The following is a 56,848-nucleotide window of genomic DNA, read 5'->3' as shown; positions in this document are numbered from 1 at the left end:
CCGTGGAATTCGAAGAACAGCGTCGGCGCCTCGGCGAGCGTCAGGTTCGAGTGGCGGTTGATCGAGCGGATCGCGAGCGAATCGACGAACTCGACGCGCGCGATCGGCACGCCGATCTGGATCGTCTCGATCACGGTGCGCACCGCGTCGCCCATCGACGGGAACGTGCAGATCGCGGCCGACACGGCTTCCGGCTGCGGATGCAGGCGCAGCGTGATCTCGGTGATCACGCCGAGCGTGCCTTCGGAGCCGACGAACAGCCGCGTGAGGTCGTAGCCGGCCGACGACTTGCGCGCGCGCGAGCCGGTCTTCACCGTGCGGCCGTCGGCGAGCACCGCAGTCAGGCCCAGCACGTTCTCGCGCATCGTCCCGTAGCGCACGGCGTTGGTGCCGGACGCGCGGGTCGCGGTCATGCCGCCGATGCTCGCGTCGGCGCCGGGATCGATCGGGAAGAACAGGCCGGTGTCGCGCAGCGCTTCGTTGAGCGCCTTGCGCGTGATGCCCGGTTCGACCGTCACGGTGAGGTCTTCCGCGTCGATCGACAGCACGCGGTTCATTTCGGACAGGTCGAGCGACACGCCGCCGCGCACCGCGAGCAGGTGACCTTCGAGCGACGAGCCTGCGCCGTACGGGATCAGCGGGACGCCATAGAGCGCGCAGAGCGACACGACCTGCCGGACGTCGTCGGCGCTGTGCGCAAACACGACCGCGTCGGGCAGCTGCGGGTCGAACGGCGATTCGTCGCGGCCGTGATGCGCGCGCACCGCCTCGGCCGTCGACACGCGCTCGCCGAAGGCGGCGCGCAGCGCATCGAGCAGGGCGGGGGGAAGCGGGCGGCGCGAGCTGGCCGGCGGGGCGGGGTGATTCACGCAAGTCTCCTTTGTCGACCCGGGGGGCGCGCGGCGCTGGCCCGGATCCCATGCAGGGCGGTGTCGGCCGGGGCCGATGCCGCGGCGGCTGCCGCCCCGGCTTCATCCAGCCCGAACGGGCTGGCCGGCCTGTCGGGCGGGTGCCGCGGCGATGCGGTTTTGGGGTCATTCTACGCTGTAACACCAGCTGCGAGCCGTGCCGCGGGCTGCGATAATCGGCTTCCAGTGCAACCCCGGGCCGCGTCGCGGCCGATCGACAGAGGACTCCGCATGGGCAACCGCTTGAGCAAGATCGCCACGCGCACCGGCGACGATGGCACCACGGGCCTCGGCGACGGACGGCGCGTCGGCAAGGACGACGTGCGGATCGCCGCGATCGGCGACGTCGACGAACTGAATTCGACCCTCGGCGTGCTGCTCGCCGAGCCGCTGCCCGACGACGTGCGCGCGGCGCTCGTCACGATCCAGCACGACCTGTTCGACCTGGGCGGCGAGCTGTGCATCCCCGGCCACACGGTGATCGACGACACGCACCTCGCGCGCCTCGACCAGTGGCTCGCCGACTACAACGCAACACTGCCGCCGCTGAAGGAATTCATCCTGCCGGCCGGCTCGCGCGCGGCGTCGCTCGCGCACGTGAGCCGGACCGTGTGCCGCCGCGCGGAGCGCGCGATCGTCGCGCTGGGCCGCGTCGAGACGCTGCACGAGACACCGCGCCGGTACGTGAACCGGCTGTCCGACCTGCTGTTCGTGCTGGCCCGCGTGCTGAACCGCGCGGACGGCGGCGCGGACGTGTTGTGGCAACGCGGCCGCGCGACGTGAGCGCCGCCTGGCGCCAGTTTTTGTAAGCCGCCCCCTATCAAGGGACTGCGACAATTTGCCTGAGTCTGCCCGCGACTTTAAAAATGTATCTTATGAGCATGTTTAACGGAGAACGAGCATGACCCACATTACCGCCGACCAGATGGCCCGTGTGAAGGCCACCGCCCCCGTCCTCGCCGTGCATGGCGCGACGATCACGAAGCACTTCTATCAGCGCATGTTCGCGCGTCATCCGGAACTGAAGAACCTGTTCAACCAGACGCACCAGAAAACCGGCAGCCAGCCGGAAACGCTCGCGAAGGCGGTCTATGCGTACGCGGCGAACATCGACAATCTGGGCGCGCTCGGCGGTGCCGTGTCGCACATCGCGCACAAGCATGCGAGCCTGAACATCCGCCCCGAGCATTACCCGATCGTCGGCGAGAACCTGCTCGCGTCGATCGTCGAGGTGCTCGGCGACGCGGTCGACGCGGACACGCTCGAAGCGTGGCGCGTCGCATACGGCCAGCTCGCGCAGATCCTGATCGGCGCCGAGGCGGACCTGTATGCCGGCGCGGCATGGAGCGGTTTCCGGCCGTTCAGGGTGGCGCGCAAGGTGCGCGAGAGCGACGAGATCACGTCGTTCTACCTGACGCCGGCGGATGGCGGTGAAGCAGCGAAATTCGAGCCGGGCCAGTACGTGACGGTGAAGCGCTTCGTCGGCGACCTCGGGGTCGACCAGCCGCGCCAGTACAGCCTGTCCGATGCGCCGCACGGCAAGTGGCTGCGCATCTCGGTGAAGCGCGAGGCGGGCCGGCCGGAAGCGATCCCGGCGGGCAAGGTGTCGACGCTGATGCATGACGGCGTGGAGGAGGGCGCGATCGTCGAGGTGACCGCGCCGATGGGCGAGTTCTCGCTGAAGCGCGGCGTCGAGACGCCGGTCGTGCTGATTTCCGGCGGCGTCGGCCTCACGCCGATGGTGTCGATGGCGTCGACGCTGATAGCAGAGGGCAGCAAGCGCGATGTGCGCTTCATCCACGCCTGCCGATCGGGGGCGGTGCACGCGTTTCGCGACTGGCTGAACGACGCCGTGCGCGAACACGCGAACGTCAAGCGGACGGTGCTGTACGAACTGGTCGGGCCGAACGACCGCGTGGGTGTCGACCACGACCTCGAAGGCCGGCTCGCGCCGGAGCGCGTGAAGCAATACGCGCTGGTGCCGGACGCCGACTATTACATCTGCGGCCCGGTCGGGTTCATGAAGGCGCAGCGCGATGCGCTGGTCGCACTGGGCGTCGCGCCCGAGCGCATCAATACCGAGATTTTCGGCTCGGGCGCGCTCGAGTGACGCGTTGACGCTTCATCCCCAGGAACGGAAAAACCCGGCACGCGCCGGGTTTTTTCATCGATCGAGCCGAGGGGCGGGCGGCGCGCGCCGCCGCCGCCCGTGCCGATTCAGTTCCCGCTGCCGCGCGCCACGCGCCGCGCCTTGACCGATTCCGCGAGGCCTTCGAGCACTTTCACGCTGTCTTCCCACGCGATGCACGCATCGGTGATGCTCTGGCCGTAAGTCAGCGGGCAGCCTTCCTTCAGGTCCTGACGGCCTTCGACGAGGTGCGACTCGATCATCACGCCGACGATCCGCTCGTCGCCCGCCGCGATCTGGCGGCCGATGTCAGCGCACACCGGGATCTGGTTCTCGTGCTTCTTCGAGCTGTTCGCGTGGCTCGCGTCGATCATCAGGCGCGCGGCGAGGCCGGCCTTGCCGATGTCCGCGCATGCGGCGTTCACGCTGTCCGCGTCGTAGTTCGGCGTCTTGCCGCCGCGCAGGATCACGTGGCAATCCTCGTTGCCGGCCGTCGACACGATCGCCGAGTGGCCGCCCTTCGTCACCGACAGGAAATGGTGCGGCTGCGACGCGGCCTTGATCGCGTCGACCGCGATCTTCACGTTGCCGTCGGTGCCGTTCTTGAAGCCGACCGGGCACGACAGCCCCGACGCCAGCTCGCGGTGCACTTGCGATTCGGTCGTGCGCGCGCCGATCGCGCCCCACGAGATCAGGTCGGCGATGTACTGCGGGCTGATCATGTCGAGGTATTCGGTCGCGGCCGGCAGCCCCATCTCGTTGATGTGCAGCAGCAGCTCACGCGCGGTGCGCAGCCCTTCGTTGATCTTGAAGCTGTTGTCGAGGTGCGGATCGTTGATCAGCCCCTTCCAGCCGACCGTCGTGCGCGGCTTCTCGAAGTACACGCGCATCACGATCTCGAGTTCGTTGCCGAAGCGCTCGCGCTCCTTGACGAGCCGCCCCGCATACTCGAGCGCCGCCTTCGTGTCGTGGATCGAGCACGGCCCGATCACGACGATCAGGCGGTCGTCCATCCCGTGCAGGATCCGGTGCATCGACTGCCGCGCGTTGTAGATCAGCTCGGACGCGGCTTCGGAGCACGCGAATTCACGGATCAGGTGGGCGGGCGGCGTCAGCTCCTTGAGCTCGCGGATTCGGACGTCGTCGGTATTGTGCGGGGGCATGCTGTTTCTCCTCGTTCGGGGGGCCGTGCGGTCAATGAGCGTGCGGCAGATTCATCAATTCAGGCGATTCGGTTGGTTCGGCCGGGGCTGCCGTGCGGCTGCAGCGCTGGCCGGGTGGCGAAGGGCGAAAAAAAACCGCCGGGTTCGCCGGCGGTTTTTTCGGGAATTTTGGTTGCGCTTCACGCGCCATCAACCCTCTCGATCCGCCAGCGGTCTGAGATGCCAGAAAAAGTAAAAGTAAAACTTGGCGGACATGACGGAGATTGGATTCGTCAAAAAAGTTGATTCGGAATTTATACCCCGTCCCCGGTCGGCTGGCAACCGGGGGGTGTCGAAAATGCGGACAATCCGCGCATTTTTCGAGAAATGCGCGGATTGTCTGCGCCGCGACGCGGTTATGCCGTGCCGCCGACCGTCATCTTGTCGATCCGCAGGGTCGGCTGGCCGACGCCGACCGGCACGCTCTGGCCTTCCTTGCCGCACACGCCGACACCGGTGTCGAGCGACATGTCGTTGCCGATCATGCTCACGTACTTCAGCGATTCCGGGCCGCTGCCGATCAGCGTCGCGCCCTTCACCGGGTAGGTGATCTTGCCGTTCTCGATCATGTATGCCTCGGATGCCGAGAACACGAACTTGCCGTTCGTGATGTCGACCTGGCCGCCGCCGAAGTTCACCGCGTACAGGCCGTTCTTCACCGATGCGATGATTTCCTGCGGATCCTTGTCGCCGTTCAGCATGTAGGTGTTGGTCATGCGCGGCATCGGCAGCGCCGCGTACGATTCGCGCCGCGCGTTGCCGGTGACGGGCATCTTCATCAGGCGCGCGTTCAGCGTGTCCTGGATGTAGCCCTTCAGGATGCCGTCCTCGATCAGCGTCGTGCACTGCGTCGGGTTGCCCTCGTCGTCGATGTTCAGCGAGCCGCGGCGGTTCGGCAGCGTGCCGTCGTCAACGACGGTGACGCCCTTCGCGGCGACCTGCTCGCCGATCCGGCCCGCGAACGCCGACGAACCCTTGCGGTTGAAGTCGCCCTCGAGGCCGTGGCCGATCGCCTCGTGCAGCAGCACGCCCGGCCAGCCCGGCCCGAGCACGACCGTCATCGCGCCGGCCGGCGCGGGGCGCGCGTCGAGGTTCACGAGCGCCGCGTGCACCGCGTCGTCGACGTAGCGCGACAGGACTTCATCGGTGAAGTAGCCGTAGTCGAAGCGGCCGCCGCCGCCGCCGCTGCCGATCTCGCGGCGGCCGTTCTGCTCGGCGATCACCGTCACCGACACGCGCACGAGCGGGCGGATGTCCGCCGCGAGCGCGCCGTCGCTGCGCGCGACCAGCACGACGTCGTATTCGCCGGCGAGGCCCGCCATCACCTGCGTGATGCGCGGGTCGCGGCCGCGCGCCATCTGCTCGATGCGCTCGAGCAGCTTGACCTTGGCCGTCGCGTCGAGCGACGCGAGCGGATCGGACGGCAGGTACAGGTCGCGGCCCGAGATGCCCTTCAGCGACGTTGCCGCCTTGACCTTCTGGCGGCCGCCGCCCGCGGCCGCGATCGCCTTGGTGGCCGCGGCCGCCTGCGCGATCGCTTCCGGCGACAGGTCGTCCGAGTATGCGAACGCGGTGCGGTCGCCCGCGACCGCACGCACGCCGACGCCCTGATCGATGCTGAAACTGCCCGATTTGACGATGCCTTCCTCGAGACTCCACGCTTCGCTGCGGGTCGCCTGGAAGTACAGGTCCGCGTAGTCGACGCGATGCGTGAAGATGTCGGCGATCGTGCGCGTCAGGAGGCTCTCGTCGAGGCCGTAGGGCGTGAGCAGGATGTCCTTCGCCAGCGCCAGGTTGCGGATGCCGGGTTCGATGATGTTCATGCGGATATCGGGGTTTCTCAAAAAGTTGTCGGGTGCCGAATCGGGTGCGTATCGGGCAGATGGTTCGCGCGGGCCGGGTTTCAAGGGGGCAGGGCGGGCGGCCGGTCAGCCGAGCACGCGGTGCCGCCACGCGGGCAGGCTCTGGCGCACGTCGGCGATGCGCTGCGGGTCGAGCGTGCCGGTCACGACGCTCGCGCCCTCGGCGCGCTCCGCGACGATCTCGCCCCACGGGTCGACCAGCATGCTGTGGCCCCAGGTGCGCCGGCCGTTCTCGTGCTTGCCGCCCTGCGCGGCCGCGAGCACGTAGCATTGATTTTCGACCGCCCGCGCGCGCAGCAGCGTTTCCCAGTGCGCGCGGCCGGTGGTGTAGGTGAATGCCGACGGCACCACGACGAGCGCGCAGTCGCCCATCTTGCGGTACAGCTCCGGAAAGCGAAGATCGTAACAGACCGACAGTCCGACGCGGCCGAACGGCGCGTCGAACGTGACGACCGTATCGCCGGGGCGGATCGTGCGCGCCTCGTCGAACGATTCGTCACCCTTCTCGAAGTTGAACAGGTGGATCTTGTCGTAGCGCGCCGCTTCGCGGCCGTCCGGATCGAACACGAGCGTCGTGTTCAGCACGCGGTTCGCCTCGGGCGCCTTCAGCGGCAGCGTGCCGCCGATCACCCAGATGCGGTGGCGGCGTGCCGCGTCGGCGAGGAACTGCTGGATCGGGCCGTCCTGGTACGACTCGGCGAGCGCGAGCTTGTCGGTCTCCTGGTGCCCCATGAAGCAGAAGTACTCGGGCAGCAGCACGAGCTGCGCGCCTTCGCCGGCCGCCTCCGCGATCAGGCGGCGGGCTTCGGCGAGATTGCGCGCGACGTCCGGCGTGCTCACCATCTGCAGCGCGGCAACCCGGACGGGCGTGGCGGAAAGGGCGTGGTCGGTCATCGCGGAATCGGTTGCGTCATAAATGGGGTGCGGCCCGTGCGGCTCACGGGTTCGCCGTGCCGCCCGCATCGCGGTTCATCTTACCCTGATCGCCCCGCACCCGCTCGATGTGCGGATGCGCCCACGAACCGTTGATCGTGTAGTCCATCGCGAACGCCCGCTGCAGCGTTTCGGACAGCGCGAGGTTCGCGGCCAGCACCCCGACGCCGAGCAGCGGGTTGATGATCGCGGCCGCGATCGCCGCCGTGCCGGCGCCGATCTTCGGCGCGACGTGCGCATGCAGGTCTTGGGTTTCCGCGCCGAGGTCGACCGAGCCTTTCAGCGTGACCTTCGCGGGCGGCGTCGTCATCTCGAAATCGCCGATGCGCGCGATGCCGTTGGTGATCTGGCCGGTGCCCGTGATCTTCTCGAACGGCAGCCCCTTGCCGACCACGTCGCGGAAGTTGAGCGTCAGGAAGCGCGCGAGGCTCTGCAGGCTCAGCACGCCGAGCAGCTTCGCGGCGCCCGGATCGACCTTCAGGATCTGGCCGTGTTCGAGGTCGAGCGCGAGATGGCCGTTCAGCGACGGGTAGTCGAGCGCCGTCGGGCCGCCGCGCCAGCCGACCTTGCCGGTCAGCGTGCCGTGGCCGTCCGCGATCGTGCGCGGCAGGCCGACTCGGTCGAGCAGCGCGCCGGCATTGTCGATGTCGAGCTTGAAGTCGAACACGGTGCGGCGCGGCGCGTCCGCTTCGTCGCTGCCGCGCGCGAGCGCCCGGCGCGACGTGCGCCAGTTCGCGGTCGCGGTGAGCTTCGCCGCCGGGTTCGACAGTTCCAGCCGGTCGAGCTGCCAGACCGGCACGCCGTCTTCCTCGAGGTTGCGCGCGTTGACGACCAGGCGGCCGATGTCGTGCCCGCGCGCGACGACCTCGTCGACGATCAGGTCGATCGACGGCATCGTATGGTCGGCCGGCGTCGGCAGGTTCATCGCGCGGCCGACGAGATCGTGTTCGGCGCTCTGCGGAATCACGAGCTTCGCGAGCCGCGCGTTCAGCACGCCCGGATCGTTGGGGTGGTCGCCCGGCGCCCACGACAGGTAGCCGGACACCTGGTTCGACGCGACGTTCGCCTGCCACAGCTCGTCGATGTGCGACGCGCCGACGATCACGTTCTCCCAGTTGCGCTTGAGCAGCTTCAGCGTGCCGAAGTGGAACGCGAAGCGCTTCGGCACGAAGCTGGCCAGGTCGACGCGCGCGGCGCCCGACGGCGATTCCGGCGTGCGCGGCGGGTTGCGCAGCGAGCGTGCGAGGTCGAGCCACGCGTCGGCATCCAGCTCGTCGACGTCGACCGCCGCGCTCACGCCGTCCTGCGGCACGTCGGGCATCCGGTGGATCCCCATCGCGCCGCGCACCGCGCGCAGCGGCTCGCCGGGCGTCGCGTCGAGCAGGTAGCTCGCGGCGATCGGCCCGAGCGTCAGGTCCGCGTGCTCGAGGCGCCGGCCGCCGGCAGCCGGCGTCGGCTGCAGCGTGAAGCTGAACGGCATCGGCTTGCCCGCGGGTTTCGCGAACGGCGCGGGGAAGTTCAGCGCGACGCCCGTCAGGTCGGAGCGGGCCGTGATGGCGGGCGCGCGGCCGGGGGCGCCGCGTACGGCGATCCGGTACGGCGCGTCGCCGGCCACGTGCTCGAGCAGCGCGTCGGCCGGGCCGTGCAGGTTCAGCCCGCGCGCGGCGTCGAGCGCGAACCGGCCGTCGACGTCGACCGCATACGGCCCGTGCGCCGTCAGGTTGCCGTTCGCGCGCACCGGGCCGCCGAGGAAGCGGCCGGAGAGGTTGTCGAGCGCCGCGCCCGATTGCGTGAAGCGCACGCTGCCGCGCAGCGCGGACAGCGGCGGCACGCCTTCGGCCGACAGCGTATTGCCGCCGAACGCGAGCGCGCCTTCGACGGTGGTGTGCTGGTGCACGGCATGCTGCGGAATCGTCAGCTTGAGCGAAAGCGCCGCCGGCCCCTGCGCGTCGATCTTCTCGCCGACGTGGCCGCTCATGCTGCCGAGCGAGCTGTTGTTCGCGTAGTCGACCAGGTCGGCGAGCGGGCCGTTCGCATGCCCCTCGATCACGAGCGGCGTCGTGGCCGGACGGCCGAGATCCGCGATCCGCCCGGTGACCTTGGTCAGCGCGACGCGCTTGTAGTGCGCGCGCGCGATGTCGAAGCGCAGCTTGTTCTGCTCGATCTCGAACACGCCGTCGATGCCGTCGAGCGCGGGCCACACGCTCTGCGTGCCGTTCGCGAGCGTGTGCGGTGGAAACGGCGTCGGCTCGAAGCGGCCGCCGGTGAACGGCGCGACGATGCGGAATGTGCCGGCGGTCGGCTCGTGCTCGTACGGGAAGGTTTCGAGCGGGCCGCGCGCGACGATCGACGCGCCCTTGGTGACCTGCCCGGCCTGCAGCGCGTGGCCGAGATACTGGCGCAGGTGCTCGGACATGCCGGTCGGCAGGTAGCGCGGAATGCGGGCGACGGCGGCGCGCGCGAAGTCGGCGCGCAGGTCGAGCGAGCCGCGCCCGTGGCCGGGGTTCGAGTAGCTGCCCGACACCGCGATCTCGGCGTCCGGGTTCGACACGAGCAGATCGGGCACCGTCACGTCGACGCGCGCGTGCCTGTCGCCCGGTGCGGGGGTGACGACCCATTTCGCATTGCCGCGCAGCCGGTCGAACGTGAGGCGCGGGTCGTCGAACTCGCCCGGCACCGTGACCGCGGCGTTGACCGTGTCGAAATGCGCGGTGCCGCCCGTCTCGTTCGCGTCGACGCGGCCCCACAGGTTCTCGATGCCCGGCCAGCCGGCGCGCGGATGGCCGCGCGCGGACAGCCCGGGCGGCGGCTCCTGCGCGGCGAAGCTGATGCCCTGCAGGTCGCCGAGGAAACGGTAGCGGATCACCGGCGCGGCGCCGGTGCGCTTCTCTTCCTCGGCGAGCTCGGCATGCGCGGGCTTCGCGCGCTCGACCTCGATGTGATAGTTCGACACCATCCCGCGCGGGTCGGCCCGGATCAGCTCGTTGCGCAGGTGGGCCGGCAGCGGCAGTCCGCGGATGAACTCGCTGAGGATGCCGAGATCGACGCGGTCGCCGGTCACGCTGATCAGCTGCCCCTGTGCGGCGGACGGCACCCGGTAGCGCGCGGTGAGCGTCGCCATCCCGAGCGAGCGGGCGAGCGGCGTGCCGTCCGGCAGCGGCGGCTGGCCCAGCTCGGCGTGAAAGCGCGACAGGTGCAGCGTGTAGTCGTGGCCGGGGTCCATCGTCAGGTCCCAGCCGAAGCGGGCGATCGGCACGTCGAGCCGTGGTTGGGTCGGCCGCACGCGCAGCGCGACGTCGGCGCCCTGCAGCTTGCCGCCCGCCGAGCGCAGCCGGCCGTCGCGGAAGGTCGCCCAGATCGCGTTGTCGATCTGGCCCGCGTGCATCGTGAGCGGCATGTTCACGTAGCGGGCGAGCGTCGGCAGGTCGACCGGGCCGGTCGACAGGTACGCGTCGCCGGTCCAGTTCGCGGGCTTGCCGATCGGCGCGAGCGCCTTGTGCGTGAAGCGCGCGCGGAAATCCAGCGGGCCGCGCAGCAGCGTGCCGTTCGCGGGTGCCTGCAGCGCCGCCCGGTGGACACGGCCGTTATTCAGCACCGCGAGCCGGATGCCGGACAGCGCGAGTTCCGGCGCGTCGTGCCGCGCGTCGCGCCAGCGCAGCGTGCCGCCGCGCAGCACGATCGCCTCCTGGTTGAGCAGCCAGGTGCTGAACGTATCGTTGCCGCCATGGGTGGTCGGCACGCCGATGCCGGCGATGAACAGCGCGCCGTCCGCGGTGCGCTCGACGACGAGGTCCGGCTGGTCGACGATCAGGCTCGACAGCGCGGGCTTCAGGCGCAGCAGCGACATCCACGACAGCGCGGCGCTCGCGTGCGGCACCGACAGCGCCACCCGGCCGTCGTGGCCGCGGATCGTCAGCCCGGCGACCTCGACGCCCGGCTGCATGCCGGACCAGTGAGGGGAAAGCTTGCCGATCGAAAGCTGCGCATGCAGCCGGGTGGAAACGAAGCGCTCGATGTCGGGGCGGTAGTCGTCGATGCGGGGCAGCAGCACGTAGCGCAGCCCGAGGAAGGCGCCCGACGCGACGAAGTAGGTGCCGAGCCCGACCGCCAGCGTCACCTTGAACACGCGGCGCAGCACCGGATGCTCATGCTTCGGATGTCCCGCATCGGGCACTGCAACGGCGGATTCCTGACGGTCGGACATGCGGCGGAAGGGCGACGGTATGGTAGCTTTGCGAACTGACGTTGAAATGTATCACACGGGTTCGTGCCGGCGGCCGTTGCGGCGGTGCGGCACGGGCTTCCCGGCGCGCGGCGGCGTGGCGGTCGCGCAGTCGATGCGATCCGCCCGGCCGCGCCGAGTTCCTTGCGCAAGGCCCGCTTCTCGATGACCGATGCTTCAGCCCTGATCAGCACGTCCTATTCCCGCTACCTCGCACGCGCGGCCGCCGCGCGCCCCGCGCTCGCCGCGCACGTCGCCGCGTGGGCGGCCGCGCCGCTCGCCCGCGCGCAGCTCGACGCGCGGCTCACCGAGCTGCTCGCGCTGCCCGCCGGCGCAGCGACCGAGGACCAGTTCAAGCAGGCGCTGCGCCAGCTGCGCGCCGAGGTGTTCGGCGCGGTCGCCGAGCGCGACCTGCGCGGGCTCGCCGACGTCGCCGAGGTCACGGGCGCGATGACCGATCTCGCCGAGGTCGCGGTGCAGCGCGCGATCGCGCTGCTGTCGGCCGAACTCGAGGCGATGTACGGTGAGCCGCGCGGCGCCGACGGCCAGCGCGTCGTGCTCGGCGTGGTCGGGATGGGCAAGCTCGGCGGGCGCGAGCTGAACGTGTCGTCCGACATCGACCTGATCTTCGTCTACGAGGACGACGGCGAAACGGCGGGCGGCACCCGCGCGGCGCTGTCGACGCAGGAATACTTCACGCGGCTCGGCCGGCGCCTGATCGGCGTGCTGTCCGAGGTGACGGCCGACGGCTACGTGTTCCGGGTCGACATGCGGCTGCGCCCGAACGGCGATTCCGGCCCGCTCGTCTGCAGCCTCGGGATGCTCGAGGAATACTTCTACGTGCAGGGCCGCGAGTGGGAGCGCTACGCGTGGATCAAGGGCCGGCTCGTGTCGGAGGGCGAGAGCGACGCGGCGCGGCGGCTCGCGGCGCAGCTCGACGCGATCGTCAAGCCGTTCGTCTACCGGCGGTATCTGGATTTCGGCGTGATCGGCGCGATCCGCTCGCTGCACCAGCAGATTCGCCAGGAGGCGGCGCGCCGCGCGTCGATGCGCCCCGACAAGGCCGACGACATCAAGCTCGGGCGCGGCGGGATTCGCGAGATCGAGTTCAGCGCGCAGGTGTTCCAGCTGATCCGCGGCGGCCAGGACGCCGGCTTCCGCGTGCGTCCGACGCTCGCGGTGCTCCAGCACGCGCAGGCGCGCGGGCTGATCGGCGACGACGTGCAGGCGCGGCTGACCGAGGCGTACAACTTCCTGCGCACGCTCGAACACCGGCTGCAATACCGCAACGACGCGCAAACCCATGCGATGCCGGTCGACGCCGACGAGCGCGCGGCGCTCGCCGCGTCGCTCGGCTTCGCCGACTATGCGGCGCTGATGGCGGCGCTCGACGGCCACCGGGCCTTCGTCGAGGCGCAGTTCGACCAGCTCTTCGCGGACAAGGCCGGCGGCGGGCCCGGCTGCGGCGGCGCCGAGGACAGCGCGGCCGCGTGGATCTGGAGCGGCGCGCTTGCCGAGGACGGCGCGGACGACGATGCGCTGGCGGCCCGCCTGGCCAGCCTCGGCTTCGCCGATCCGGCCGCGGTGCTGACGCGCCTGCGCGCGGTCTGGCGCTCGTCGCGCTACACGGGCCTCGCGGAAAAGAGCCGGCACCGCTTCGACAGCGTCGCGCAGCGCGCGCTCGAGGCGGCGCCGCGGATCGACGCCGCGCACCGCGACGACACCATCGTGCGGCTGTTCGACCTGCTCGAGACGGTGAGCCGGCGCGGCGTCTATCTTGCGCTGCTGACCGAGTACCCGGCGGCGCTCGACCGCGTGCTGTCGGTGCTCGGCGCGACGCGCTGGGGCGGCGGCTACCTGATCCGGCACCCGCAATTGCTCGACGAGCTGCTCGACGACGAGGCGATCGCAAGCCCGTTCGACTGGCCCGCATTCAAGGCTGCGCTGCGCGCGCGGCTCGCGGCCGCCGACGGCCCCGAGCAGCAGATGGACCTGCTGCGCCACGCGCAGCACGCGGAGGTGTTCCGCATCCTGCTGATCGATCTCGCGGGGCAGCTGTCGGTCGAGCATGTCAGCGACCGCCTGTCCGAGCTGGCCGACGCGGTGCTCGACGTGACGATCGAGGTCGTCTGGTCGCAGCTCGCGAAGCGCCATCGCGACGTGCCCAAGTTCGCGGTGATCGCGTACGGCAAGCTCGGCGGCAAGGAACTCGGCTACGCGTCCGATCTCGACCTGATCTTCCTGTACGACGACCCGGACGAGCGCTCCGCGGATGTCTACACGACCTTCACGCGGCGGCTGATCACGTGGCTGACGACGGCCACCGGCGCGGGCGCGCTGTTCGACATCGATCTGCGGCTGCGGCCGAACGGCGAGGCCGGGCTGCTCGTCACCGATCTCGACGCGTTCCGCCGCTACCAGCTGCGCGAGGGCGATGCGGCGAATACCGCGTGGGTGTGGGAGCACCAGGCGCTGACGCGGGCGCGCTACAGCGCCGGCGACGCGCAGATCGGCGCCGCGTTCGAGGCGATCCGCCAGCAGGTGCTGACGATGCCGCGCGACGCGGCCGTGCTCGCGAAGGAGATCGTCGACATGCGCGACAAGGTGTTCGCCGGCCACCCGAACCACGGCGAGCTGTTCGACCTGAAGCATGACCGGGGCGGGATGGTGGACATCGAGTTCATCGTCCAGTACTGGGTGCTGCTGCACGCATCGGGCGATCCGGAGCTGATTCGCAACACCGGCAACATCGCGCTGCTGCGCGAGGTCGCGCGCTTCGGGCTGATGAGCGAGGCGGAAGCCGAGCGCGTCGGCGCGGCATACCGCACGTACCGGAAGCTGCAGCACAAGCTGCGGCTCGACGGGATGGAGAAGGCGCGGGTCGATCCGTCGGTCGTCGCCGACGAGCGGGCGGCCGTCGCCGCACTGTGGGCGCGCGTGTTCGGCGGGGCATGACGGTCGCACGCGGAGTCGCGCAGGCCGCCTGAACCGCGGCCGCGGCTTTGAGATTCGTTTGAGATTGTTTGAGCGGGATGGCGCGGATCGGAAGAATCCGGCTTCCCGTTCAACAGGTGCCGCGTGCGCCGCAAGCGATCTCGACCCATCTTGAAAACTATCCGCCACTCCCTCGCCTTGACGGCGCTGTCCGCGGCTGCCGCCGGACTGTTCTCCGCTTCCGCCGGCGCCGCCGAGCCGGCGTCCACTTCGCTCAAGAACCTGTCGCGCGGCGACGGCCAGTGTCTGGCCTGGCAGCCGGCCGACAACGCGGCCGAGTTCGCGTCATGCGACGGCAGCGCCGCACAGGACTGGACCTTCGAGCCGCGCGACGGCTTCCAGCGTATCGTCAACGCCGGCGCGAGCACCGCGCGCGGCACGAAGATGTGCCTGCACGCGTCCGCCGGGAACACCGGGATGGGGCGCGTAGCGGTGGGCGTTTGCAGCGAAGGCGACCAGACGATGCGCGACTGGCGGCCGGACATTGGCGTCGACGGCCGCGTAACGTTCGGCAACCGGTACCGGGCCAACACCGGCCGGGGCAACGAGGTGCTGGCGCCGCGCGACGGCGGTGCCGGCGTCGCGACGCAGAACGTACGCGGCCAGCCGGCGTCGGTGTGGAAGACGTCCGCGTCGATCGCGCCGCCGCAGCGTCCGCTGCTCGGCAACAAGTCCGCGCTGCTGATGGTGACGCACTTCAACGATTCGAAACCGGCCGACAGCGAGGTCGTGCACAAGGCCGTGTTCGGCGACGGCCACGACTACGCGTCGCTGCGGCGCTATCTCGAGGTGGCGTCGCGCGGCAAGCTGACGCTGCACGGACAGACGCTCGACAGCGTCAACCTCGGCGAGCGGCCCGCGGCCTGCGACTCGGGCGCGCTCCGTGCGGCCGCGCGCAATGCGGCGTTCGCCCGCGGCGTGAATCCGGACAAGTTCGATTACCTGTTCGTCGACCTGCCGAAAATGAGCAGCTGCAATTGGGGCGGGCTCGCCGCCAATCCCGGCAACTGGATCCTGTCGAACGCGAGCGGCCACGGCTACTGGATGTGGTCGCACGAATTCGGCCACAACCTGGGCGCGAGGCATCCCGGCTCGCTCGTCGACTGCCCGACGCCGGGCGGCACGGTCGAGGTCGGCGGCGCATGCCGCGCCGGCAAGGTCGACGATCCGTCCGACACGATGGGCGGCGGCGGCCGACGCCTGTATCCGGCGAGCTATCAGTTGTTCGCCGGCTGGCTCGGCGAAGCCGACGTGCCGGAGATCAAGGGGGACGGCACCTACCGGCTCGCGCCGCTGTGGGGCGATGCGCCCGGCGCGAAGGCGTATCGCATCGCGCGCACCGACGGTTCGACGCTGTGGCTCGAGTTCCGCCAGCCGCAGCGCGGCTTCGACGACTGGAAGTCGAACGATCCGTTCGTCAACGGCGTGATCGTGCGGACTGTCGCGCACGGCGGCAATGTGCTGACCAACACGCTGATCGATGCGTCGCCGGGTAGCGCGACGGGGATGAAGGACGCGCCGCTGATGCCCGGCCATGCGCTGCACGACACGTTGTCAGGCAAGATCGTCACCGTGAAGTCGGTCGGGCCGGACGGCGCCGTGGTCGAGGTGAGGAACGATGGCCTGCTGCTGCCGCAGGCGGCTATCACCGGCCCGCAGCAGGCGAATGCCGGCGCGGCGGTCGTGCTGTCGGGCGCGTCGTCGGTCGGCGAGCGGCTCGGTTACGCGTGGACGGCGCCGGCCGGCATCGAGGCGAAGCCGGACGGTGCGGAACTGCGCTTTACCGCGCCCGCGCTCGAACAGGATCGCGATTACGCGTTCGATCTGACCGTCACCAACGACAAGGGCTACACGGCGCAGGCGACGCATGTCGTCCAGGTGAAGGCGCAGGAAATCGTCCCGCCGCCGCGTGCGGCGATCAGCGGGCCGTCGACGGTCGACGGCGGCGCGACCGTCACGTTGTCCGGCGCCTCGTCGAGCGGCAAGGGGCTGAAGCATGCGTGGACCGGGCCGGCCGGCGTGCCGCTCGTCCAGAACGGCGCGATTGCGACGTTCACCGCGCCGAAGGCGGCCGACGCGCGCCGTTATGCGTTCCGGCTGATGGTGACCGATGCGCAGGGCCGCAAGGCCGAGGCGACCCACGATGTGACCGTGCGCGCGTCGGCCGGCGAGGGCGTGGCCGCGTGGGATCCGAAGAAGACCTATGCGACGCCGTGCCATGAGGTCAGCCACGGCGGCAAGATCTGGGTCAACGGCTGGTGGGTGCTTGGCGATGTGCCGGGCACGGGCGGCGAGTGGGCGGCGTGGCGCGAGAAAGGCGTCGCGAACATGCACGCACAATGCAAGGGCTGATTGCCGCGCGGCGGCGGCGAGATTCGGGCGCAGGCGGGCGGGCATGCGCGCGCCATTCCCGGCGCCGCTTGGCTCGACCGGTCACGCCGCCAGCATTTCCTTCGCGTGCTTGCGCGTCGTCGCGGTGATCTCGAGCCCGCCGAGCATCCGCGCGACTTCCTCGACGCGGCTCGCCCGGTCGAGCGGGACGACCGTCGACACGGTGCCGCCTCGGGCGTCCGCGCCCTTCGCGACCTGGAAGTGCTGGTCGCCGCGCGCCGCGACCTGCGGCAGGTGTGTCACGCACAGGACCTGCCGGTCGCGTCCGAGCTGGTGCAGCAGCCGGCCGACCACTTCGGCGACGCCGCCGCCGATTCCGGTGTCGACTTCGTCGAAGATCAGTGTCGGCGTCGGGCTCGCGGCGCTCGCGATCACCGCGAGCGCGAGGCTGATCCGCGCGAGTTCGCCGCCCGACGCGACTTTCGCGAGCGGCCGCAGCGGCACGCCCGGATGGCCGGCCACGCGGAATTCGACCTGTTCGAGCCCATGCGGGCCGCCGTCGGCGAGCGGCACGAGCGCCACCTCGAAGCTGCCGCCCGCCATCGACAGTTCCTGCATGCCGGCGGTCACGGCCGCGCCGAGCGCCTTGGCCGCCTGTGTGCGCGCCTTCGACAGGCGCTTCGCATCGGCGAGATAGGCGTCCCACGCCTTGGCCTGCGCCGCGTGCAGCGCGCCCAGATCGGCCGCCGCGTCGAGCGCGGCCAGCTGCGCGCGCCGCGCCGCGTGCTCCTCGTGCAGCGTGTCGGGCGGCAGGCGGAACTTGCGGGCGGTCGAGTGCAGCGCGTCGACGCGCGTTTCGACCTGCGCGAGCCGGTCCGGATCGAGGTCGAGACGCTGCGCGTAGTGCGACAGCGAATAGACGGCTTCCTGCAGCTGGATTTCGGCCGGCTCGAGCGACGCGAGCGCATCGCCGAGCGCCGGATCGTAGTCGGCGAGGCTGCGCAGCTTCGAGACGATCGCGCCGAGCTGCGCGAGCATCGCGTCGTCGGCCTCGGATAGCGCGTTGAGCGCGCCCTGCACGCCGTCGATCAGGTTCGCCGAATGCGTCAGGCGCTTGTGCTCGGCATTGACTTCTTCCCATTCGCCGGGCTGCGGCGCGAGCTTGTCGAGCTCGGCGAGCTGCCACGCGAGCTTCTCGCGTTCGAGCTGCAGCTCGCGCTCGTGCGCCTGCGCCGTCTCGATCGCCTGGGTCGCGTCGCGCCACACGCGCCATGCGCGCGCGACGTTGGCGGCGTCGGCGACGAGCCCCGCGTGGGTGTCGAACAGCTCGCGCTGCGCGTCCGGCCGCATCAGCAGCTGGTGCGCATGCTGGCCGTGGATGTCGACGAGCATCTCGCCGAGCTCGCGCAGCTGCGCGAGCGTGGCGCTGGTGCCGTTGACGAACGCGCGCGAGCGGCCGTTCGTATCGATCACGCGGCGCAGCATCACGGTGTCCTCCGTGTCGAACGCGTGCTCGTCGAGCCAGCGCGCGACGCGGTCGTGCGGCGTGAATTCGGCGGTGATGTCGGCGCGGCTGCAGCCGGTGCGCACGACGCTCGCGTCGGCGCGCTCGCCGAGCGCCAGCGCGAGCGCGTCGATCAGGATCGATTTGCCGGCGCCGGTTTCGCCGGAGAAAACGGTAAAGCCGCTGTCGAATTCAAGGTCGAGCGCGGCCACGATGACGAAGTCGCGGATCGAGAGGTGACGGAGCATGGTGTCGGGCGGTGGGGCGTCAGGACGCCGTGTCGTCGTCTTCGTTCGAAGGATGTTCGTTCCAGTGCAGCTTCTTGCGCAGCGTCGCGTAGTAGCTGTAGCCGATCGGGTGCAGGAACGGCACCGTGTGCTTCGAGCGGCGCACCTCGATCGTGTCGTTCAGTTCGAGCGACGTGAACGACTGCATGTCGAAGTTCACGTTGACGTCGCGCCCGGCGACGATCTGGATCGCGATCTTGGTGTCGTCCGGCAGCACGATCGGCCGGTTCGACAGCGCATGCGGCGCGATCGGCACGAGCACGATGCCCTGGAGCTGCGGATGCAGGATCGGCCCGGCCGACGACAGCGCGTACGCGGTCGAGCCGGTCGGCGTCGCGACGATCAGGCCGTCCGAACGCTGGTTGTACATGAACCGGCCGTCCACCGACGCGCGCAGTTCGACCATCCCGGAAAAGCCGCTGCGGTTCACGACGACGTCGTTGAACGCGAGCGCGTGGTAGATCGGTTCGCCGTTGCGCATGATCCGGGCCTCGAGCAGCGAGCGCTCCTCGCGCTCGAACTTGCCCGCCAGCATCACGGGGACGAGCGCCTGCATGTCGGCCGCCGCGATGTCGGTGATGAAGCCGAGCCGCCCGTGGTTGATCCCGATCAGCGGCGTCTTGTAAGGCGCAAGCTGCCGGCCGATGCCGAGCATCGTGCCGTCGCCGCCCAGCACGATCGCCACGTCGGCGCGCGCCCCGATTTCGGCGGGGGTGAGCGCCGGGTAGCCGGCGATGCCGATCTCGCGCGCGGTGTCGGCTTCGAAGACCACCTCGAAACCCCGCTTCGCGATGCAGGCGGCCAGCGTGGCGAGCGGCTCGGCGATGCCGGGCGTGTTGCTCCGGCCGACGAGCGCGACAGTATTGAACTGATTACCGGTTTTCATGCCGGCATTACACCATAGCTCGTTGACGAAAAGAACCGTCCGCGCCCCCGGGCGCCGCGGCGGGGCTGCCCGGGTGCCGGTTGCGGCCACTCGCCGCAGCCGCGCGGTTGCGCTAAAATTTTCCACCATGCTAGATCCTCGCGCACGAACCCTCCTGAAAACCCTGATCGAACGGTATATCGCCGACGGTCAGCCGGTCGGATCGCGCACGTTGTCTCGTTACTCCGGGCTGGAGCTGAGCCCGGCGACGATCCGCAACGTGATGTCCGACCTGGAGGAGCTCGGCCTCGTGTCGAGCCCGCACACGTCGGCCGGCCGCGTGCCGACCCCGCGCGGCTATCGCCTGTTCGTCGACACGATGCTGACGGTCGAGGCGCCGATCGACGCCGACGCGGTCGCCCGCCAGGTGCAGACCACGCTGCAGGCCGGCGAGCCGCAGCAGAAGGTGGTCGCGGCCGCGGCGAGCGTACTGTCGAACCTGTCGCAGTTCGCGGGCGTCGTGCTGACGCCGCGCCGCAGCCACGTGTTCAAGCAGATCGAGTTCATGCGCCTGTCCGACAAGCGCATCCTGCTCATCATCGTCACGCCCGAGGGCGACGTGCAGAACCGCATGCTCGCGACCCCGCGCGACTATTCGCCGTCGCAGCTGACCGAGGCGTCCAACTACATCAACGCGCACTTCGCCGGGCTGTCGTTCGACGACGTGCGGCGCCGCCTGCGCGACGAGATCGACCAGCTGCGCGGCGACATGACCGCGCTGATGCACGCGGCCGTGACCGCGAGCACCGAGGTGCCGGACACCGAGGACACCGTACTCATTTCCGGCGAGCGCAACCTGCTCGAAGTGGCGGACCTGTCGTCCGACATGGCGCGGTTGCGCAAGCTGTTCGACGTTTTCGACCACAAGACGGGCCTCCTGCAATTGCTCGACGTGTCGAGCCACGCCCAGGGCGTGCAGATCTTCATCGGCGGCGAATCGACGCTCGTGCCGATCGAGGAAATGAGCGTGGTCACCGCACCCTACGAGGTGAACGGCAAGATCGTCGGCACGCTCGGCGTGATCGGCCCGACCCGCATGGCGTACAACCGCGTGATCCCGATCGTCGACATCACCGCGCGCCTGCTGTCGCTCGCGCTCAGCCAGCAATAGCCGCCGATCCGGTCCCGTTATCGTGCCGCGGCGCGCGCCGCGCCGCAATCGGCCGAACGGCCAGTCACCCCGCGAGGGACGGCCCGCTATAATTGAAGGCCGTCCGGTTTCGTGCCTCGAGCACGTCGTTATTCATGCGCTTCGATCTTGAGCCGCCATCGAGCGTCGCGGCCGCCCATCGCATCGCGGTGCTGCTGATCAATCTCGGCACGCCCGATGCGCCGACGCCGCGCGCCGTTCGCCGCTATCTCGCCGAATTCCTGTCCGATCCCCGCGTGGTCGAAATCCCGCAGGCGCTCTGGCAGATCCTGCTGCGCACGGTCATCCTGCCGCTGCGCGGCCGCGCGTCCGCGAAGAAATACGCGGCCGTCTGGATGCCGGAGGGCTCGCCGCTGCGCGTCCATACCGAGCGCCAGGTCGACGGCGTGCGCCACCTGCTCGCGTCGAACGGCTACCACGTGATGGTCGACTACGCGATGCGCTACGGCAGCCCGGGCATCGCGCAGGTGCTCGCGCAGCTCAAGCGGGCCGGTGCCGAGCGCGTGCTGCTGATGCCGATGTATCCGCAATATTCCGCGTCGACCACGGCGACGGCGTTCGACGCCGCGTTCGGCGCGCTCGCGCGCATGCGCAACCAGCCGGAAGTGCGCACCGTGCGCCATTACGCCGATCATCCGGCGTACATCCACGCGCTCGCCGAGCAGGTGCGGCAGTACTGGGCGCAGCACGGCCGGCCCGATTTCGCGGCCGGCGACAAGCTGGTGCTGAGCTTCCACGGCGTGCCGAAACGCACGCTCGATCTCGGCGATCCCTATCACGACCAGTGCCAGCAGACGGCCGCGCTGCTGATGGCGGCGCTCGGCCTGTCGACGCTCGAGTGCCGCGTCACGTTCCAGTCGCGCTTCGGCAAGGCCGAATGGCTGCAGCCGTACACGGCGCCGACGCTGCGCGAGCTCGGCGAGGCCGGCGTGCGGCGCGCGGACGTGTTCTGCCCCGGTTTCACCGCCGACTGCCTCGAGACGATCGAGGAAATCGGCATGGAAGTGCGCGACGAATTCATCGCCGGCGGCGGCAAGGCGTTCCATCGCATTCCGTGCCTGAACGGCGCGCATGCGTGGATCGGCGCGCTCGGCGAGATCGTCGCGGAGAATCTGCAGGGCTGGCCGGTCAAGGCAGGGCAGCTGGAAACGGTGAACTGAAATGACACGATCCCCACGCTCACTTCGTTCGCTGCCCCCCGAGGGGGTGGTCAGCCTCCTTGGGGCGGCCCGGCGGAGGCTGACATGAACTACCGGATTTCCACGGAACCGGGCGCGAAACTTCGCATCGACAAATGGTTGTGGGCCGCGCGATTCTTCAAGACCCGTTCACTCGCGGCCGATGCGGTCGACAAGGGCCGGGTGCGGATCGGCGGGGCGCCGGTCAAGCCGGCCAAGGAAGTGCGCGTGGGCGACCAGGTCGAGATTGCGATCGACGGCATCGTCTGGCACATTGCCGTGCTGGGCGTATGCGACGTGCGCGGGCCGGCGAGCGTCGCGCAGACGCTTTATGCGGAGTCCGAAGCCGGGCGGGCCGAACGGCTCGCCGAACAGGAGCGGCGCCGCATGTTCCGCGAGCCGGCGGCCCAGCTGCACGGCCGGCCGACCAAGCGCGATCGCCGCATCATCGACAGATTTTCTGGTGGGGACTGAATATCTGGTCGAACGTCGCGCGCGCGCTTCCGTATTCGGTCGTGCGGTCGTTGACCGCCCCGGACAGGCAGATGGTGGTGGTGCCAGCGACGAGTACCAGCGCGACCACCGAGATGGCAAAGGTCAGTTTCACGGTACTCCCCCTCGAGAAGACGGGTGAAAATGGCGCCAGGTGGATGTCAGGCAATGGTCAGCTAGGGTTAACGAGCGTCCCCGATGCCTGAGTTGCAGTGTAGGTCAGCGTCAGGGGGCGGGCTAGTACTTGTCCGGTAAGCGTTGTTACAGGCCGTTTCGCGCGATCGGGCGGTTGTTTCGCGGTGCTTTCGAATGCGTTCGAATAACCCTCTTGAAATCGCAGTTTTCACCTCTATCTGCACCAGCAATGTGCGGTGCCGTCGGAATTTCGTCTGACGGTTGCCGATTTGGCTTCAACCTCTAATCGACTTTCAGCGACATGGAAAACACGCAAGAGAACCCGGCACCCCAATCGGCCGAAGACACCGGCAGCGAGACGCAGGGCGCGCAAGGCGCCGCGCCGGCAGCCGTTGCCGCCGACGCGGCGCTTGCCGAGGCTCAGGCCAAGGTCGCCGAGCTGCAGGAGAGCTTCCTGCGCGCGAAGGCCGAGACCGAGAACGTGCGCCGCCGCGCCCAGGACGACGTCGCAAAGGCGCACAAGTTCGCGATCGAAAGCTTTGCCGAGCACCTGCTGCCGGTGCTGGACAGCCTCGAGGCCGCGGTCGGCGACACGTCCGGCGATCTCGCGAAGGTACGCGAAGGCGTCGAGCTGACGCTGCGCCAGCTGACGAGCGCGCTCGAAAAGGGCCGCGTCGTCGCGATCAACCCGGTCGGCGAGAAGTTCGATCCGCACCAGCACCAGGCGATTTCGATGGTGCCGGCCGAGCAGGATCCGAACACCGTCGTCACGGTGCTGCAAAAGGGCTACATGATCGCCGACCGCGTGCTGCGTCCGGCGCTCGTCACGGTCGCGCAGCCGAAGTAAGGCTGTCGTCATGGCTGCCGTCGGCGTCGATCCGGCCGCGTTCGACGCGTTCGGGATGCAGGCGCTGTCCGCCGATACGTTCGACGCCGGCCTTGCCGGCGCGGGCGACGCGCTGGCCGTGGTGTTCTTCTGGGGCGTCGACTGCTTCAATTGCGAGATCGCGAAGAAGGCGATGCTCGCGCAGCCCGATGCAATCCGCGCGCTGGGCCTGAAATGGTTCCATAGCAACGTGTACGAACACCGCGAGCTGGGGCGCCGCTTCGCGCTGCATGGCGTGCCGACGTGGTTCTTCTTTCACCGCGGCCGGCGGCTCGGCCGCGCGACCGGCTGGCATGGCCTTGCGCAGTTCCAGGCGGCTGTATCGGCCGCGCGCGCGAAGATCGCCGCGGCGGGCGATCCCGTGGCGGGCGATCCCGCGGCGCGTGGCGATTGAAAAAATTTAATAGCCGCATCGACGGTCGGGTCTTGAAAACGGTGCCGACGGACGCATTTCGGGAACAGAGTTGAATTCGGCGCGCGATACCGCCCAAAAAAGCGGGGTTTCGCGCAGCAATCAAGGATTTCTGGAGATTAGGAAAACATGGGAAAGATCATCGGTATTGACCTCGGCACCACGAACTCGTGCGTCGCGATCATGGAAGGCAACCAGGTCAAGGTCATCGAGAACTCGGAAGGCGCCCGCACGACGCCGTCGATCATCGCGTACATGGACGACAACGAAGTGCTCGTCGGCGCGCCGGCCAAGCGTCAGTCGGTGACGAACCCGAAGAACACGCTGTTCGCGGTGAAGCGCCTGATCGGCCGCCGCTTCGAAGAGAAGGAAGTGCAGAAGGACATCGGCCTGATGCCGTACGCGATCATCAAGGCGGACAACGGCGACGCGTGGGTCGAAGCCCACGGCGAGAAGCTGGCGCCGCCGCAAGTGTCGGCCGAAGTGCTGCGCAAGATGAAGAAGACGGCCGAAGACTACCTCGGCGAGCCGGTCACGGAAGCCGTGATCACGGTGCCGGCGTACTTCAACGACAGCCAGCGCCAGGCGACCAAGGACGCCGGCCGCATCGCGGGCCTCGAAGTCAAGCGGATCATCAACGAGCCGACCGCGGCCGCGCTCGCGTTCGGCCTCGACAAGGCCGAGAAGGGCGACCGCAAGATCGCCGTGTATGACCTCGGCGGCGGCACGTTCGACGTGTCGATCATCGAGATCGCGGACGTCGACGGCGAAATGCAGTTCGAAGTGCTGTCGACCAACGGCGACACGTTCCTCGGCGGCGAGGACTTCGACCAGCGCATCATCGACTACATCATCGGCGAGTTCAAGAAGGAGCAGGGCGTCGACCTGTCGAAGGACGTGCTCGCGCTGCAGCGCCTGAAGGAAGCCGCTGAAAAGGCGAAGATCGAGCTGTCGTCGAGCCAGCAGACCGAAATCAACCTGCCGTACATCACGGCGGACGCATCGGGCCCGAAGCACTTGAACCTGAAGATCACCCGCGCGAAGCTGGAAGCGCTGGTCGAGGATCTGGTCGAGCGCACGATCGAGCCGTGCCGCATCGCGATCAAGGACGCGGGCGTCAAGGTGTCGGACATCGACGACGTGATCCTGGTCGGCGGCCAGACCCGCATGCCGAAGGTGCTGGAGAAGGTGAAGGAGTTCTTCGGCAAGGATCCGCGCCGTGACGTGAACCCGGACGAAGCCGTCGCAGTCGGCGCGGCGATCCAGGGCCAGGTGCTGTCGGGCGACCGCAAGGACGTGCTGCTGCTCGACGTGACCCCGCTGTCGCTCGGCATCGAGACGCTCGGCGGCGTGATGACGAAGATGATCAACAAGAACACGACGATCCCGACGAAGCACGCGCAGGTGTATTCGACGGCGGACGACAACCAGGGCGCCGTGACGATCAAGGTGTTCCAGGGCGAGCGCGAAATGGCAGCGGGCAACAAGCTGCTCGGCGAGTTCAACCTGGAAGGGATCCCGCCCGCACCGCGCGGCGTGCCGCAGATCGAAGTGACCTTCGACATCGACGCGAACGGCATCCTGCACGTCGGCGCGAAGGACAAGGCGACCGGCAAGGAAAACAAGATCACGATCAAGGCGAACTCGGGCCTGTCCGAGGCCGAGATCGACCAGATGATCAAGGACGCGGAAGCGAACGCGGCGGAAGACCACAAGCTGCGCGAGCTGGCCGATTCGCGCAACCAGGGCGACGCGCTGGTCCACAGCACCAAGAAGGCGCTGACCGAGTACGGCGACAAGCTGGACGCGGGCGAGAAGGAGAAGATCGAAGCCGCGCTGAAGGAGCTCGAGGAAGTGTTGAAGAACACGTCGAGCGACAAGGCCGCGATCGATGCGAAGGTCGAAGCGGTGGCGACGGCGTCGCAGAAGCTGGGCGAGAAGATGTACGCCGACATGCAGGCCCAGGCAGGTGCGGCCGGCGCGGCGGGCGCAGCGGAAGGCGCGGCCCACGCGGGCGGTGCGCAGCAGGCTGCGGACGACGTCGTCGACGCCGAGTTCAAGGAAGTGAAGAAGGACTGAGCCGGGTTGCGACAGCACCACCGCCGCGCGCGAGATCGCGCGCGGCGCGGCTGACAAGCGGTCTGTCTTTCCTTGCGGATGGCCGGATCGACTCTACGCCTGGCGGGCTTCGCGGCCCTCCGGGCACATTTGTTTTTTGGCGGGCGCTGCGTGTGCCGTCACCGGACGGGTGCCGCAACGCCAGACGAGTCGCGAGACTTTACTGCGAGCGAAAGGAGCCGCCGCGTGCATGAGGCGCGGACGGCAGTGAAACGATATGGCGAAACGGGATTACTACGAGGTTCTGGGCGTCGCGAAGAATGCGAGCGACGACGAAATCAAGAAGGCATATCGCAAGCTTGCGATGAAGTATCACCCTGACCGCAATCCGGACAACAAGGATGCGGAAGAGCATTTCAAGGAGGCGAAGGAAGCCTACGAAATGCTGTCGGACAGCCAGAAGCGGGCCGCGTACGACCAGTACGGCCATGCGGGCGTCGATCCGAACATGGGCGGTGCGGGTGCACAGGGCTTCGGCGGCTTCGCGGATGCGTTCGGCGACATCTTCGGCGACATCTTTGGCCAGGCCGCGGGCGGCCGTGGCGGCCGGGCCGGCCCGCAGGTGTATCGCGGCGCGGACCTGCGCTACAGCATGGAAATCACGCTCGAGCAGGCCGCGCACGGCTACGACACGCAGATCCGCGTGCCGAGCTGGGTGTCGTGCGAGATCTGTCACGGCTCGGGCGCGAAGCCGGGCACCAAGCCCGAAACCTGCCCGACCTGCCATGGCCAGGGCACGGTGCGCATGTCGCAGGGCTTCTTCAGCATCCAGCAAACCTGCCCGAAGTGTCACGGCAGCGGCACCTACATTCCGGAGCCGTGCGCGCACTGCCACGGTTCGGGCAAGGTGAAGGAAACCAAGACGCTCGAAGTGAAGATCCCGGCGGGCATCGACGACGGCATGCGGATCCGCTCGGCCGGCAACGGCGAGCCGGGGATCAACGGCGGGCCGCCGGGCGACCTGTACGTCGAGATCCACATCAAGCCGCACGCGGTGTTCGAGCGTGACGGCGACGACCTGCATTGCCAGATGCCGATTCCGTTCACGACCGCCGCGCTCGGCGGCGAGATCGAGGTGCCGACGCTGGCCGGCCGCGCGACGTTCCCGGTGCCGGAAGGCACGCAGTCGGGCAAGACGTTCCGCCTGCGCGGCAAGGGCATCAAGGGGCTGCGTGCGAGCATCGCGGGCGATCTGTACGTGCACGTGCAGGTCGAGACGCCGGTGAAGCTGACCGACCAGCAGCGCGATCTGCTGAAGCAGTTCGAGAAGTCGCTGGCCGAAGGCGGTGCGCGTCACAGCCCGCAGAGCAAGAGCTGGTTCGACCGGGTGAAGAGCTTCTTCGAGTAACGGCATGACTGATGGCAGCGAGAGCGCGGCGTTCGCGCTCTTGGATGATTGCGACTCGACCGCATCCGCGCGGTCGAGTCGCTTGTATACGGGATTCGTGCGCGAGCGGGTGTGCGCCGATCCCGCGCGGCTCGACGACGTCGATGCGGCGCTCGCGCAGGATTTGCGCGACGGGCTGCATGCGGTCGTCGTCGGCGATTACGAATTCGGTCGCAACCTGCAATGGGCGCAGCCGGGCGAAGCCCCGCTGCGCTTTTTGCTGTTTGCGCGCTGCGAGCGCCTGTCGCGCGACGAAGTCGACGCGTGGCTCGCGCAACGCGACGGCGGCACGGCGTCGCCGTCGATCGCGGGCGTCGCGCACGTGACGAAGAGCGTGACGCGCGATGCGTTCGACGCGGCGATCGCCGCCGTGCACGACGCGCTGCGCGCGGGCGACTCGTATCAGGTCAACTACACCTTCCGGCTGCATTTCGACGCGTTCGGCACGCCGCTCGCGCTGTACCGGCGCCTGCGCGCGCGCCAGCCGGTGCGCTACGGCGCGCTGATCGCGCTGCCGGGCGGCGCGTGGGTCGTATCGTGCTCGCCCGAGCTGTTCGTCGAGAAGCATGGCGACGTGCTGCGCGCGCGGCCGATGAAGGGCACCGCGCCGCGCTCGGACGACCCGCGGCGCGATGCCGAAGCGGCCGCGTTCCTCGCGAGCGATCCGAAGAACCGCGCCGAAAACGTGATGATCGTCGACCTGCTGCGCAACGACCTGTCGCGAATCGCCCGCACGGGAACCGTCAGGGTGCCGGCGCTGTTCTCGGTCGAGCCGTATGCGTCGGTGTGGCAGATGACGTCGACGGTGGACGCGGGATGGCGCGACGGCACGACGTTTGCCGACCTGCTGCGCGCGCTGTTTCCGTGCGGGTCGATCACCGGTGCGCCGAAACACAAGACGATGCAGCTGATCGACGCGATCGAATCGACGCCGCGCGGCCTCTATACGGGCACGATCGGCTGGCTCGATGCGCCGCAGGCAAGCTCCGACGGGAACCCGGACGGCGCGCCGCGCTGCGGCGATTTCTGCCTGTCGGTCGCGATCCGCACGCTGACGCTCGATGCGGCCGCGGCATCGGGCCGGCGGATGGGCACGATGGGCGTCGGCGCCGGCATCGTGCTCGACAGCGTCGCGGCCGACGAATATGCGGAGTGCGAATTGAAGGCGCGATTCCTGACCGATGCCGATCCCGGCTTCCAGCTGTTCGAAACCACCTGCGCGACGCGCGCGGAGGGCATCCGCCATCTCGACCGCCACGTCGCGCGGCTGCAGCGCAGCGCGGACGCGTTCGGCTTCCGCTTCGACGCGGATGCGCTGCGCGGCGCGATCGACGCGCGCTGCGCGGCGCTCGACGGCGACGGCCCGTACCGGATGAAGCTGGCGCTGGCGAAGGACGGCGCGCTCGAGATCGTGGCGGCGCCGCTCAAGCCGCTGCCGGACGGGCCGGCGGGCGTGCTGCTCGCGGCCGATCATGGCTTTGCGCCGACGCACGCCGACGATGCGCTGCTGCAGCACAAGACGACCCGTCGTGCCGACTACGATCGCGCATGGCAGGCCGCCGAGGCGCTCGGCTGTTTCGACATGCTGTTCGTCAACGAGCGCGGCGAAGTGACGGAGGGCGGGCGCTCGAACCTGTTCGTGAAGCTCGACGGCCAATGGGTGACGCCGCCGCTGTCGTGCGGCGTGCTGCCGGGCGTGATGCGCGGCGTGCTGCTCGACGATCCGTCGTTCGGCGCGACGGAGCGTGTCGTCACGCGCGACGACCTGGCGCGCGCGCAGGCGCTGCTGCTGACCAACGCACTGCGCGGCGCAGTCGACGCGGTACTGAAGTGACCTGAGCCGATCGGCACGCGCTGCCGATCGGCCGGTGCCGGACTCATGCGCATCACGGCGAAACGAGGCCGCAAAAAAACGCGGCGCCCCGCAAAGGGCGCCGCGTTTTTTCATGTCTGCGCGCCGGCGGCGCCGCGTCAGAACGTATGTTCCGGGCCGGGGAACGAGCCGTCCTTCACCGCGCGCACGTACGCATCGATGGCCGCATGGATGCTCGGCTGGCCTTGCATGAAATCCTTCACGAAGCGCGGCCGCTTGCCGGGGAAGATGCCGAGCATGTCGTGCAGCACCAGCACCTGGCCCGTGCAGTCCGCGCCCGCGCCGATGCCGATCGTCGGCACGCGCAGCATCTGCGTGACTTCGGAGGCGACGAGCATCGGGACGGCCTCGAGCAACACGATCTGCGCGCCGGCGGCCTCGAGCGCGCGCGCGTCGCGCAGCAGCTGCGCGGCGCCGGCCTCGGTCTTGCCCTGCACCTTGAAGCCGCCGAACGCGTGCACCGACTGCGGCGTGAGGCCGATGTGCGCGCACACGGGCACCGCGCGCTCGACCAGGAACCGCACGGTGTCGGCGAGCCATTCGCCGCCTTCGAGCTTGACCATCTGCGCGCCCGCGCGCATCAGCTTGACGGAGCTGGCGAACGCGTCGGCCGGCGTGCCGTACGTGCCGAACGGCAAATCCGCCATGATCAGCGCGCGCGGCTGCGCGCGTGCGACGCAGGCCGTGTGATACGCGATATCGTCGAGCGTGACGGGCAGGGTGGTGGTGTGGCCTTGCAGCACGTTGCCGAGCGAATCGCCGATCAGGAGGACGTCGGCGCCCGCGCGGTCGAGCAACGCGGCGAAGCTCGCGTCGTAGCAGGTCAGCATCGCGATCTTCTCGCCGGCGTCGCGCATTGCCTGCAGCTTCGGCACCGTCACGGCAGGCCGGCTCGAATCCTGGAGATAGGTCATGGGAATTCCGGTTCGATGGGTAGAAAAGCGGCGAGCGACGCGTCAGCGCGTCGTCTCGCCCTTGACGAAGAACTCCTTGCGGCCGCGCATCGTCTCGATGCGCTCGATCAGCAAGGCAAGATCCTCGGGAGAGTCCAGCGGGTTCAGGTGCTCCGCCGCGACCGTCAGCACCGGTGTGCGGTCGTAGTGATAGAAGAATTCGTTGTACGCGTCGACGAGCGAGCGCAGGTACGCATCGCTGATCTGCAGCTCCATCGGCAGGCCGCGCTTCTGGATCCGCGCGAACAGCACCTCGGGGCTCGCCTGCAGGTACACGACGAGCTCGGGCGCGGGCGCCTGCTGGGCATCGACGTGCGCGGCGAGCGCGCGGTAGAGCTGCCATTCGTCGTCGGGCAGGTTCAGCCGCGCGAAGATCTCGTTCTTCTGCGGCATGAAATCGGCGACCACCGGGCGGCCTGTTTCCAGCGCCGCAACCAGTTCGCGCGCCTGCTGCGCGCGCTGCAGCGCGAACGACAGCTGGGCCGGCAGCGCATAGCGCGCCGTGTCGCGATAGAAGCGCTCGAGAAACGGGTTGTCCTGCGGGCGTTCGAGCAGCGGCTGCATCGACCAGCGCTCGCCGAGCAGGCGGGCGAGCGTCGTCTTGCCGACGCCGATCGGGCCTTCGATCACGAGATAGCGATGCGGCGCGCGCAGGTCCGGCGCGGTGACGGTCAGCGGGGTAGGGTTCATCGGCAGCGGGTTTTGTCGGCGCCGTCGCCGGCGGCGGCGAGCGCCTTCTGCATCAGGCACTGGCAGGTCTGGACCTTCTCGATGCGCTGGCCCGCGACCGCGGCGAGGAACGCCTGCGCGCGGCCGCGCGCCGGGATGTCGAGCGCCGGGTCGATCTCGACGAGCGGCACCAGCGCGAACGCGCGGTCGGTCAGGCGCGGGTGCGGCACGATCAGGTCGGGTTCGTCGATCGAATCGGCGCCGAACAGCAGGATGTCGATGTCGAGCGTGCGGGGAGCGTTGCGGTACGGGCGTTCGCGCCCGAAGTGATGTTCGATTTTCTGGCAGAGGGCGAGCAGCTCGCGCGCGGCGAGCGTGGTGTCGATCTTGACGACGCAGTTGTAGTAGTCGTCGCCCCCGGCGTCGACCGGGGCCGTGCGATACAGGCTCGACTTGCCGAGGATCGAGATGGTGTGCTGCTGGGCAAGACACACCACCGCGTCCTTCAAAGTCTGGCGCGCATCGCCGAGATTCGCCCCCAGTCCGAGATATGCAACCGTCATGGCATCACTTCCTACGTCGTTCGCCGGCGCGCGCGTCAGTCTTCGGAACCGCCCGACACTTCGGGCGCCTGCGCGGCGCCGTCGTCCGGCTTGCGATTCCTCGCGCCGCCGCGGCGGCGCCGCTTGCGGGGCGATTTTTCCTTCGAGCCGCCCTGCGTGAGCAAGGCCTCGCGCGCGGCCGCGTCGCCTTCGATGAAATCCGTCCACCACTGCCCGACGTCCTGCTCCAGCTCGCCGGATTCGCAGCGTAACAGGAGGAAATCATACCCCGCTCTAAATCTTTGGTGTTCCAGCAGGCGCAGCGCGCTGCGGCCGGAGCGCTTCTCGAGGCGCAGCTGCAGGCCCCAGATCTCGCGCATGTCGGCCGAGTAGCGCTTGTGGATCGCGAGCTTTTCGGTCTGCATGTCGAGCACGTCGTCCATCGCGCGATGCAGCGCGGGCACCGGGAACTCGCCTTCGGCCGAGTATTGCTCGAAGCGCTGGCGCATGTCGTGCCACAGCAGCGTCGCGAACAGGAAGCCCGGCGACACCGGCTTGCCGGCGCGCACGCGCGCGTCGGTGTTGTTCAGCGCGAGCGTGATGAACTTCTCGCCCTGCGGCTGTTCGAGCACGACGTCGAGCAGCGGCAGCAGCCCGTGGTGCAGGCCTTCCTTGCGCAGCTGCTTCAGGCACGCGAGCGCATGGCCGGACAGCAGCAGCTTCAGCATCTCGTCGAACAGGCGCGCGGCGGGCACGTTGTTGATCAGGTCGGCGAGCGCGTTGATCGGCTCGCGCGTGTGCGTCTCGATGTCGAAGCCGAGCTTCGCCGCGAAGCGCACGACGCGCAGCATCCGCACCGGATCCTCGCGGTAGCGCGTGGCCGGATCGCCGATCATCCGCAGCAGGCGGGCGCGCATGTCGGCCATCCCGTCGTGGTAGTCGAGCACCGTCTGCGTCGACGGGTCGTAGTACATCGCGTTGATCGTGAAGTCGCGGCGCGCGGCGTCCTCGTGCTGCTCGCCCCACACGTTGTCGCGCAGCACGCGGCCGCTCGCGTCCACCGCATGCGTGCGGCGGTCGAGCTCGTCGCGCTTCAGGCGCTTCGGCGGCTCGGTCGCGGCGGGCGGCGGATCGACGAGCGCGCGGAACGTCGACACCTCGATCAGCTCCTGGCCGAACTGCACGTGGACGATCTGGAAGCGGCGGCCGATCAGGCGCGCGCGGCGGAACAGGCGCTGCACCTCGGTGGGGGTCGCGTCGGTCGCGACGTCGAAGTCCTTCGGCGCGATGCCGAGCAGCAGGTCGCGCACCGCGCCGCCGACGATGAACGCGCGAAAGCCCGCCTGCTGCAGCGTGTCGGTCACGCGCACGGCGTTCTTCGAGATCAGCGCGGGATCGATGCCGTGCACGTTCGCGGGCACGACGGTCGGCTCATGGTTGCGCGGCTTCTTCGCAGCGGGGCGGGCGCCCTTCGCGGCGCGCGGGGCGGCCTGGGTATCGGCGGGCGCGGTATCGGCCGGCGTTTGGGCGGCGTCGTCCTGGCCGAGCAGCTTGCGGATGAATTTTTTGATCACGACGTTCAGAAGAGATCGAGGATGCGCCAGCCGCGGTTGCTTGCATGCGCGCGCAGCGTGTCGTCGGGGTTGGTCGCGATCGGGTCGGTGACTTTCTCGAGCAACGGGATGTCGTTGTGCGAATCGCTGTAGAAATAGCTGTGTTCGAAATCGTCCCAGTGCTTGCCGAGCGACGCGAGCCACGCTTCGGTGCGGATGATCTTGCCTTCGCGATAGCTCGGCGTGCCGGTCGGCCGGCCCGTGTACGGCGAATCGGGGTGGCCGTCGGTCGTCTCGACTTCGCACGCGATCAGCGTGTCGACGCCGAACGCGGTCGCGATCGGCCGCGTGATGAATTCGTTGGTCGCGGTGACGACGCAGCACAGGTCGCCGGCATCGAGGTGCTGGCGCACGAGTTCGAGCGCGGCGGGCGTCATCGCGGGCCGGATCACCTCGTGCATGTACTGCTCGTGCCACTCGGCGAGCTGCGCGCGCGAATACTTCGCGAGCGGCGTGAGCATCGCCGTGAGGTACGCGTGGATGTCGAGCTTGCCGGCCTTGTAGTCGGCGAAGAACTGGTCGTTCTGACGCGAGAAGCTTTCCGCGTCGACGATGCCGAGCTTCACCATGAAGCGGCCCCATTCGTGGTCGCTATCGGTCGGGATCAGCGTGTGATCGAGGTCAAAGAGTGCCAGATTAGTCATGGAAGCGCATTTTACTCGAAGCGGTTCGGGCCCGTGCCCGGCGGCACGATGTCGTCGCCGGGGCGGGCCAGCATCCGGCGCAGCAGCGGCAGCGTGACGGCGCGTTTCTGCTCGAGCGAGAAGCGGTCGAGCGCGTCGAGCAGCGCCATCAGGCTGGGCATGTCGCGGCGGAAATGAGTCAGCAGGTAGGCCGCGATGTCGTCGGTGAGCGCGATCCCGCGCTCCTTCGCCGCGAGCTTGAGCACGGCGATCTTGCCGGCGTCGGACGGCGGCGACAGGTGGAACACGAGCCCCCAGCCGAGGCGCGTGCGCAGATCCTCGCGGACGTCGAGCGCGAGCGGCGCCGCGGGCCCTGCCGCGACGAACGCGCTCGACGGATGCGCGCGGACCTCGTTGAACAGGTTGAACAGCGCGACCTGCTGCGTGTCGCTCATCCGGTCGCAGTCGTCGATCGCGTAGATGCCGATGCGCGGGTCGAACGTGAACGCGCCGAGCGGGCTTTGCGGCGTGAGATAGCGCGCGTAGCCGTACGACGCGTCGCTCACGAGCGCCTGCAGCAGGTGGCTGCGGCCGCTGCCCGGCTCGCCCCAGATGTAGAACGACCGGTCCGGCACGGGGCCCGCCGCCAGCGCGAGGTCGAGCTTCTGCAGCCGCGTGACGAGCTCGTCGTTCTCCTCACTCATGATGAAGTTGTCGAACGTGGCGGGCGGCGGCGTGCCGAGATCGAGCGTCAGTTGACGGGACACAGTCACAATGCGGGTCGGTTGGAAAAACGTGCGCCGGGGCGCGCGGGGTCGATGGCTGCACGCGCGGCCGCACGCACGGCGGCGCGCGGGTTCCGGCGCGGCTCGCTCAGCGATGAAAACGGGGACGTGTTGGCCAAGATGCGATCCCTGACGATTCGATGCGGGGAATTCCGGCCACGCGGCCGGGTTCGGGTAAAATCGCATTTTACCGACCTTCTCGCATTCCCCCATGAATCCTCCGAAATCCGCTCCTGACGCCCAAGGTCTGTCCTATCGTGACGCGGGCGTCGACATCGACGCGGGCGATGCCCTCATCGACAAGATCAAGCCCTTTGCGAAGAAAACCCTGCGCGACGGCGTGCTCGGCGGCATCGGCGGGTTCGGCGCGCTGTTCGAAGTGCCGAAGAAGTATCGCGAGCCGGTGCTCGTGTCGGGCACCGACGGCGTCGGCACCAAGCTCAAGCTCGCGTTTCATCTGAACAAACACGACACGGTCGGCCAGGATCTCGTCGCGATGAGCGTGAACGACATCCTCGTGCAGGGCGCCGAGCCGCTGTTCTTCCTCGACTACTTCGCGTGCGGCAAGCTCGACGTCGACACGGCCGCGACCGTCGTCAAGGGCATCGCGCAGGGCTGCGAACTGTCGGGCTGCGCGCTGATCGGCGGCGAAACCGCGGAAATGCCGGGCATGTACCCGGACGGCGAGTACGACCTCGCGGGCTTCGCGGTCGGCGCGGTCGAAAAGAGCAAGATCATCGACGGCAGCACGATCGCCGCGGGCGACGTGGTGCTGGGCCTTGCCTCGAGCGGCATCCACTCGAACGGCTTCTCGCTCGTGCGCAAGATCATCGAGCGCGCGAATCCGGACCTGTCGGCCGATTTCCACGGCCGCTCGCTGGCCGACACGCTGATGGCGCCGACCCGCATCTACGTGAAGCCGCTGCTCGCGCTGATGGAAAAGATCGCCGTGAAGGGCATGGCGCACATCACCGGCGGCGGCCTCGTCGAGAACATTCCGCGCGTGCTGCGCGAAGGCCTCACCGCCGAGCTGGACCAGAAGGCCTGGCCGCTGCCGCCGCTGTTCCAGTGGCTGCAGGAGCACGGCGGCGTCGCCGACGCGGAAATGCACCGCGTGTTCAACTGCGGGATCGGCATGGTCGTGATCGTGTCGGCGGCCGATGCCGACGCGGCGGTCAGCCAGCTGACGGCAGCCGGCGAGCAGGTGTGGAAGATCGGCACCGTGCGCGCGAGCCGCGAAGGCGAGGCGCAGACGGTCGTGGTCTGAGCGGCATCCAGGCTGCATCACCGTTCATGCAAAACGCCCGGCGCAAGCCGGGCGTTTTGTTTTGGGTGCGCCGATTTCGTCAACGCAGGCCGTTGCTTCCGTAAAACGTCAGCTGGGGCGGGTGGTCGGCGTGGCCGGACATCGAGGCCTTGTTCGCGGTGAGCCGGATGCGTGCCCGCCCGGCCTCAGGGCGCAGCGCCTGCGCGCGCCGCCCGCGCATTGAACAGCAGCGGCGGCACGAGCAGGTACAGCAGCGCGGCGGCCGCCCACACGAGCCCTGGCCACGTGTCGCGGGTGGCTGCATATGTGGCGGTGACGACGAGCGGCCCCGCGACGCCGATCAGGCTCGCGACGCTCGCGAGCGCGCCCTGCAGTTCGCCCTGCCGCGCGTCGTCGACCTGGCGCGCAAGCATCGCCTGCAGCGCCGGCAACGCGAGGCCGCCCGCCGCGAACAGCGGCAGCAGCGCGAACGGCACCCACGCCGCGGCGGCGAACGCGATGGCCACGAGCCCGAGTGCATCGCCGGCAAGGCCCAGCGCGAGCGCGCGGCGCTCGCCGAGGCGCGCGATCAGCGGCCCGATCGCAAACGCCTGCGCGAGCGCGTGGCACGTGCCATAGCCCGTGAGCGACAACCCCGCGATCAGCGTCGACCAGCCGAAGTGTTCCTGGCCGTACAGGATCCACAGCGTCGCGGGCGCCTGCGACACCAGCGCGACGATCACGTAGACGCCGACCAGCGCGGCGAGCGCCGGGCCGCCGCGCAGCAGGCGCAGGCTCGCGAACGGATTGAGGATGGTGGCCGTGCGGCCGTCGCGCGCCGACGGCGGCCGCGATTCCGGCAGCGCGCGCCACACGAGCGCGAGATTGAGTGCGTTGAGCAGCGCGGCCGCGACGAACGGCGCACGCAGGTGCCACGCGCCGAGCAGCCCGCCGATCAGCGGGCCCGCAATGAAGCCGATGCCCATCACGGCGCCGAGCTGGCCGAAACGCCGCGCACGGTCGGGTTCGGCCGTGACGTCGGTGACGTACGCGGTCGCGACCGCGACGCTCGCGCCCGTGATGCCCGCGATCAAGCGCCCCGCGTAAAGCCACGCGAGCGTCGGCGCATAGGCCATCAGCAGATAGTCGAGCGCGGCGCCCGCGAGCGACGCGAGCAGCACGGGCCGGCGGCCGAAGCGGTCACTCAGCGCGCCGAGCAGCGGCGCGCACAGGAATTGCGCGAACGCGTACAGCGCGAGCAGCACGCCGTAATGTGTGTCGGTGCTGCCCATGCCGGCGAGCGAGCGCAGCAGCCCGGGCAGGATCGGCATCACGAGCCCGACGCCGATCGCGTCGAGCAGGACGGTCGCCAGGATGGCAATCAGGGAGGGATTCAAGATCGTGACCCTATCGGTGATAGAGTGGCGATTATTCCACGGTTTCCCTATCGGTGATAAATATGAAGGACACAGGCGCGCGGCTCACACGCGACACGGTATTGCGCGCGGCGCTCGACCTGCTCGACGAGGTCGGCATCGACGCGCTGTCGACGCGGCGGCTCGCGGAGCGGCTTGGGGTGCAATCGCCGACGCTTTACTGGCATTTCCGGAACAAGGGCGAGCTGCTCGAAGCGATGTCGGACGCGATCATGTCCGAACGCCGTCAGGCCTCGCTGCCGCGGCCGGGCGACGCATGGGACACGTGGCTCGCCGCGAATGCGCGCAATTTCCGCGCTGCGCTGCTGGCCTATCGGGACGGCGCGCGCCTGCATGCCGGCACGCGGCCGCGCGCGGGGGATTTCGACGCGATCGAATCCAAGCTGGCGTTGTTGTGCGATGCGGGTTTCGCACCCGAGCAGGCCATCGACGTGATGTTCGCGCTCGGCCGCTTCGTGGTCGGCTGGGTGCTGGAGGAGCAGGCGGAACCGGAAGGCGCGCCGGATGCGGAGGACCTGCCGGATCCGGCCGCGTACCCGCTCGTCGCACAAGGGTGGGCCGCGCTGCGCGCGCGCAGCCGCGACGAGGCGTTCGAGCGCGCGATCGCGCTGGTGGTCGACGGCGCGCGCGCGCAACTGGCCGCGCGCCGGGCCGGCTGACGACGCGCCTCCGCGCGCCGGTGCGCGTCAGGCCTGCGCGCGGCCGTCGATCACGCGTTCGAGCGCGTCCACCGCGCGCACGGCCGCATCGGCCGCGACGCAGTCGACGACGATCCGCTCCGGCATCGCGCGCAGCCACGTGATCTGCCGCTTGCAGAGCTGCCGTGTCGCGAAGATGCCCTTGTCGCGCATCGTCCGATAGTCGGTGATGCCGTCGAGGAATTCCCACGCCTGCCGGTAGCCGACGCAGCGCATCGACGGCAGCCCGGGATGCAGATCGTCGCGGCGGCGCAGCCGCTCGACCTCGTCGATGAAGCCCGCGTCGAGCATCGCGTCGAAACGCTGCGCGATGCGCGCATGCAGCACCGCGCGGTCGGACGGCTCGAGCGCGACCGGCACGAACCGGTAGCGGGCGGCCGCATCGTCGGCGCTGCGCGGCGCGGCGAGCAGCGCCGACATCGGCTGGCCGCTCAGCATGAACACCTCGAGCGCGCGCTGGATCCGCTGCGAATCGTTCGGCGCGAGGCGCGCGGCCGTCTCCGGGTCGACCTGCGCGAGCCGTGCGTGGAGCGCCGGCCAGCCGTCGCGCGCGGCGTCGGCGTCGAGTTCGGCGCGCACGGCCGGATCGGCGGTCGGCAGGTCGTTGAGCCCCTGCGTCAGCGCCTTGTAGTAGAGCATCGTGCCGCCCGCGAGCAGCGGCGTGCGGCCGCGCGCGGCGATCTCGCCGATCAGGCGCAGCGCGTCGGCGCGGAATTCGGCGGCCGAATACGCGTCGGCCGGGTCGATGATGTCGATCAGGTGATGCGGCACGGCCGCGCGCTCGTCACGGCTCGGCTTCGCGGTGCCGATGTCCATGTCGCGGTAGACGAGCGCCGAATCGACGCTGACGATCTCGATCGGGCGGCGCGCCGCGAGCGCCAGCGCCGCGGCCGTCTTGCCGGACGCGGTGGGGCCGAGCAGGCAGGCGATCGTCGTCGGGGCGGAAGACGGCGACACGCTCATTGGCCGCGCATGAACAGGCGGTCGAGATCGCCGAGCGTGAGCTGGTACCACGTCGGCCGGCCGTGATTGCACTGGTCCGCGCGTTCGGTCGCTTCCATCTGGCGCAGCAGCGCGTTCATCTCGTCGAGCGTGAGGCGCCGGTTCGCGCGCACCGCATGATGGCACGCGAGCGTGCCGAGCAGTTCATGCTGGCGCTCGGTCAGCACGCGCGAGCCGCCGAACGCGTGCAGGTCGGCGAGCACCGCGCGGGCGAGCGACTGCAGGTCGGCGTCCTTCAGCAGCGCCGGCACCGCGCGGATCGCGAGCGTGGTCGGCGACAGCACCGCGAGGTCGAAGCCGAGCGATTCGAGCGTCTCGCGCTCCTCCTCGACGGTGCCGATCTCCACCGGCGTGGCGGTCATCGACACCGGCAGCAGCAGCGCCTGCACCGCGATCGCGCGGTCGGCGAGCGCACCCTTGAACTGTTCGTAGAGGATCCGTTCGTGCGCCGCGTGCATGTCGACGATCACGAGCCCGTGCGCGTTCTGCGCGAGCACGTAGATGCCGTGGATCTGGCCGAGCGCGAAGCCGAGCGGCTGGTCGTCGTGCGCGGTGTCAGCCAGCGACGGCGCGGCGGCGAAGCCCGCCAGCGGCGATGCCGACGGGTCCGCCGCGTCGGCGGCGAGCGTCGTGCCGGCCGGCGTGCCCGCGCCGCTGTCCTTGCGGCCGAACAGCGCGTCGTAGAGCGCAAGCGGCTGCGCGACCGGCAGCGTGCCCTGCGTCATCCGCGCCTGGCGCAGCCACGTGTTGCCTTGCGACGGCGTGTGCGTGGCGCCGGTGCCTGCACTGCCGCCGCCGCCCACGGCAGCCTGGCCCAGCGGCGTGTTCAGGAACGATGCGGGGCCCGGCGCGGGTGCGGGCACGGGGGCGATATGCGCGGCGTGGCCGCCCGCGGTGGTTTCCGGCGATGCGCCCGCATGGCGGGCCAGCGAACGCTGCACTGCATGGAACACGAACTGGTGGATCGAGCGCGAATCGCGGAATCGCACCTCGATCTTCGACGGGTGCACGTTCACGTCGACCGCCTCGGGCGGCAGGTCGAGGAACAGCACATAGGACGGATAGCGGTCGCCGTGCAGCACGTCCTCGTACGCGGCGCGCACCGCGTGCGTGAGCAGCTTGTCGCGCACGAAGCGGCCGTTCACGAAGAAATACTGCTGGTCGGCGCGGCCGCGGCTCGCGGTCGGCAGCCCGGCGCAGCCGTACACGGCCAGCGGCCCGGCCTGCTCGTCGAGCGGCAGGTGCGCGGTCGCGAAGCCGTCGCCGAGGATCTTCGCGACGCGCTGCGCGGGCTCGGTCGCGTTCCAGTGCTCGACGGCCTTGCCGTTGTGCAGCACCGAAATCGCGACGTCCGGCCGCGCGAGCGCCGCGCGGCGGATCATTTCCAGGCAATGCCCGAACTCGGTCTGCTCGCTCTTCAGGAACTTGCGGCGCGCGGGCGTGTTGAAGTACAGCTCGCGCACCTCGATCGTCGTGCCGACCGCGCCGGCGGCGGGCGCGAGCACGCCGGTCTGCGCGTCGATGCGCGTCGCGTGGGCGGAATCCGCGGTGCGGCTCGTGATGAACATCTCGGCGACCGACGCGATCGACGCGAGCGCTTCGCCGCGGAACCCGAGCGTCGCGACCGCCTCGAGCTCCTCGAGCGAGCGGATCTTGCTGGTCGCGTGGCGCATCAGCGCGAGCGGCAGCTCGCCCGGCGGGATGCCGCAGCCGTCGTCGGTGATCGAGATGCGCTTGACGCCGCCTTCCTCGAGCACGATGCGCAGCGTGCTCGCGCCGGCGTCGAGCGCGTTTTCCAGCAGCTCCTTGACGACCGACGCCGGGCGCTCGACCACCTCGCCCGCGGCGATCTGGCTGATCAGCTGGTCGGGCAGGGGCTGGATCGCGCGCAGCGGGCGCGGCGCGTGTGGATCAGGGGCGGGCGCGGCGCCCGCGGCCGTTTCGGTGAATTCGGACATGGCCGAATTATAGCGAGGCCGCCGGCGCGCGCCGGACTCGCGATCGGTTACGTTTTTTCACGGAGCCTTAAGGCAGTTTCGGTATGATGACTGCGTCCTGGCGCACCGCCTCTTTCGGCCGTGCGTTTTCGCCCTTTATGCCGTCACCGGCCCGTTTGCCCCTGAAGGAACCCGCATTTGGATACGCTGCTCCATTTCGTCAATCTCGTCCTGCACATCGACGCATTCCTCGGCGATTTCATCCGGCAGTACGGCGCCTGGGTGTATCTGGTGCTGTTCCTGATCGTGTTCTGCGAAACGGGCCTCGTCGTGTTTCCGTTCCTGCCGGGGGATTCGCTGCTGTTCATCGGCGGCGCGTTCGCGGCGACCGGCGAAATGAACGTCGGCGCGCTGATCGTGCTGCTGCTCGTCGCGGCGATCACCGGCAACACCGTCAACTACATGATCGGCCGCTGGATCGGCCCGAAGGTCTTCAATACGCACATCCCGGTGCTCGAGCGCTTCCTCGACCGCGCGGCGCTGCAGAAGACCCACTCGTTCTACGACAAGCACGGCGGCAAGACGATCGTGCTCGCGCGCTTCATCCCGGTCGTGCGGACCTTCGCGCCGTTCGTCGCGGGCGCGTCGTCGATGAGCGTCGCGCGTTTCCAGCTCTTCAACGTGCTCGGCGCGCTGATCTGGGTGCTGCTGCTGGTGCTGCTCGGCTACTTCTTCGGCAACATCCCGTTCGTCCGCCAGTACCTGAACGTGATCGTGCTGGCCGGGATCGGTGCCGCGATCGTGCCGGTCGCGCTCGGCGCGGTGTGGAAGCTCGTGCGCGGCCGCCGCTCGGACGACGCTCGCAAGACCAGCGGGCATTGAAGCGCGCCGGCCAGCCGGCGACGCGATGCAAAAAAAAGCGTGGCAATGCGAATTGCCACGCTTTTTTTGCGTCCGCGCGGTGCGCCGCGCGTCAGGTCGTGCGATGCAGGAACGGGGTTTCGGGCGTCGGGTATTGCGCGTCGCGGAACGTGTCGAGGATCGCGTGATTGGTGTCGCAGTACACCTGCCAGTAGTTCGCCGGCTGCGTGGACGGCCGCACGAACAGCAGCGGGCCTTCCGGCGTGAACTGCAGCACGCCGACGTCCGGCGCCGGGCTCGTCAGCACGTTCGGGATCTTCTGCACCGCTGCCTTCAGGCGGTTGATCGCGTCGGCCGCATCGACGCCGTTCGCGATCTTCGCGGTCAGGTCGACGCGGCGGTACGGCGTCGCGCTGTAGTTCGCGATGTTGTCCGAGAAGATCTTGTTGTTGCCGACGATCGTCACGATGTTGTCCGCGGTGATGATCGTCGTGCCGAACAGGCCGAGCTCCTTCACCGTGCCGGTGACGCCGCCCGCGCTGATCACGTCGCCGATCTTGAACGGCCGCAGCACCTGCATGAACACGCCGGCCGCGAAGTGCGCGAGCAGGCCGCCCCAGGCCGTGCCGATCGCGAGGCCGAGGCCGGCGAGCAGCGCGGCGAACGACGTGGTCTGCACGCCGAAGACCTGCAGGATCGCGAGGATCAGCAGGATCGTCAGCAGCACGCCGACGACCGAGGTCAGGTAGTCGGCCAGCGTCGGGTCGACCTTGCCGCTGCGCTGCACGACCTTGCCGAGCAGCCGCGTGCCGATGCGGATCGCCCAGCGGCCGACGAACCACAGGGCGATGGCAGCGACGAGGTTGAGGCCGAAATCCAGGCCGCGGGTCATCAGGAATTGCTGGGTGGTGGCGAGGTCCAGGGTCAAGGTCGGTTCTCCATGAAGCGTTGAACGGGATGGCCATGCCGGCAGGCGGAGCATGCCGGACGGACAGGCGTCGGACTTTTATAGCCGACGGGCCGCGGCATGGCAACCGGTCGACGGCGGTGAAATGAAAGTTACATGTTCGCGCATTACGATCCGCAGGAAAACGTTTCCAATCGACCTTTGCAGGAGTTCTCCATGCCGGATCGCATCGCCCCCTCCCGTCGTCTGCTGCTCAAGCGCCTCGTTTCGGGCGGCGGCGCGGCGCTCCTCGGCGCATCGGGAATCGCCGACGTGCTCGCGCAGCGCGCGGCGCCCGCGATCGTCACGTCGGACCGGTTGCGTCCGCAACTGCCGGGCGGCGTGATGAGCGGCGACGTGACCGACACGCGCGCGATCGTCTGGAGCCGCACCGACCGGCCCGCGCGGATGATCGTCGATTACGCGACCGACGAGAGCTTCAGGCGCTTCGAGCGGCGCGTCGGCCCCGCGGCGATCGACGCGACCGGGCTGAGCGCGCGCGTCGATCTCGCCGGCCTGCCGTCCGGCGCGGACGTGTTCTACCGCGTGCGCTTCCAGGATCTCGCGAACGACAAGGTGTTCAGCGAGCCCGTGACCGGCCGCCTGCGCACGCCGTCCGCGCGCGCCGACCGGCCGGTGTGCTTCGTGTTCTCCGGCGACGAAGCGGGGCAGGGCTGGGGCATCAACGAGCGTTTCGGCGGCTACCGGATCTACGAGGCGATGCGGCGCGAAGCGCCGGACTTCTTCATCCACTCGGGCGACCAGATCTATGCGGACGGCCCGATCCAGGCCGAAGTGAAGCTGCCCGACGGCACGCTGTGGACCAATCTCGTCACCGAGGCGAAGTCGCACGTCGCGCAGACGCTCGACGACTATCGCGGCGCGTTCGCGTACAACCAGCTCGACCGCAACAAGCGCCGCTTCATGGCCGAGGTGCCGTTCCTCGTGCAGTGGGACGACCACGAGGTGCGCAACAACTGGTATCCGGGCCAGCAGATCGGGCCCGAGGAGGCGCGCTACCAGACGCGCAGCGCGTCGCTGCTGTCCGCCTATGCACGGCAGGCGATGTTCGAATACAACCCGTTCCGGATCAACCAGCAGGATCCCGAACAGATCTATCGCAGCTTCGCGTTCGGGCCGCTGCTCGACGTGTTCATGCTCGACGAGCGCAGCTACCGCGGGCGCAATTCGCCGAACCGGCAGGCGTGGCTCGATGCCGATTCGGCATTCCTCGGCGCGCAGCAGAGCGCGTGGCTGAAGGCGTCGCTGAAGCGCTCGCGCGCGACGTGGAAGGTGATCGCGAGCGACATGCCGATCTCGCTCGTCGTGCCGGACCTCAATCCGGACGTGCCGAAGGGCACCTACGAGGCGTGGGCGAACGGCGACGACGGCGCGCCGTCCGGCCGCGAGCTCGAGCTGGCCGACATCCTGTCGTTCATCAAGCGCGAGAACATCGAGAACGTCGTCTGGGTGACGGCGGACGTGCACTACGCGCAGGCCGCGCACTACCATCCGTCGCGCGCGAAGTTCACCGATTTCAAGCCGTTCTGGGAATTCGTCGGCGGCCCGATCAACGCGGGCACGTTCGGCCCGAACGACACCGACATGACGTTCGGCCCGGCGCTGCGCTACGTGAGCGTGCCGAAGGACAACCCGCAGAACCGGTCGCCGGCCGCGGGCCAGCAGTATTACGGGCGCGCGAAGATCGACCCGGCGAGCCGCGCGATGACGGTGTCGCTGCACGACCTCGACGGCAAGTCGCTGTTCGAGGTGAAGCTCGACCCCGAAGCGTAGGCGGTCGACGCGGCGCCGCGCTCACGCGTGACGCCGCGGCTCGAACGGCCGCTGCTCGACGTCGGCGCCGTGCACGACGATCGCCGTGCTTTCCGGAATCTCCTCCCACGCGCCGCGCAGGTCGACGAGCGGTTCGGACAGCACCATGAACGCGTCGTCGCCGGCCTCGGCGATGCGCGGATTGTGCGGGTACAACGCGTGCAGGTGCCGGAACGACGTGCTGTGGAACAGCGAGCGCGACTGCCGCTCGCTCGAGTAGCGCACCGCGATGATCCGCTCGCCGTCGGTCGCGCACACCGTCATGTTGATCGGCAGCGCGACGCCGTGCCGCGCGGCGACGTCCTCGACCGTGCCGGCCATCCGCTCGAGCGCCGGCAGCGGCGCCTGCTCGAGGCCGAAGGTCAGCGCGAGACGGAACATCAGCTCCGAATCGGTCGAGCCTTCGATCGTCGGGAACAGCGCCGGATCGATCTTCAGCGTGAGGTCGCGGCGCAGCTGGTGCAGGCCGCGGATCAGCCCGTTGTGCGCGAACAGCCAGCGGCCGTGCCGGAACGGGTGGCAGTTGGTTTCCTGCACCGGCGTGTCGGTCGCCGCGCGAATATGCGCGATGAACATGCGCGAGCGGATCGCGCGCGCGGCTTCGCGCAGGTTGCGGTCGTTCCAGGCGGGATGCACCGAGCGGTAGCGGAACGGCAGTTCGTCGGGATGGCCGTACCAGCCGATGCCGAAACCGTCGCCGTTGGTGGTCGTGGCGCCCAGCTCCGAATGCAGGCTCTGGTCGATCAGCGAATGCTTTGCGCGGAACAGGACGGTCTCGAGGTGGATCGGGTTTCCCGTATAGGCGAGCCAGCGGCACATGGGACGCTCCTTCTCGGTGGATCGTTCGCGCATGGTAGCCGAGTTCGCCGCCCGGGCGGCGCGGCGCAGAAGAGGGGCGGAGCGAGCGCCCCGGCGCGCCGGCCGGGGCGGGGCGGCGGTCGCGCGCGTTACTCGCCCATCGCATCCATCACGCGCGCCGAATAGACGAGCGCCGCGCCCGCGTTCAGCGCGATCGCCACGCCGAGCGCCTCGGCGACTTCCTCCCGGGTCGCGCCATGCTTGGCCGCCTCGGCCGTGTGCACGGCGATACAGCCGTCGCAGCGGGTCGTGACCGCCACCGCGAGCGCGATCAGCTCGCGCGTCTTCGCGTCGAGATGGCCGGTCTTGGCGCCGGCGTCGGCCAGCGCCTTGTAGCCGGCCAGCGTGCCGGGCGACAACTTCGCGAGATCGCCGATGCGCGTCGAGAGTTCATTGCGATATTCGTTCCAGTTCAGCATGGCTCATCCTTTCACGGGTAAGGGACGGCGGCGGGTGCCGCGGTCGCGGGAGATGCACGGCTATTCTGAGCGCCTGTGGTGATGGTTTCGATGCGTTAAAGTGTCAATTTTTAGCGCAAGCGTCTCATGGATGCGTTGAGCCAATTGCTTCTGCTGGGCCGCAGCCACGTCGAGCTGGACGTGCGCTGCCTGCTCGACGGCCCGTTCGCGATGGCGCACGACGCGCTGCCGCCCCGCGAGGCCGCGTTTCACCTGCTGCTGGCGGGCCGCTGCCGGCTGCGCGGGCCGGGCGGGCGCACGCTGCAGCTCGCCGAGGGCGATTTCGTGCTGTTGCCGACCGGCGACGCGCACGTGATCGACGACGCGGTGGCCGCCCACGCCGCGACGGCACGGCCGCTGCACGACCTGCCGTCGTCCGGCGGCGCGGTGCTGCCGGTCAAATCCAATACCGACGCACCCGGCGACGCGAGCGTCGACCTGCTCTGCGGCCGCTTCGTCTACGAGCGGGGCGCGGGCGAGCTGCTGATGCGCGCGCTGCCGGGCGTGCTGCACGTCGGGCTGCGCGAGGCGTCGGGGCTCGCGCCGCTGCAGATGCTGACGAGCGTGCTGCGCGCCGAGGCGTCGAACCTGCAGCCGGGCGCCCGCGCGATCGTGAACGCGCTGGGCCAGGCGCTGCTCGCGTATGCGCTGCGCGCGTACGGCCGCGACACGCAGGTGCCGTCCGGCTGGCTCGCGCTCGCCGCCGACGCGCGGCTCGGGCCGTCGATCCAGGCGGTCATGCAGGCGCCCGCGCAGCCGTGGACGGTCGCGTCGCTCGGCGACGTGTCGGCAATGTCGCGCGCGACCTACGCGCGGCACTTCCGCGCGAAGGCGGGCATGAGCGTCGGCGCGTTCGTCACGCGGATCCGGATGATGCACGCGTGCGCGCTGCTGCAGGACACGCGGCGCGGGCAGGCGGAGATCGGCCAGGCGGTCGGCTACCAGTCCGAGGCGGCGTTTGGCAAGGCGTTTCGCGAGGTGTTCGGCACGACGCCGGGGCGCTGGCGGCGCGCGCATCGCGGCACGTGAGCCGATGAGCGGGGGCCCGGGGAGAACGGGCCGGCCGGCGGGAATGCTGCGTGCCGCGGCGCGTCGGCGCTGCCGTGCGGTCCGGCAAAGCTGCTAACATGCTCGCGCAGTATTCCAAACAACAAGAAAGAAGAGGGCAATTCGATGAACCAGACCAATCTCCAGCAACCGTCGTTCGCTTTCGTCGCGGCATCGTGGGCCGCGCTGCTCGCGGGCTTCGCCGCGTTCCTGATCGGGCTCTGGAATGCCGGCATGCAGCTCAATGAAAAGGGCTACTACTTCACCGTGCTGGCATTCGGCCTGTATGCGGCGATCTCGCTGCAAAAGAGCGTGCGCGATCGCTCCGAAGGCATCCCGGTGACGGGCATCTACTACGGCCTGAGCTGGATCGCGTTGCTGCTCGCGATCGCGCTGCTCGTCGTCGGCCTGTTCAACGCGACGCTGCAGCTCAGCGAAAAGGGCTTCTACGCGATGTCGTTCGTGCTCGCGCTGTTCGGCGCGGTGGCCGTGCAGAAGAACACGCGCGACCTGCAGGGCGCGAAGCCGCGGCTGGCCGACACCGATCCGGCGCAGGAGTGAGCGCCGGCGCGGGCCGGCGGTTCCGTCCGTCCGCCCGCGCACCGAGCGCCGCAGCGCGCCCGCATTCGCGGTGCGCGTCCGCCATTTTTCCGTCGTCATCCTGAATTCGCGCGGTTGCGCGGCGCATGCAGACGCGCATGCGTCGTCGGCCGTCGGTTCGACGTGCCTGCCGTGACCGGCAGACGTCGCATGACATTGTGCAACGATATTTCGATGCACAAGCTGCACTCGGCATGACGACGGCGCCATCGAAGAGGAAACGTTTCGGATGTCGAACACCCCCCCACTCGCGAACGATCGCACCCGTTCCGTCGCGGCGCGCACCGCGCTGATCCTGGAAACGAACAACCTGCGCGGCGGCCACGGGATGACGCAGGCCGTCGACAGCCTGAAGCGCCTGGTATCCGAACTGTCGCGGCAGACGCTGCCGCCGGCGGCGCTGGCGCAGTGGATCGTCACGCACGACGGACTGCCGGCCGACGCGTGCGCGCAGATCGCCGCGCTCGCGGGCCGCGAGATCGACTTCGTCGAGATCGACGGCAATATCGGCTACTACGACGCGAAGAACGTCGGATTCGATCGCGTCGACCCCGCGTGCTGCGACTACGTCGTGTTCGGCGATGCGGACTGCCGGCCGGCGGCGGATTGGCTCGCGCAGCTGCTGGCGCCGTTCGCGCGTGCCGCGCACGACGCGCCGGCGGCGGTGGCCGGGCGCACCAGCTATGCGCCGACCGTGCTGGGCGTCGCCATGACGTCGATCGATTTCATGTACTTCCCGAGCCCGCTGCGCGATGGCGCGACGCGCAACTTCTATGCGAACAACGTCGCGTTCCGGCGCGAGGTGTTCGCGCGCCATCGGTATGAGCCGCTCGACGGCGTCTACCGCGCGCACTGCCAGGTCATGGGGCTGCGGATGCAGGCGGCGGGCGTGCCGATCGAGTATGCGCCGACGGCGCACACCGAACATCGCTTTCCTGACACGCGCGGCGAAACGCTGAAGCTGCGCTGGATGCGCGGCGAGGACAGCGTGGGGCTCACGCCGTACCTCGTGAACGCGTACCTGCCGCGCCGCTGGCAATGGCTCGGCCGCAGCGGCCCGCTCGGCCCGTTCTGCGTGATGGTGATGCGGCTCGGCTACAGCCTGGGCGCGCTCAATCGCCAGCAGCTGCCGCCGCTCGGGGCCGTGCGCTACCTGGCGGCCGTCGCCATGACGATCGGCGTGTCCGTGGTGGATACGCTCGGCGCGCTCGCGCGCGGCGCCGGGCTGTCCCGGCGCGCTTCCGCGCGGCGCGACCTCGATGCGCTCTCGTACCACCGTCATTGACCGGGCGCGGCACGCCACGCCGCTTCACGGTGCCTGCATAGAACCCGGAATTTCTCGTCATACGCCCATGCCTACCTTTGCCAGCCGCCTTGCCTGCCTCGCCGTCGTTGCCGCCGCCACCAGCGCGCATGCCGCCGCGGTCGAACACGCGGGACGCGGCGTGTTTCATTTCGCGTCGGAGAGCGGCTGCCCGTTCGCCGGCGATGCCGCCACCGACTGCAACCGCATCGCGCTCGACGCGCGGGACGTTCGCGCGAACGTCGACGCGCGCAACCACGCGATCGTGTTCGCGAGCGACCCGAACCACCATGCGAGCGAGGTGCTCGGCGACGTGCTGCTGCAGGGCAGCGGCGTCGATGCGGACGGGCAGCGCGTGCCGCTGAGCGTGCACGTGCTGCTGCGCCGCTCGGGCGTCAAATGGAATCGCGACGTCTACGTGCATGCGCCCGTGCGCGGCAAGTTCGCCGATGTCCGGATCGATCCGTACCGCATCCGCGTGCGCGAAGGCGACGCCGAGCGCGATCTCCTGACGCCGGAGGACACCCGCGCGCTGTTCGAGCGCCCGTCGTTCGCGGCGCGCGTGGCCCGGTACTTCGTCAACGTGCGCGCGACCGATCCGAAGCGCGCATCCGGCGACGACATCACGATCGCGCTCGGCGTCGGCAGCCTGTCGAAATCGGTGGCGCGCGCGAGCTTCACCTCGAGCGAGCCGGGCCACGCGGAGATCGAACGCGCGCTGGCCGCCGGCACGTGGGCGATCCGGTTCGACGCGCTGAGCGATCACATTCCGGTGTGGGTCGCGCAGCGCGAGCTGTTCCTGTTCGGGCTCGACACGAGTCCGCTCGTCGACGCGATGCGCACGCGCGGCTTCAGGAAGCACGACCGGATCGAACTGGGGGCGCGCAACGGCAGCGGGTATCTGCGCGTGAACGGCCGCGAGGAGGCATTCGCCGGTGCGGCGGCGGCGGGGCGTGCGTTCCTGCAGGAAAGCTTCATCGGTCTCATTCTCGCGTGGCATCGCGCGGCGGCGCCCGCCGCGCCGCGCGACGCCGGGGCTGCCCGCGGGGAGCCCGCATGACGACGGCCGGTACGCGACGCACCGCTTCCGGGCAGGGGCAAGGCGGCCGCGCGGATGGGTTCGGCTGCCTCGACGCGCCGGCGCCGCGCGGCTTCGCGCGCATGCAGGCGTATCTCGTCGACCGCATCAAGCGTGCGGCGCTGCGCCGGCTTCATCGCAGCGGGCACGGCGAGCGCTGGATGCTGCGCATGTACCTGATCGGCGAGGAGGCGACGGAATGCGCGCTGCACGACGAATGGACGGGGGACGCGCCGGACTGGATCGCGCAGCGGATCGAGCGGCATCTCGCCGACGAGCGCCGCCACGCCGCCGCGTTCGTCGATGCGCTGCAGGCGCGCGGCGTTCAGGTGGACGGTCCGGGCCGGCCCGACTGGCTGAGCCGCCGCAAGATCGCGCGGTGGCGGCGGATCGCCCGTCGCCACGCGCAGCACTTCGCGCACGGGCTGCTCGTGCCGGCCTATGCGACGGGCCTGTGCGCCGAGCAAATGGCGATGCGCGTGCTCGCGCGCCATTGCGGCGTGATCGGCGCCCGGCATCCGATGTATCCGCTGCTGTCGCGGGTGCTGACCGACGAGGTGCGCCATGTCCGGCTCTGCACCGAGACGCTGCGCCGTCTCGTCGCACCGTCCGAAGCGGTGCGGCTCGCCGCGCTGCTCGACGAGATCCGGGCGGTCGACGCAGGCTTCGGCGTGACCGGCGCGCTGGCGATGTACGCCGCCGGATGGTTCCACGCGCTGCGTCCGGGCGCCCGACCGCCCGCGTCGGCCGCATGACGCCGCGCATCGTCTATCTCGCCACCGCGGACGCGCGCGGGCATCTGATGCGCGCGCAACTGCTGGTCCGCGCGCTGCGCGACGCCGGCGCCCGCGTCGACGTGCTGACGACGTCCGATGCCGGCCGGCAGTTCCTCGCGGCGTTCGGCATCGACGCTCCCGTGCTGTCGCGTCACTACGCGGTGCAGTTCGATACGCGGCAGAACATGCTGCGCGGCGACACGAACCGCAACGTCGCGCATTACGTGTTCCGGCCGACGCGCATGGTGTGCGATATCGCGCGCCTGCGTATCGCAGTCCGTCATGCGGATCTCGTCGTCAACGATTCGTTTCATCCGGCGCTGCTGTTCATGGGCATGCTGCCGCGCTGGCGGCGCAAGGTCGTGCACGTGTATGGCGGCAGCCTCCGGCGTGCATTGACCGCCAACTTCAAAGGGCGGCTGCCGGGCATCGTCGCGCGAGCGTTCGGCCGCATCGTCGACCGGCAGATCGACGCGGCGCGTTGCTGCATCGAGCACGATTTCGCATACGACGTCGCGGAGTGCGCGAGAACCGCGCACTACCGGTTGCCGACGCCCGTGCCGGTTGCCGGCGAGCAGCCCGCATCGGACGCGCGCATTGCCGCCGTCTACCTGAACCCGCATTTCCGCGACGTGTCGATGGCCGGCGCGCTGTGCGCGGGCATCGGCGACGCCGGGCTGGCCGCGCATCGGGTCGGCGAGGGCTATGCCGCGTGCGACGGATGGCGCGGCGTCGATCCCGACTGGGTCACGCGCGCCGCGCACGCGCAGCTGATCGTGTCCGCGCCGGGAATGGCGGCGCTGTCGATCGCGCGCGTGTATCAGCGGCCGATCCTGCTGGTGCTGACCGACCAGCCCGAACAGGCGGCCAACGCCGCGCGGGCGGCGCAACTGGGCCTTGAACATCGCATCGTGACGTGGCGGGGCGACGCCGCCGAATTCCGGCGGCAGGTCGGGCAGGCGGCGGACGCGCTGATGCGCAGCCCGGGCGCGCGCGTTCCGGCCGGTGCCGGACGCGAGCGCGCACGTGCGCGGATCGACGCGTGGACGACATGTCTCCTCGGCCTCTGTTCGAACGCGACGGCGCCGGCACGACGATCCGACGCAGAGGTGCTGACGCCGTGAAGCTTCCCTTGCCGCTTTTCCTGCGTCGACTCGACATAAGGCAGGCGTCGGCCGCGTCGCTGGGCATGCTCGCGGGGCTGGCGATCTTCTTTGCGCTGGAGCGCGGCGTGACGCCGCGATATACGCTGGTCACGCCGGCCGATGCGTGGATTCCGTTCATCGCGCTGTCGTGGTTCGTGTACGTGGGATTCTTTCCGTTCGTGATCGTCCTCGCGGCCGGCGCGCCGCCTCATGCATTCGCGGCGTTCAAGCGGGCCGTGCTGGCCGCGTTCGTCGTGAGCGTCGCGTGCTTCCTGCTGTTTCCGGAAGCGGTGCCGCGCCCGGACGTGACGACGATCGACAACGCGTTCGTGCGGCACCGGCTCGCGCGCATGTGGCAGCTCGATTTGGCCGCGAACGGTTTTCCGAGCCTGCATGTGGCCGTCACGTGCCTCGCGTGCCGGATGCTCGCGCCGGCGCGTCGTCGGCTGGCCGTCGTCGCGATCGGCCTGCTGATCTGCGTATCGACGCTCACGCTCAAGCAGCACACGCTGGCCGACGTGCTGGGCGGCGCGCTGCTGGCGGCCGCGAGCGCGGCATGGGCCGAACGGCGCGCGCTGCGCAGGGAGCCGGCATGACCCGGCACAACCCGTTCGCCGGGGACAATGCCGAACTCGGCCGGTTTGCGCCCGACGCGGCGCTGCTTCGGCTGCGGCCGTGGCGGGCGGTCGCCGCGCTGGCGGGGGACTGGATGCTGATCGCGCTGTCGTTCGCGGCCGCCGTGTACATGCCGCATCCGCTCGTGTATGCGCTCGCGGCCGTCGTGATCGCGCGCAGCCAGCTCGCGCTCGGCGTGATGATGCACGAGGGCGCGCACGGGCTGCTCGCGCCGCGCCGCCGGATCAACGACGCGCTCGGGCAGGCGCTGGCCGCCGGCCCGCTGTGGCTGTCGTTGCGGACGTATCGCAGCGGCCACCTCGAGCATCATCGCGCGCCGATGCATCGCGACGACCCGGTCGCCGCGGTGTTCGGCATCCACGATTACCCGCTCGCGCGCCGTGCGCTGATCGCGCGGCTGCTCGCCTACGCGTGCGGCATCGGCTATGTCGCGAGCGTCGCGAAGCTGGTGCGCGGCGAGTTCCGGCATGTGCTGCCGAAGGTCGCCAAGTCGCGTGGATACGTCGCGTGGGAGATCGCGTCGATGCTCGCGAGCAACGCGCTGCTGTTCGGCGCGCTCGCGCATGCCGGGCATCCGCTGCTGTACGTCGGATTGTGGATCGTGCCGTCGGTCACGCTGCTGCCGCTGGCTGGGCATGTCCGCGCGATTTTCGAACACGCGGGGCTGCCGGCGGGCGCGGATCAGAGCCGCAACGCGCGCACGATCGTCCGGCGCTCATGGCAGACCTTCCTGTTCGGTCCGCATGCGGTTCACTTCCACATCGAACACCATCTGTTCATGCGGGTGCCGTTCTATCACCTGCCGAGCGTGCATCGGCAACTCGCGCAGCGGCAGTTGCTGCCGGCCAACCGGCTCTATGCGGGATATGGGCGGGTGTTGCGCGACGTCAGCATCCGGTGACGGGCGAAGCGGCAGCGGCAAGGTGCGATGCGCGCGGATGCGAGGCCGCTTCGGCTTAGTCCGGGCCACGGACGTTTTCGCGACGCGAGAGCACCGGCCGGCGCTTCTCGGCCGCCAGCGTGAATTCAAGCAGATCCCTGGCATGCAGGTGCGCTTCGTTGGCAAGGTGTGCATGCCGCCGGACCTCGTCCAATTGCGCATCGGCGCGCCCGGGCGCGTGGCCCCCGAGCGCCGACCGGGCGGCGCTTGCATGATCGTGGGCCCGCGTCGCATGTTCACGCGCCTTTCGGGCGCGCTCGCGGATCTGCTGTTTTCTGGATCGGATGCTCGGAAAATCGGCGGATGCACGATGCGAGCCGCCGTCGGCCAGCCGTTCGAGCGCGGTGGCACATGCATCCGCGCCACGCGCGTCCAGCGTGGCGAACCGGGCCGTCTCCGTCGCGCGCTCGTGCGGGCAGCCCGGCACATCGTCGACGCGGCGCCGCGCCGCGGCGGGCCCGGGCGTGTCCTTGCCGTCTCTGCGCACGAGTCGGGCCGATGCTATTGCGAGCAGGATTACCGTACCGGCGACACCAATCAGAATGGTCGTCCACATTGCATGGGTGCGGCGAATGAAATGGTGGCCAGGGCAGCCGCCGGACGTCGCGCGGATCACGCGCCGCGCCGGAGCACGATCAGCTCGACGGGCCGATCAGGAACTGTTCTCGACTGCGCCCGGTGATCCAGAGCGGCTCGCGGCCACGGCCGCTCCAGGTCGCCCCGGTCTGCGGATCGCGATACTTCGGCTGCACCACGCCGCGCCTCGGGCTGCGGCGCGGCCGACGGGGCCGGTCGCCGAACAGGTCCCGGGGTGTCAGGTCGTAGCGGGCGATCTCCTCCCTGATCCGGGAGACGGCGGCTCGTTTCTCTTCCAGACGAACCGATTCGGCCTGTGCCTGAAGCCTTTCAATTTGGGCCTGGAGTTCTCGATAAGTCGTCACGATGTTCTCTTTGCGGTGTGTAAAGGCGCAAGTGCAGCTACGTCGCAATTGAGCCGGCGACGCGAAATGGACTGGAGGCGATGCCCGGCGCGACATCGAAATGACAAGCGCGCCGTGCGAGATCGTTCGCCAGGCCGCCGGTTCCGAAGCGGATCAAATGCTGGGGCGTGGTGAACGGCTCATGCGGCGAATGCCCGGGTGCCCGATCCGGTCGGCTGAATTGCCGGCGCGTTTCGCGTTTCCTGTCTCGGTCGGAATGCGAACGCCGGCAATTCTGAATTCGTATGGGTGTTGCAAGAATGCAATACATATCTTAACGGGGCTAATATGGATGAACCCGTGACTGATTAAAACTGGTAGATATGACAGGCTCGCTGCGGAAGGTTGAGTGGGATGTCACTATTTATTCTTTTGGTGCCGCTGGCGCGGTTGCATCGATTGCTTTGGTTTAAATTGAATGCGCATTGAATCGCGCATGTTCCTGCGTCACCTGGCGAGGTCGTTTTGTCAGGTTTGTAAAAGGAAGCCTGCGGTATGATGCCGAAGTTTTCGACATGAATTTGAATCAAGCCTTCGCGCGATTAAAAATGCGCCGAACCGTTCAAAAAATCAAAATTCCGGAATCAAGCATTTCAAAAAATGAATACCATATCGAACCAGGGCGCCATGGAGCTGGGCAAGCAATCCAAATACGAGTCGATTTACAACCCCGAGAAGCTCTATGCGATCCCGCGCACGATCAAGCGCGAGGAGATCGGCATCACGGGCGCGCTGCCGTTTTTCGGCGTCGACGTCTGGAACCACTACGAAGTGTCCTGGCTGACGCCGCGCGGCGTGCCGCGCGTCGCCATCGCGACGATCGTCGTGCCGTGCGCGTCGGCGAACGTGATCGAGTCGAAGTCGATGAAGCTGTATTTCAACACCTTCAACAACACGACGTTCGCGGATCACGCGGAAGTCGAGCGCATCGCCGCACGCGATCTGTCGCACTGCGCCGGCGCGCCCGTTTCCGTCACGCTCGAGCCGCTCGAACGTGCCGCCGCGCTGCGGATCGGCGCGCCGGCCGGCACGTCGATCGACGACGAGGACATCGATATCGGCACGTTCAGCGTCGATCGCCAGCTGCTGGCCACGCATGACGAGCAGGTCAGCGAAACGCTGTACTCGAACCTGCTGAAGTCGAACTGCCTCGTGACGGGGCAGCCCGACTGGGGCACCGTGGAGATTGCGTACGAAGGGCGGCGCATCGATCGCGCGGCGCTGCTCCGGTACGTCGTGTCGTTCCGCAATCACGAGGAATTCCACGAGCAGTGCGTCGAGCGGATCTTCAAGGACATCCAGGATCAATGCGCGCCGACGCGCCTGACCGTCGCGGCACGCTATACGCGCCGGGGCGGCCTCGACATCAATCCGGTGCGCAGCAGCGTGCCCGTGCACGACGCGCCGAATACGCGCTTGGTCCGGCAATGACCGCGCGCCGCGAGCCGATCGTGGAGGCGGCTTCTCACGAAATCGAAGCCGTCATCGAGCCGTCGGCCATGAACGACGAGCTGCTGGTGCTGGTGCGGGTGCGCGATTCCGGCACCACGTTCAAGATGTCGCCGCGCGAGCTGAACAAGAAGTCGTGGCTCGACAAGTTCTCGCGCGAGGACGTCGCGCACATCGGCTTCCTCAATGCGGCGACGTACACGGACCAGCTCGTCCCGCTGTCGTACTTCCCGACGCGCCAGCATCAGCTGACGCCTGCCGTGCTGCTGCTGTCGCTGCTCTATGCGGGCTTCCTGATGCTGTCGAACGTGACGGGCGCGCGCGTGATCGCGGTCAGCCTCGATTGGCCGCCGCTGTTCGATGCGGTCACCTTCGGCATTCCGGCCGCGCTGGTCGCGTTTCCGATGACCTACGCGTTCAGCACGATCATCACCGAAGTCTACGGATACCGGGTCAGCCGGATGGTGATCTGGGGCGGGCTTGCCGTGAACCTGATGTTCATCATCGGCACCTGGCTGCTGTCGCTGCCGCCGGGCCTGCCGAGCTGGGAAGCGCAGAACCCGACGCTCGCGGCGGCATACCCGGCGCTCGCGCTCGAGTTCGCGCGAACCTTCGTCGCGTCGACGGTCGCGTACTTCTGCGGGGAGTTCATCAACACGACGTTCCTCGCGAAGCTCAAGATCGCGAGCGCGGGCCGCCATCTGTGGGCGCGCATCGTGTCGAGCACCGGTGTCGCGATCGTGATCGACAGCGCGCTGTTCTGCATGATCCTGTTCTGGGGCAGGCTGCCGGACAACGTCGTGCTGACGATGATCGGCATCCAGATCGCCGTCAAGCTGACCTACGAACTCGTGCTGCTGCCGGTCGTCACGACGGCGTCCCGGCGCCTGAAGCAAGTGGACCAGATCGACTACTACGACTATCACACGAACTTCAATCCGTTCTCGTTCAAGGATTGATCAGGCGCGACTCGGTCACGACGCCGAGCACCGTGACGCTCTCGCTCGACGCATTGACCGTGTCGGCGGGCGAGGGCCGGGTGTCCTTGAGCCAGGCGACTTCGCCGTCGCGGATCACGCGGCGCAGCGTCGGCTCGCCGCCGTCGATCACGGCGATCACCACCTGCGCGTCGCGCAAGGCGGTGCACGGCTCGACGATCACGATCGAGCCTTCGCGAAAGCGCGGCGCCATCGACGGTTTCGTGCGCGCCGCAAACGTGCCGGGCCGCCGCGGCGTATCGACGGTCAGCCAGCGCGTGTTGCGGGCAAGGTCGTATTGCCCGCGCGCATAGCCGAGCATCTCGTCCCAGCCGAGAATCGGGATCGGGTAGACGCGCTCGCTCTGCAGCAGGTAGCCGACGCTCGATCCGAGCGCGTCGGCGATCGCCAGCACGGTGCTGATGCGCGGATCTTCCGTCGACATCGACAGCACGCGGCTCAGCGTCGCGGGCGAGATGCCGGTCTTGCGCGCGAGGTCGGCGTCGGTGAGGCCTTGCTGCTGCATCAGC

Annotated in this window: 49 protein-coding genes (2 of these 49 running past the window's edge); 26 read left to right on the top strand and 23 right to left on the bottom strand. The window is 69.2% G+C overall.

Annotation, left to right across the window (positions count from 1 at the left end; genetic code table 11):
- On the bottom strand, positions 1–869 hold the 5' portion of the coding sequence (locus ABFO07_RS16045; RefSeq protein WP_059565232.1) for an FAD-binding oxidoreductase. Its footprint begins 541 nt before the window's first position; only the first 869 of its 1,410 coding nucleotides appear in the window; it begins with the start codon at positions 867–869; its stop codon lies off the left edge, out of view.
- A 270-nt stretch (positions 870–1,139) separates the two neighbouring features.
- On the opposite strand from ABFO07_RS16045, the gene ABFO07_RS16040 reads away from it, so the two are divergent.
- Both ABFO07_RS16040 and hmpA read left to right on the top strand, forming a co-directional pair.
- Complete coding sequence (locus ABFO07_RS16040) at positions 1,140–1,691, top strand: cob(I)yrinic acid a,c-diamide adenosyltransferase (protein WP_059920403.1); 552 nt, start codon at positions 1,140–1,142, stop codon at positions 1,689–1,691.
- A 118-nt stretch (positions 1,692–1,809) separates the two neighbouring features.
- Positions 1,810–3,018: an NO-inducible flavohemoprotein gene (hmpA, locus tag ABFO07_RS16035; protein WP_060351074.1), complete on the top strand. Its 1,209-nt coding sequence runs from the start codon at positions 1,810–1,812 to the stop codon at positions 3,016–3,018.
- A gap of 107 nt (positions 3,019–3,125) precedes the next feature.
- Here the strand turns inward: hmpA and aroG are convergent, their stop codons facing one another.
- The 4 genes from aroG to ABFO07_RS16015 all read right to left on the bottom strand — a co-directional run bounded on the left by aroG (position 3,126) and on the right by ABFO07_RS16015 (position 11,237).
- Complete coding sequence (gene aroG / locus ABFO07_RS16030) at positions 3,126–4,199, bottom strand: 3-deoxy-7-phosphoheptulonate synthase AroG (protein ID WP_017333248.1); 1,074 nt, start codon at positions 4,197–4,199, stop codon at positions 3,126–3,128.
- A gap of 395 nt (positions 4,200–4,594) precedes the next feature.
- Complete coding sequence (gene tldD / locus ABFO07_RS16025; RefSeq protein WP_059565235.1) at positions 4,595–6,061, bottom strand: metalloprotease TldD; 1,467 nt, start codon at positions 6,059–6,061, stop codon at positions 4,595–4,597.
- A 105-nt stretch (positions 6,062–6,166) separates the two neighbouring features.
- On the bottom strand, positions 6,167–6,994 hold the full coding sequence (locus tag ABFO07_RS16020; protein ID WP_060351075.1) for a carbon-nitrogen hydrolase family protein: 828 nt from the start codon (positions 6,992–6,994) through the stop codon (positions 6,167–6,169).
- Positions 6,995–7,037: 43 nt separating this feature from the next.
- Positions 7,038–11,237 carry a YhdP family protein gene (locus ABFO07_RS16015; protein WP_347467899.1) on the bottom strand — a complete coding sequence of 1,400 codons (4,200 nt, stop codon included), beginning with the start codon at positions 11,235–11,237 and terminating at the stop codon, positions 7,038–7,040.
- A gap of 183 nt (positions 11,238–11,420) precedes the next feature.
- Between ABFO07_RS16015 and glnE the strand changes: the two genes are divergently transcribed.
- Both glnE and ABFO07_RS16005 read left to right on the top strand, forming a co-directional pair.
- Complete coding sequence (gene glnE / locus ABFO07_RS16010; protein WP_059987631.1) at positions 11,421–14,210, top strand: bifunctional [glutamate--ammonia ligase]-adenylyl-L-tyrosine phosphorylase/[glutamate--ammonia-ligase] adenylyltransferase; 2,790 nt, start codon at positions 11,421–11,423, stop codon at positions 14,208–14,210.
- 150 nt (positions 14,211–14,360) lie between these two features.
- The gene (locus ABFO07_RS16005) at positions 14,361–16,601 is read left to right on the top strand and encodes a carbohydrate-binding protein (RefSeq protein WP_347467897.1); all 2,241 of its coding nucleotides are present in this window, start codon (positions 14,361–14,363) and stop codon (positions 16,599–16,601) included.
- Between the two features lie 81 nt (positions 16,602–16,682).
- On the opposite strand, the gene recN is transcribed toward ABFO07_RS16005, so the two are convergent.
- Both recN and ABFO07_RS15995 read right to left on the bottom strand, forming a co-directional pair.
- On the bottom strand, positions 16,683–18,332 hold the full coding sequence (gene recN / locus ABFO07_RS16000; protein ID WP_059565238.1) for a DNA repair protein RecN: 1,650 nt from the start codon (positions 18,330–18,332) through the stop codon (positions 16,683–16,685).
- Positions 18,333–18,351: 19 nt separating this feature from the next.
- Positions 18,352–19,257 (bottom strand): NAD kinase, encoded by a 906-nt coding sequence (locus ABFO07_RS15995; RefSeq protein ID WP_059802525.1) that lies wholly within the window; start codon positions 19,255–19,257, stop codon positions 18,352–18,354.
- A 127-nt stretch (positions 19,258–19,384) separates the two neighbouring features.
- On the opposite strand from ABFO07_RS15995, the gene hrcA reads away from it, so the two are divergent.
- The 3 genes from hrcA to ABFO07_RS15980 all read left to right on the top strand — a co-directional run bounded on the left by hrcA (position 19,385) and on the right by ABFO07_RS15980 (position 22,098).
- Positions 19,385–20,407, top strand: coding sequence for a heat-inducible transcriptional repressor HrcA (gene hrcA, locus ABFO07_RS15990; protein WP_059565240.1), 1,023 nt, complete (start codon positions 19,385–19,387; stop codon positions 20,405–20,407).
- A 134-nt stretch (positions 20,408–20,541) separates the two neighbouring features.
- Positions 20,542–21,606 carry a ferrochelatase gene (hemH, locus tag ABFO07_RS15985; protein ID WP_059882594.1) on the top strand — a complete coding sequence of 355 codons (1,065 nt, stop codon included), beginning with the start codon at positions 20,542–20,544 and terminating at the stop codon, positions 21,604–21,606.
- Positions 21,607–21,690: 84 nt separating this feature from the next.
- Entirely contained in the window at positions 21,691–22,098 is a 408-nt protein-coding gene (locus ABFO07_RS15980; protein WP_059565242.1) for an RNA-binding S4 domain-containing protein, read from the top strand.
- Here the strand turns inward: ABFO07_RS15980 and ABFO07_RS15975 are convergent.
- On the bottom strand, positions 22,070–22,231 hold the full coding sequence (locus tag ABFO07_RS15975; protein WP_167361362.1) for a hypothetical protein: 162 nt from the start codon (positions 22,229–22,231) through the stop codon (positions 22,070–22,072). The genes ABFO07_RS15980 and ABFO07_RS15975 overlap by 29 nt on opposite strands.
- 321 nt (positions 22,232–22,552) lie before the next feature.
- On the opposite strand from ABFO07_RS15975, the gene grpE reads away from it, so the two are divergent.
- The 5 genes from grpE (at position 22,553) to pabB (ending at position 28,888) form a co-directional block, all read left to right on the top strand.
- Positions 22,553–23,098: a nucleotide exchange factor GrpE gene (gene grpE, locus ABFO07_RS15970; RefSeq protein WP_059565243.1), complete on the top strand. Its 546-nt coding sequence runs from the start codon at positions 22,553–22,555 to the stop codon at positions 23,096–23,098.
- Between the two features lie 10 nt (positions 23,099–23,108).
- On the top strand, positions 23,109–23,531 hold the full coding sequence (locus ABFO07_RS15965; protein ID WP_347467892.1) for a thioredoxin family protein: 423 nt from the start codon (positions 23,109–23,111) through the stop codon (positions 23,529–23,531).
- 147 nt (positions 23,532–23,678) lie between these two features.
- Positions 23,679–25,628, top strand: a complete 1,950-nt coding sequence (gene dnaK, locus ABFO07_RS15960; protein ID WP_059565245.1) for a molecular chaperone DnaK — start codon at positions 23,679–23,681, stop codon at positions 25,626–25,628.
- 256 nt (positions 25,629–25,884) lie between these two features.
- A complete protein-coding gene (gene dnaJ, locus ABFO07_RS15955) occupies positions 25,885–27,015 on the top strand; it encodes a molecular chaperone DnaJ (protein WP_017333261.1) in 1,131 nt (376 codons plus the stop codon).
- 4 nt (positions 27,016–27,019) lie between these two features.
- Complete coding sequence (gene pabB / locus ABFO07_RS15950) at positions 27,020–28,888, top strand: aminodeoxychorismate synthase component I (RefSeq protein ID WP_124490360.1); 1,869 nt, start codon at positions 27,020–27,022, stop codon at positions 28,886–28,888.
- Positions 28,889–29,025: 137 nt separating this feature from the next.
- On the opposite strand, the gene panB is transcribed toward pabB, so the two are convergent.
- From panB to hda, 6 genes are read right to left on the bottom strand one after another with little or no spacing between them, the layout of a single operon-like run.
- Entirely contained in the window at positions 29,026–29,841 is an 816-nt protein-coding gene (gene panB, locus ABFO07_RS15945; protein ID WP_059565248.1) for a 3-methyl-2-oxobutanoate hydroxymethyltransferase, read from the bottom strand.
- 42 nt (positions 29,842–29,883) lie between these two features.
- The gene (locus tag ABFO07_RS15940) at positions 29,884–30,570 is read right to left on the bottom strand and encodes a deoxynucleoside kinase (protein WP_059802520.1); all 687 of its coding nucleotides are present in this window, start codon (positions 30,568–30,570) and stop codon (positions 29,884–29,886) included.
- Entirely contained in the window at positions 30,567–31,112 is a 546-nt protein-coding gene (gene folK / locus ABFO07_RS15935; protein ID WP_059565250.1) for a 2-amino-4-hydroxy-6-hydroxymethyldihydropteridine diphosphokinase, read from the bottom strand. The genes ABFO07_RS15940 and folK overlap by 4 nt, the downstream gene beginning before the upstream one ends.
- A gap of 35 nt (positions 31,113–31,147) precedes the next feature.
- The gene (pcnB, locus tag ABFO07_RS15930; RefSeq protein WP_124490359.1) at positions 31,148–32,665 is read right to left on the bottom strand and encodes a polynucleotide adenylyltransferase PcnB; all 1,518 of its coding nucleotides are present in this window, start codon (positions 32,663–32,665) and stop codon (positions 31,148–31,150) included.
- Positions 32,666–32,670: 5 nt separating this feature from the next.
- Positions 32,671–33,348, bottom strand: coding sequence for an HAD family hydrolase (locus ABFO07_RS15925; protein ID WP_059565252.1), 678 nt, complete (start codon positions 33,346–33,348; stop codon positions 32,671–32,673).
- 11 nt (positions 33,349–33,359) lie between these two features.
- A complete protein-coding gene (gene hda / locus ABFO07_RS15920; RefSeq protein WP_279607758.1) occupies positions 33,360–34,100 on the bottom strand; it encodes a DnaA regulatory inactivator Hda in 741 nt (246 codons plus the stop codon).
- Positions 34,101–34,323: 223 nt separating this feature from the next.
- Here hda and purM point away from each other — a divergent pair, with 223 nt between their 5' ends.
- Positions 34,324–35,379 (top strand): phosphoribosylformylglycinamidine cyclo-ligase, encoded by a 1,056-nt coding sequence (purM, locus tag ABFO07_RS15915; RefSeq protein ID WP_347467886.1) that lies wholly within the window; start codon positions 34,324–34,326, stop codon positions 35,377–35,379.
- Positions 35,380–35,564: 185 nt separating this feature from the next.
- Here purM and tet read toward each other — a convergent pair whose 3' ends face one another.
- Positions 35,565–36,755: a Tet(A)/Tet(B)/Tet(C) family tetracycline efflux MFS transporter gene (gene tet / locus ABFO07_RS15910; protein ID WP_063895327.1), complete on the bottom strand. Its 1,191-nt coding sequence runs from the start codon at positions 36,753–36,755 to the stop codon at positions 35,565–35,567.
- A gap of 62 nt (positions 36,756–36,817) precedes the next feature.
- Here tet and tetR point away from each other — a divergent pair, with 62 nt between their 5' ends.
- Positions 36,818–37,453: a tetracycline resistance transcriptional repressor TetR gene (gene tetR, locus ABFO07_RS15905; protein WP_059565255.1), complete on the top strand. Its 636-nt coding sequence runs from the start codon at positions 36,818–36,820 to the stop codon at positions 37,451–37,453.
- A 27-nt stretch (positions 37,454–37,480) separates the two neighbouring features.
- Here the strand turns inward: tetR and miaA are convergent, their stop codons facing one another.
- Together miaA and mutL are read right to left on the bottom strand one after the other, a co-directional pair.
- Positions 37,481–38,455, bottom strand: coding sequence for a tRNA (adenosine(37)-N6)-dimethylallyltransferase MiaA (gene miaA, locus ABFO07_RS15900; protein ID WP_347467884.1), 975 nt, complete (start codon positions 38,453–38,455; stop codon positions 37,481–37,483).
- A complete protein-coding gene (gene mutL / locus ABFO07_RS15895; protein ID WP_124490357.1) occupies positions 38,452–40,452 on the bottom strand; it encodes a DNA mismatch repair endonuclease MutL in 2,001 nt (666 codons plus the stop codon). Before mutL ends, miaA begins: the two co-directional genes overlap by 4 nt.
- A 177-nt stretch (positions 40,453–40,629) precedes the next feature.
- On the opposite strand from mutL, the gene ABFO07_RS15890 reads away from it, so the two are divergent.
- Positions 40,630–41,313: a DedA family protein gene (locus tag ABFO07_RS15890; RefSeq protein ID WP_059802513.1), complete on the top strand. Its 684-nt coding sequence runs from the start codon at positions 40,630–40,632 to the stop codon at positions 41,311–41,313.
- Between the two features lie 91 nt (positions 41,314–41,404).
- On the opposite strand, the gene ABFO07_RS15885 is transcribed toward ABFO07_RS15890, so the two are convergent.
- Complete coding sequence (locus ABFO07_RS15885; protein WP_059565259.1) at positions 41,405–42,184, bottom strand: mechanosensitive ion channel family protein; 780 nt, start codon at positions 42,182–42,184, stop codon at positions 41,405–41,407.
- A 231-nt stretch (positions 42,185–42,415) separates the two neighbouring features.
- Between ABFO07_RS15885 and ABFO07_RS15880 the strand changes: the two genes are divergently transcribed.
- Entirely contained in the window at positions 42,416–44,032 is a 1,617-nt protein-coding gene (locus ABFO07_RS15880) for an alkaline phosphatase D family protein (RefSeq protein ID WP_347467881.1), read from the top strand.
- 21 nt (positions 44,033–44,053) lie between these two features.
- Here the strand turns inward: ABFO07_RS15880 and ABFO07_RS15875 are convergent, their stop codons facing one another.
- Positions 44,054–44,890, bottom strand: coding sequence for a class II glutamine amidotransferase (locus ABFO07_RS15875; RefSeq protein ID WP_059882607.1), 837 nt, complete (start codon positions 44,888–44,890; stop codon positions 44,054–44,056).
- 128 nt (positions 44,891–45,018) lie between these two features.
- On the bottom strand, positions 45,019–45,348 hold the full coding sequence (locus ABFO07_RS15870) for a carboxymuconolactone decarboxylase family protein (RefSeq protein WP_059802507.1): 330 nt from the start codon (positions 45,346–45,348) through the stop codon (positions 45,019–45,021).
- A gap of 126 nt (positions 45,349–45,474) precedes the next feature.
- Here ABFO07_RS15870 and ABFO07_RS15865 point away from each other — a divergent pair, with 126 nt between their 5' ends.
- The 8 genes from ABFO07_RS15865 to ABFO07_RS15830 all read left to right on the top strand — a co-directional run bounded on the left by ABFO07_RS15865 (position 45,475) and on the right by ABFO07_RS15830 (position 52,873).
- Positions 45,475–46,416, top strand: coding sequence for an AraC family transcriptional regulator (locus ABFO07_RS15865; RefSeq protein ID WP_059802505.1), 942 nt, complete (start codon positions 45,475–45,477; stop codon positions 46,414–46,416).
- A gap of 144 nt (positions 46,417–46,560) precedes the next feature.
- Positions 46,561–46,995, top strand: coding sequence for an inner membrane protein YiaA (yiaA, locus tag ABFO07_RS15860; protein ID WP_059802503.1), 435 nt, complete (start codon positions 46,561–46,563; stop codon positions 46,993–46,995).
- A gap of 268 nt (positions 46,996–47,263) precedes the next feature.
- On the top strand, positions 47,264–48,319 hold the full coding sequence (locus tag ABFO07_RS15855; RefSeq protein WP_347467878.1) for a glycosyltransferase family 2 protein: 1,056 nt from the start codon (positions 47,264–47,266) through the stop codon (positions 48,317–48,319).
- A gap of 67 nt (positions 48,320–48,386) precedes the next feature.
- Entirely contained in the window at positions 48,387–49,397 is a 1,011-nt protein-coding gene (locus ABFO07_RS15850) for a hypothetical protein (RefSeq protein WP_347467876.1), read from the top strand.
- On the top strand, positions 49,331–50,170 hold the full coding sequence (locus ABFO07_RS15845; RefSeq protein WP_196484690.1) for a hypothetical protein: 840 nt from the start codon (positions 49,331–49,333) through the stop codon (positions 50,168–50,170). The genes ABFO07_RS15850 and ABFO07_RS15845 overlap by 67 nt, the downstream gene beginning before the upstream one ends.
- A complete protein-coding gene (locus ABFO07_RS15840; RefSeq protein ID WP_060014107.1) occupies positions 50,167–51,315 on the top strand; it encodes a hypothetical protein in 1,149 nt (382 codons plus the stop codon). Before ABFO07_RS15845 ends, ABFO07_RS15840 begins: the two co-directional genes overlap by 4 nt.
- Positions 51,312–51,932, top strand: a complete 621-nt coding sequence (locus ABFO07_RS15835; RefSeq protein ID WP_059993330.1) for a phosphatase PAP2 family protein — start codon at positions 51,312–51,314, stop codon at positions 51,930–51,932. Before ABFO07_RS15840 ends, ABFO07_RS15835 begins: the two co-directional genes overlap by 4 nt.
- Positions 51,929–52,873: a fatty acid desaturase family protein gene (locus tag ABFO07_RS15830; RefSeq protein WP_347467873.1), complete on the top strand. Its 945-nt coding sequence runs from the start codon at positions 51,929–51,931 to the stop codon at positions 52,871–52,873. The genes ABFO07_RS15835 and ABFO07_RS15830 overlap by 4 nt, the downstream gene beginning before the upstream one ends.
- Positions 52,874–52,928: 55 nt before the next feature.
- Here the strand turns inward: ABFO07_RS15830 and ABFO07_RS15825 are convergent, their stop codons facing one another.
- A complete protein-coding gene (locus ABFO07_RS15825) occupies positions 52,929–53,468 on the bottom strand; it encodes a hypothetical protein (protein ID WP_347467872.1) in 540 nt (179 codons plus the stop codon).
- A 79-nt stretch (positions 53,469–53,547) separates the two neighbouring features.
- Complete coding sequence (locus tag ABFO07_RS15820; RefSeq protein ID WP_059802487.1) at positions 53,548–53,853, bottom strand: H-NS family nucleoid-associated regulatory protein; 306 nt, start codon at positions 53,851–53,853, stop codon at positions 53,548–53,550.
- Between the two features lie 639 nt (positions 53,854–54,492).
- Here ABFO07_RS15820 and queF point away from each other — a divergent pair.
- Positions 54,493–55,323 carry an NADPH-dependent 7-cyano-7-deazaguanine reductase QueF gene (gene queF / locus ABFO07_RS15815; protein WP_059882620.1) on the top strand — a complete coding sequence of 277 codons (831 nt, stop codon included), beginning with the start codon at positions 54,493–54,495 and terminating at the stop codon, positions 55,321–55,323.
- A 68-nt stretch (positions 55,324–55,391) separates the two neighbouring features.
- Positions 55,392–56,300, top strand: a complete 909-nt coding sequence (locus ABFO07_RS15810) for a queuosine precursor transporter (protein ID WP_230941821.1) — start codon at positions 55,392–55,394, stop codon at positions 56,298–56,300.
- Here ABFO07_RS15810 and ABFO07_RS15805 read toward each other — a convergent pair.
- On the bottom strand, positions 56,290–56,848 hold the 3' portion of the coding sequence (locus ABFO07_RS15805) for a LexA family protein (RefSeq protein WP_059802483.1). The gene runs 47 nt beyond the window's last position; 559 of the gene's 606 nt are visible here — the last part of the coding sequence; its start codon lies beyond the right edge, outside the window; the stop codon is at positions 56,290–56,292. The genes ABFO07_RS15810 and ABFO07_RS15805 overlap by 11 nt on opposite strands.

This window comes from Burkholderia stagnalis (assembly GCF_039848545.1).
Taxonomy (GTDB): Bacteria; Pseudomonadota; Gammaproteobacteria; order Burkholderiales; family Burkholderiaceae; genus Burkholderia; species Burkholderia stagnalis.
The sequence above is the reverse complement of the archived record's forward strand: the minus strand, read 5'-3'. Positions and strand labels throughout refer to the sequence as shown.

What these genes read in the sequence shown, in the direction of transcription:
- ABFO07_RS16040 (WP_059920403.1), top strand. Translation starts at nt 1,140, where the DNA reads ATGGGCAACCGCTTGAGCAAGATCGCCACGCGCACCGGCGACGATGGC.
- hmpA (WP_060351074.1), top strand. Translation starts at nt 1,810, where the DNA reads ATGACCCACATTACCGCCGACCAGATGGCCCGTGTGAAGGCCACCGCC.
- aroG (WP_017333248.1), bottom strand. Translation starts at nt 4,199, where the DNA reads ATGCCCCCGCACAATACCGACGACGTCCGAATCCGCGAGCTCAAGGAG.
- tldD (WP_059565235.1), bottom strand. Translation starts at nt 6,061, where the DNA reads ATGAACATCATCGAACCCGGCATCCGCAACCTGGCGCTGGCGAAGGAC.
- ABFO07_RS16020 (WP_060351075.1), bottom strand. Translation starts at nt 6,994, where the DNA reads ATGACCGACCACGCCCTTTCCGCCACGCCCGTCCGGGTTGCCGCGCTG.
- ABFO07_RS16015 (WP_347467899.1), bottom strand. Translation starts at nt 11,237, where the DNA reads ATGTCCGACCGTCAGGAATCCGCCGTTGCAGTGCCCGATGCGGGACAT.
- glnE (WP_059987631.1), top strand. Translation starts at nt 11,421, where the DNA reads ATGACCGATGCTTCAGCCCTGATCAGCACGTCCTATTCCCGCTACCTC.
- recN (WP_059565238.1), bottom strand. Translation starts at nt 18,332, where the DNA reads ATGCTCCGTCACCTCTCGATCCGCGACTTCGTCATCGTGGCCGCGCTC.
- ABFO07_RS15995 (WP_059802525.1), bottom strand. Translation starts at nt 19,257, where the DNA reads ATGAAAACCGGTAATCAGTTCAATACTGTCGCGCTCGTCGGCCGGAGC.
- hrcA (WP_059565240.1), top strand. Translation starts at nt 19,385, where the DNA reads ATGCTAGATCCTCGCGCACGAACCCTCCTGAAAACCCTGATCGAACGG.
- hemH (WP_059882594.1), top strand. Translation starts at nt 20,542, where the DNA reads ATGCGCTTCGATCTTGAGCCGCCATCGAGCGTCGCGGCCGCCCATCGC.
- ABFO07_RS15980 (WP_059565242.1), top strand. Translation starts at nt 21,691, where the DNA reads ATGAACTACCGGATTTCCACGGAACCGGGCGCGAAACTTCGCATCGAC.
- grpE (WP_059565243.1), top strand. Translation starts at nt 22,553, where the DNA reads ATGGAAAACACGCAAGAGAACCCGGCACCCCAATCGGCCGAAGACACC.
- ABFO07_RS15965 (WP_347467892.1), top strand. Translation starts at nt 23,109, where the DNA reads ATGGCTGCCGTCGGCGTCGATCCGGCCGCGTTCGACGCGTTCGGGATG.
- dnaK (WP_059565245.1), top strand. Translation starts at nt 23,679, where the DNA reads ATGGGAAAGATCATCGGTATTGACCTCGGCACCACGAACTCGTGCGTC.
- dnaJ (WP_017333261.1), top strand. Translation starts at nt 25,885, where the DNA reads ATGGCGAAACGGGATTACTACGAGGTTCTGGGCGTCGCGAAGAATGCG.
- pabB (WP_124490360.1), top strand. Translation starts at nt 27,020, where the DNA reads ATGACTGATGGCAGCGAGAGCGCGGCGTTCGCGCTCTTGGATGATTGC.
- panB (WP_059565248.1), bottom strand. Translation starts at nt 29,841, where the DNA reads ATGACCTATCTCCAGGATTCGAGCCGGCCTGCCGTGACGGTGCCGAAG.
- ABFO07_RS15940 (WP_059802520.1), bottom strand. Translation starts at nt 30,570, where the DNA reads ATGAACCCTACCCCGCTGACCGTCACCGCGCCGGACCTGCGCGCGCCG.
- folK (WP_059565250.1), bottom strand. Translation starts at nt 31,112, where the DNA reads ATGACGGTTGCATATCTCGGACTGGGGGCGAATCTCGGCGATGCGCGC.
- ABFO07_RS15925 (WP_059565252.1), bottom strand. Translation starts at nt 33,348, where the DNA reads ATGACTAATCTGGCACTCTTTGACCTCGATCACACGCTGATCCCGACC.
- purM (WP_347467886.1), top strand. Translation starts at nt 34,324, where the DNA reads ATGAATCCTCCGAAATCCGCTCCTGACGCCCAAGGTCTGTCCTATCGT.
- tetR (WP_059565255.1), top strand. Translation starts at nt 36,818, where the DNA reads ATGAAGGACACAGGCGCGCGGCTCACACGCGACACGGTATTGCGCGCG.
- miaA (WP_347467884.1), bottom strand. Translation starts at nt 38,455, where the DNA reads ATGAGCGTGTCGCCGTCTTCCGCCCCGACGACGATCGCCTGCCTGCTC.
- mutL (WP_124490357.1), bottom strand. Translation starts at nt 40,452, where the DNA reads ATGTCCGAATTCACCGAAACGGCCGCGGGCGCCGCGCCCGCCCCTGAT.
- ABFO07_RS15885 (WP_059565259.1), bottom strand. Translation starts at nt 42,184, where the DNA reads ATGACCCGCGGCCTGGATTTCGGCCTCAACCTCGTCGCTGCCATCGCC.
- ABFO07_RS15880 (WP_347467881.1), top strand. Translation starts at nt 42,416, where the DNA reads ATGCCGGATCGCATCGCCCCCTCCCGTCGTCTGCTGCTCAAGCGCCTC.
- ABFO07_RS15875 (WP_059882607.1), bottom strand. Translation starts at nt 44,890, where the DNA reads ATGTGCCGCTGGCTCGCCTATACGGGAAACCCGATCCACCTCGAGACC.
- ABFO07_RS15870 (WP_059802507.1), bottom strand. Translation starts at nt 45,348, where the DNA reads ATGCTGAACTGGAACGAATATCGCAATGAACTCTCGACGCGCATCGGC.
- ABFO07_RS15865 (WP_059802505.1), top strand. Translation starts at nt 45,475, where the DNA reads ATGGATGCGTTGAGCCAATTGCTTCTGCTGGGCCGCAGCCACGTCGAG.
- yiaA (WP_059802503.1), top strand. Translation starts at nt 46,561, where the DNA reads ATGAACCAGACCAATCTCCAGCAACCGTCGTTCGCTTTCGTCGCGGCA.
- ABFO07_RS15855 (WP_347467878.1), top strand. Translation starts at nt 47,264, where the DNA reads ATGTCGAACACCCCCCCACTCGCGAACGATCGCACCCGTTCCGTCGCG.
- ABFO07_RS15850 (WP_347467876.1), top strand. Translation starts at nt 48,387, where the DNA reads ATGCCTACCTTTGCCAGCCGCCTTGCCTGCCTCGCCGTCGTTGCCGCC.
- ABFO07_RS15840 (WP_060014107.1), top strand. Translation starts at nt 50,167, where the DNA reads ATGACGCCGCGCATCGTCTATCTCGCCACCGCGGACGCGCGCGGGCAT.
- ABFO07_RS15830 (WP_347467873.1), top strand. Translation starts at nt 51,929, where the DNA reads ATGACCCGGCACAACCCGTTCGCCGGGGACAATGCCGAACTCGGCCGG.
- ABFO07_RS15825 (WP_347467872.1), bottom strand. Translation starts at nt 53,468, where the DNA reads ATGTGGACGACCATTCTGATTGGTGTCGCCGGTACGGTAATCCTGCTC.
- queF (WP_059882620.1), top strand. Translation starts at nt 54,493, where the DNA reads ATGAATACCATATCGAACCAGGGCGCCATGGAGCTGGGCAAGCAATCC.
- ABFO07_RS15810 (WP_230941821.1), top strand. Translation starts at nt 55,392, where the DNA reads ATGAACGACGAGCTGCTGGTGCTGGTGCGGGTGCGCGATTCCGGCACC.